The following is a 57,671-nucleotide window of genomic DNA, read 5'->3' as shown; positions in this document are numbered from 1 at the left end:
ATCCGAACGAAACCTCCGATGATCGCCGACGAGCTTCGCAGGCACGCTGACGTCTTCGTCGAGCTTGAGAGCCTTCGGGCATCGATCGAGCGCCCACCGCATCCGATTGCACCGGAGTGACGTAGCGGCCTCGTCCTAACCGAAACTATCGGAAGCGGAGTCCGGTCGAGCGCGTCCGTAGGTCGCCGAGTCGCGCAAGTTGAACGCCGACATCACCATCCCGAAATAGCGCAACGAGTGGGTGACACCGATGTTGAGGTCGATCGGCTGCTTCCTGTTGACCTTGGCGACAACAAGCGCCGCGATAGCTGAACCTTCGAAATTTACCTGCGTCGCCCCGCGAAGCAAGCGGGTCGAGCTTAGCGCCTCGGGCAAGGGCAATGAGGCCCAGTGGATCGATGACGACTTGGAGACGGTCCGACCGGCCGTCGTGATCGATGGGGAAACCTTCGCGGTCAGCTGGGGAATGTCGGTCGCTGACGGCAAGGCAGGACCGAAGCTCACGACCTATGTCTTTGCGGCGGCTCATCGGAGCGCTGCGTCGATCTTTGCGACCTGCGTGGATGAGTCCGCGGCCGAGATTTTCCGGTTCTTTTTCGCCAGCAAAGACGCTCTGCAAGCTAACGAGCCGACTGGACGCCCCCTCGCCCGACTCGAAGACCACCCCTTCGTTGCGACCTACCTGGCAACCTGCCGTGGGCTGTAGGGCCGACCAGCAAGAGCGGGTGCTGATTGTCCCGCCGTTAAGACAGACTTAACCGACCTCTTCTGTTCCGACCGCCGGTGTTGCTGACGGGCACCAAGGCAACACTCTAGAAACCTATCGTAAATCATTGGATTTTAATAGAAATGTAGATAGCTGCGCCTACCGATGCCGAGTTGCGCCGCGTCAGTTAGAGCAGCTGTGTGGCTGAAATGTCATATGTTACGGAACCATCCGCTGTTAGCCTTCTGCGGATTCTACGTAATATTTTTGTGAGTGGGGCTGGGAATAATGAGATCGGCATACACGGTCATCGCATGCCTATGCCTGGCGGCAACGCCAGCATGTGCCGAGGTTTTTTCCATTAACGACGCGTTGCGCCAGGCGATGCTGACCAATCCGGGCGTGGGCGAAGCGTCCGCAAACCGGCGCGCGACCGAAAGTGAGCTGAGACAGACCCAGAGCACGCTGCTGCCGCAGGTGCGCATCGACGCCAGCTACGGACCGGAAAAATTCGATCAACCGCCGGGCTTCATCTCCCCTAACATTCAGTCGGCACCGGTCGTGGGTGCAGGACCGTGGCGCGATGGCAGCCAGGAATCGGTGGTTGTGCGCCAGCTGCTCTGGGACGGCTTCTCGTCGATCTACGATGTCTGGCGCCAGACCGCGCGCGTGAATGCGGCGGCCTCCCGCGTCAAGGAACGGACCGAGCTGCTGGCCCTCGACGCCGCCGAAGGCTACATGGACGTCGTGCGCTACATCCGGCTGGTGAGCCTTGCGCAACAGAACGTCGCCAATCACGAGAAGATCTTCGCCAACGTGAACTCACGCTTCTCGGGCGGCCGCGCCGGCGAAGGCGATCTGGAGCAAGCGCGGGAGCGCGTCGAGAGCGCCCGCGCGGCACTCGCGGAATTCCAGCGCAGCCTCGATGACGCCAGGGCGAAGTATCGCAAGGTTGTCGGCCTTGAGCCGACCAATGTCCGCTTCCCCGCCCCGCTCAGCGGATTGCCGCACAGCCGCGACGAAGCGCTGGCAACCACGCTTCGGTTCAATTCGACGATCGCGGCGGCACAGTCCGATGCCGACGCCGCCAAGCACGCGTTCAAGGCAACCGACGGAACGTTCGGCCCGAAGTTCTATCTCGAGGGACGGGCAACCCACTACGACAACTCCTACCCCTACGTGGCGGCCACCGGAACGCCCGCCACTACCCATGAGGACTACAGCGGCAAGGTCGTGATGTCCTGGGACATCTTCCGCGGCGGCCAAGATGCCTGGAACAGATCGGAAAAGGCGGAGCGCTTTACCGAGGCCACCATGCGCCACGCGCGCTTGCAGCGCGACGCCTATGAGTCGATCGACAAGGCGTGGAATGCCCGTACGATTACGGCCACACGCATCGCGGCTCTGACGCGCCAGCTGGAAGCGGACAGGAAGACCATCGCGGCGTTCCAGAAGGAATACGAGCTCGGTCAGCGATCCCTGATCGACCTGCTCAACGCGCAGAACCAGTTCTTCAACGCGTCGGTCTCGCTCACCTCCGCCCGCAGCGTCGTCGTTTTCGCCGACTATCAGCTGCTGGCGGCGATGGGGACCCTGATCGAGTATCTGAAGGCGCCTCCGCCGGTCGACGCTGCGCCGACGGACATGCTCTCGATTGGCCTGCCCCGCTACTCGTTCCCCACCCTTCGCGTGAACCTGCCGCAAACCGGCTCTGAGCCGCTGCACGTCGGCGTTCCGGCTCCCACGGGCACCGTTCGCCCGGCCAAGGGTTACAAGGAAGGCTATGCGGCGGCACAGCCGAAGGATGTGGGCTTTGCTGACCGCTTCACCGGTGCGACGACCACCGCCTCGGTGCCCGGTTCCTCGGAATGGATGCAGCAGCAAAAGAGCGCTGCGGACGGCCCGAACGTCATTTACGCCGATCCGTCGGTCACGGCGAATGCCAGTTCTTATGCGTCGACCAAGCCGCACTGGCTGCTGTCGGCCTTCCCGAGCTCCGCTCAGTAGGAGCGGTCAGCCAAGGTCAGGACTTCCGGAAGGGCCCCTAACGGGGCCCTTTTCAGTTCCCGTATTAATACTTAAAGCAAGTTTCGCTGATTTCGTTCGCCATTTGTTGTAGTCTGCGCCAAATCTTCGAATGCGATTGCTGCATTTCCATTTTGGTTGTCGAGGTTTCAGTTGTTATTTCGAACTCCCAGCACGGCGGCTGACGCCGGCCGCCCTTCGGTGGATGATTCAACTTCAAAGCCTGCCGAGACGAGCCGGCCACGCGCACTGGGTGACGATCCCCTCACCGCGTCGCTGACCTATCTCGCCGCCCATCACGGTCGCGCGGTAAGCCGCGAGGCTCTCCTCGGCGGACTTCCGATCACGGACGGACGCCTGTCCGTTTCGCTCTACGACCGCGCGGCCAGACGTGCCAGTCTGGAGACCGAGGCCGTCCAGCGCGACATCCCGGACATTCCCCCGCTGGTCCTGCCGGCTGTCCTCATCATGAAGAACGGCTCCGCGCTCATCCTGCTCGGTGTGGACGCCGCGAACAAGACGATCAGGATCGTTGATCCGGCGACGCCGAACGCCCCGCGCGTCACCGAGATCGCCCCGATCGCCGACGACTATACCGGCTACGCGTTTCTGGTGAGAAGCGCTCCGCAGGCCGACGCACGTGCAGTCGCCGCAGGAGACATCCCCAAGAACCACTGGTTCTGGTCTGTGGTGAAAGCGCATTGGCGCAGCTACGGCCACATCGCGATCGCCGCCTTCCTGACCAACATCCTCGCGCTGGCGACGCCGCTGTTCACGATGAGCGTGTACGACCGCGTCATCCCCAACGGAGCGATCCCCTCCTTGATCGCCCTCTCGATCGGCATGGGGCTCGGCATCGCCTTCGACTTCATCTTCCGCATGGTCCGCAGCCGCATGATCGACGTGACCGGCAAGACCATCGACGTCGTGCTCGCCGCCAACATCTTCGAGCACGTGATGGCGGTGAAGATGGCGCAGCGGCCGACCTCCGTCGGCATCATCGCCAATCAGCTCCGGGACTTCGACTCGGTGCGCGAATTCTTCACGTCCGGCAGCGTGGTGTCCGCGACGGACCTGCTGTTTGCTATCCTGTTCGTCGGGGTGCTGTTCATCATCGCCGGACCGCTGGCCTGGATCCCGCTAATCATGCTCCCTCTCGTCATGCTGATCGGCTTCCTGCTGCAACGCCCGCTCGATCGCGCCATGAAGCGCCTGCAAGCCGAATCCGCCGCCCGGCACGGCGTGCTGGTCGAGTCGCTGTCCAGCCTGGAGACCGTCCGCGCGACCGGCGCCGAGGCCCGCATGCAGACCCTGTGGGAGCGTTCGGTCGCAGCGACCGCGCGATCGGGTGAGGACGTTCACTTCTGGTCGTCGATGTCGCTGACGAGCGCGAGCACGGCCCAGCAGATCACGAGCCTGCTGCTCGTCATCGTCGGCATTTTCCTGATCCTCGACGGCAAGCTGAGCGTCGGCGCGCTGGTCGCCGCCAACATGCTCGCCGGCCGCGTTCTGGCGCCGATCGCCGGGATCGCCTCGGTGATCACCAAGGGCACGCAGACGATGACGGCCCTCAAGGCGATCGACCGCATCATGTCGATCGAGCGGGAACGATCGCCGACCCGATCCTATGTCGCAAGGCGGATCGACGACGGCAAGGTCGCGTTCGAGAACGTCTCGTTCGCCTACCCCAACGCGCCGGGCAACGCGCTCGAAAAGGTCAGCTTCAAGATCGAGGGCGGAGAAAGGGTCGGCATCATCGGCCGGGTCGGATCGGGCAAGACCACGGTCGGCCGGCTGCTGCTCGGATTCTACGAGCCGAAGGAAGGCCGCATCATGGTCGATGGCGTGGACTCGCGCCAATACGATCCCTCGGACCTGCGCGCCGGCATCGGCTTTGCGATGCAGGATACCGACCTGTTCTTCGGCAAGCTGCGTGACAACATCGCCCTCGGCAAGCCAGAGGCGACCGACGAGGAAATCCTGCTCGCCGCGCGGCTTTCCGGCGTCGAGAGCTTCATCGCCGGCCACCCGATGGGCTATGACATGCCCATCTCGGAAGGCGGCCGCAGCCTGTCGGGCGGCCAGAAGCAGGCCATCGGGCTCGCGCGCGTCCTGATCCGCAAGCCTCGCGTGCTGTTTCTCGATGAGCCGACCGCGCACTTCGATATTCGGAGCGAGCAGGAATTCCTCGAGCGCCTCAGGGGGCTCCGCGACGAGCGCATGACCATCATCATTTCGACCCATCGTCTGTCATTGCTGAACATGGTCGATCGCCTGCTGCTGTTCGACAATGGCCGCCTGGTTGCCGACGGCCCGCGCGACAAGGTGCTCGCCCTGCTGCAGGGCAAGCCCGCGGCCACGCCTCCATCGCCCGAGAATACGATCCAGCCGAAATCTGCATAACGAGCGAATATTATGGCGTCTTCCGATTTTGCGTTTGCAAATGATATCCGGTCCGCGGCGTTGCTGCGCACGCCCCGCACCTCGCGCATGCTGCTGTGGACCTCCTGCGCGCTGCTCGCGACGTTTGTGGTCTGGGCGCATTTCGCCGTGCTCGATGAAGTCAAGCGCGGCAGCGGCCGCGTGGTGCCGTCGCGGCAGATGCAGGTCGTGCAATCGCTCGAAGGCGGCATCGTCGGCGACATCCTGGTCCGCGAAGGCGACATCGTTCAGCAGGGCCAGTCGCTGATGCGCATCGACGATACCAAATTCGCCTCCGAGTTCGGCGAGATCCGCGAGCGCCGCGCGGCGATGGCGGCGCGGGTCGCCCGCCTCGACGCCGAGGCACGGGGACGAAGCGAGATCACCTTTCCGGATGATCTCGACAAGATGGTTCCCGCTGCCGTTGCGACCGAGACCAGCGTGTTCAAGATGCGGGGCCAGAAGGTCGCGCAGGACATCGACGTGCTCAACCAGCAGGTCACTCGCCTCACCGGCTCCCTCAAGCTCCTGGAGCGCGAGCAGACTCTGACACGCAAGCTCTATGAGCAGAAGGTCGTCCCTGAGATCGAGATGCTGCGGCTCGACCGGCAGGCGACCGAGATGAAGGGCCAACTCGCCGAGGCGCAATCGAAGATCGCCAACATCACCACCTCGTTCCGCTCCCAGGCGGACGAGGATCTGGCTAAATCACGCGGCGACCTCGCCGTGCTCGACGAGAACATCAAGTCCGCCCAGGACCGGGTGCGCCGCACCGACCTGAAGGCGCCGGTCCATGGCATCGTCAACAAACTGAACGTCAGCACCATCGGCGCCGTCGTGGCGCCGGGCGCCAACCTCATGGATATCGTCCCCCTGGACGATACGCTGCTGGTGGAAGGCCGGATTCGTCCGCAGGACATCGCCTTCATCCGCCCCGACCAGGACGCGGTGGTGAAGATCAGCGCCTATGACTCCTCGGTCTACGGATCGCTTAAGGGCAAGGTCGAGCGCATCAGCGCCGACACCATCGTCGACGACAAGGCGGAAAGGACCGAACGCCAGGAGACCTTCTATCGGGTCATGGTGCGTACCGACAAGAACCATCTCGGCACCGAGCAGCATCCGCTGCCGATCATTCCGGGCATGGTGACAACGGTCGAGGTCTTGACCGGCGAGAAGTCCGTGCTGGACTACATCATCAAGCCCGCGCGCCTGCTGCGCGATGAGGCCCTGCGCGAGCGCTGATCGAGACCGCGGACCGCGTGGTTAACCGATCGTGACCTGCGGTCGTTCAATTTCGAACGAACCGGCAAACCCTGGATTGACCGCCTTTCCGACAATCCCCGGAGCCCGCCCCTCCACTTAACTCCGCTTAAGCGGCCAAGGCGCCAGTCTGCGTCCCGATAACAGCGGGGACGCAGATCGACGCACAGACGTTGACGGTCCCCGACATTGGGGACGTCATATGAAGTCGCTGAAGTTTGCTTCGTCGGCCGTCGTGGCCGTGGCGGCGTTTTCTATCAGTCTTTGCGCAGCGCCATCCGCGTTTGCCGCGGATGAACTCACTCTCGGCAACGCCGCAGCGAACCGCCCGCCCGCCACTTTCTTCACCATCACCGACGTCCTGGCCAAGCTCGACCGGCAGCGCGGCCGTGGTCCGAACGCCATTCGCACCGCCTCGCTCACGCCGCTGAATACCGCGACCGACGCATCGCCCGCGGCGAAGCCGCTCCCTCCGGTGGGCGCCGAGCCGTTCGGCCTGTTCACCTTCCGCGCGCCCGAAAACGGCCTGTGGCGCAAATGGCGCGGCCTCGAAGCCGATCTGGCCAAGGAGCAGACGATCCTCGCGCAATGCAGGGAGAATGCGGCCGGCTGCCCGCCCAATGCTGCGCAATTCCTCCGCCTGATCAACGCGGTCGAGTCCAAGTCCGGGCGCGACCGCCTGGACGAGGCCAACCGCGCCGTCAACCAGGCGATCCGCTATGTCAGCGACTTCGCCCAGCACGGCGAGGCCGACCGCTGGACCGCCCCGCTCGCCACCTTTGCGACCGGCAAGGGCGATTGCGAGGACTACGCGATCGCAAAATACATCGCGCTCAGCGAAGCCGGCTTTGCACGCGAGGAGCTGCGCCTGGTGCTGGGCCGCGATCGCGCCATCCGCCAGGACCACGCCGTGCTGGCGGCACGGCTGGATGGCCGCTGGCTGATCCTGGACAGCCGCCGCTCCGAGATGATCGACGACGGCGAGCTCGACAATTTCACGCCGATGTTTGCGATCAACGAGCGCGGCGTGCAGCTGTTTGCCGCTCCTTACGCCAAGCGCCTCCCGCTCGATGGCGAGATCGACGCGGCACCGGCGGCCGCCGATGCGGCGGACGCCGAATGGATCGGGATGGAGCCGCTTGAAGCAGCGAGCCCCCTCACCGGCTTCCTGCCCGCGCTGATGTGATTTGCGCGCGTCATCAATCAAGGGAAACTCCAAGAAAGATCCGCGGAGGGCTCTCCGCGGATCTTCGCTTGGCTGCGAGCCGGGCCTAGAAAATATGAATGTTCGCGGCCGCCGGCACGCCGGTGCTCAGATGGGCCAGATCCACCTTGTCGGACCCGGTGCCATTCGCCGAGTACCAGAGTTCGTGCGTGTTATTGTTGAAGAAGAACTTGTTCGTGCTTCCGCTTTCGTTCCAGGCGCTTGCGCTGTTTTCGGTACCGTTGGTGGCTGCCGATGACGTGAACTGAGCGGCCGTAACGGTGTTTGAAGCGCCGAGCGGAAGGTTCAGACCGGCCACGTCGAGAAGGAGCAAGTCACCGCTGTTGAAATCAGTGATGATATCGTGGCTGTAATTGAGGACAAATTTATCGTCCCCGCCATTGCCCGTGAGCGTAGCGCTGGTTTTTCCAGCGATAAGGACATCATTGCCGGCCGTGCCCATGAGAGTCGTGCTGCCATTGATGTCGATGTTGATCGTGCTGTGCGCCATGTCGCCGTCGCTATCAATCGTCGACACGTTGAAGCTCAGGTTCTCGGAGAGATTCGTGGTCGACTCGACTCCGACGCTGACCAGGTCGACCTTGCCGCTACCCGTCACGTCCGTGAACTGGACCGTGTAGAGCTGCAAGCCCGCCGGTGCCGCCGGCGTCGACCATTCGTGTGCAACCGAGGCATGCGTGGAAGGGTCGAAATCACCGGACACCGATACGATGGAGGCCGTGTTCACGCCGTCCCAATAGGAGACGACGTAATGGATGTCGTCGCCGCCCTTGTAGTTGGAGAACGTGTAGTTCGCGACAGATTCCGGTCCGGGCGGATGGAATGATGCATTGCCTTGCGGACTGGCGCTTGCGGTGTCCGTGAAATCGAACAGCAGCTTCTCGTTTACATTGAAGCCGTTGTTGCCGACGCCCCAACCAGGGGTAGAGCCGTTCACTTCACCTTGAGAACCGTCGGAGGCCGTGCCCGAAATGACTGCCAGTTGATGGGCGCCCGAAGCAAGAACGTACTCTGTGGAAGGTCCAGTGCCGAATGATGTTGCGCCGCCGACGTTCTCGACCGTCGTCGTGGTGAATGGCTGAAGCAATGTGAACAAGTATTGGTCGGTCGAGGGATCCAGGTTCAACGTGAATATATCATTCGCTGCCGACGGGGCCGCACCGATATAGGCCGTCAAGTTCAGTCCGAATGCGTCGATGGCGTAGTGCACGGCCTGGCCATCGAACATCAGGCCGGCCGGCGCTGTATTTCCGGCCAGGCTGAAGACATATTCGCCGAAACCATCGGCGCCCGAGTACACGGCTATGTTGCCAAGCACGGACAGGCCCCCCTGATCCGGCATGATGCCATGCTCGATCGTGCCGAATTGCGGCACGTCGTCGATCACCGTGACTGCGATCGATGACGCAGCCGATGCCGTCACCGTGTCGCCGTCGGTGTCGGTGGCCTGGATCACCGCGCCGAAGTTGATCGCCAGCGTGTTCTCCACTGCCGTTCCCGCCGGCGGCGGTGCGTGGTCGAGATGGGAGGCCAGCGTAAAGGTATAGGCGCCGGTGGTCTCGTTCAGCGTCAGCGTGAACACCGTGGTTGCGCCCGCCGTCGCCGTCAGCGTCTCGATACCGGACGCAACCGTCACCGTATAGGTCAGCGCCACGCCGCCCGACTTCAGGTCCTGCGCCGTCAGGCTCGAGATGTCCGCCGAGAACGAGTAATGCAGTGGTGCATCCGCGCCGGCAAGGAACAGCGCCGACACGTTGCCACTCGCCGTTGCCGGCGCAGCCGCCACCTCGCCCGGCGCCAGCGCGCCAGGCAGCGAGTCCTCATCCACCGTCCCGCTCAGCACCGTTGACGTCGCTACCGGCGCGTCGTTCTCGATCGTCACCGAGGCGCCATTGTCGATCACGACCTTGTCGCCGTCGGTGTCAGTCGCCGTGAACACGCTGTTCAGGTTCAGCGTCGTCGTGTTCGCATCGCCGGTGCCGTTGTCGACGTGGTTGACCAGCGTGAAGGTGAACGCGTCGTCCGAGGTCCCAAAGGTGCCGTCGCCGCCGGCGGTCTGCACCAGCTTGAACACCACCTGCCCGTTGTTCGGGCCACCGCTCACCACGCCGTCCATCTCGTGGGCGCCATTAGCCTTCCACACGATGTCGTACGCCGTGCCGCCGAACACCGCCGTCTGCGTCAGCCCGGTATTGGTGCCCGCGATCGTGCCGTTGAAGCCGATCACCACCGGCACATCCGCACCCGCGTTGACCAGGCCCTGGATTTGGGCACCGGTGAATGACGCCGTCGTCGTCAGCGGCGAGCCCGCATCCAGATTGCCGCCGGGCAGCATGTCTTCCGCAACCCCGACCGTCACGGTCGCCGCGTTCTGCGTCGGCGCGTCGTTCTGGATCGTCACCGAGGCGCCGTCGTCGATCACGACCTTGTCGCCGTCGGTGTCAGTCGCCGTGAACACGCTGTTCAGGTTCAGCGTCGTCGTGTTCGCATCGCCGGTGCCGTTGTCGACGTGGTTGACCAGCGTGAAAGTGAACGCGTCGTCTGAGGTCCCAAAGGTGCCGTCGCCGCCGGCGGTCTGCACCAGCTTGAACACCACCTGCCCGTTGTTCGGGCCACCGCTCACCACGCCGTCCATCTCGTGGGCGCCATTAGCCTTCCACACGATGTCGTACGCCGTGCCACCGAACACCGCCGTCTGCGTCAGACCGGTGTTGGTGCCCGCGATCGTGCCGTTGAAGCCGATCACCACCGGCGCGTCCGCACCAGCACTCACCAGGCCCTGGATCTGCGCCCCGGTGAACGACGCCGTCGTTGTCAGCGGCGAGCCGGCATCCAGATTGCCGCCGGGCAGCATGTCTTCCGCGACGGCAATCGTCACGGTCACCGCGTTCTGCTTCGGCGCGTCGTTCTGGATCGTCACCGAGGCGCCGTCGTCGATCACGACCTTGTCGCCGTCGGTATCGGTCGCCGTGAACACATTGTTCAGGTTCAGCGTCGTCGTGTTCGCATCGCCGGTGCCGTTGTCGACGTGGTTGACCAGCGTGAAAGTGAACGCGTCGTCTGAGGTCCCAAAGGTGCCGTCGCCGCCGGCGGTCTGCACCAGCTTGAACACCACCTGCCCGTTGTTCGGGCCACCGCTCACCACGCCGTCCATCTCGTGGGCGCCGTTGGCGGCCCACTTGATGTTGTACGCCGTGCCGCCAAACACCGCCGTCTGCGTCAGACCGGTGTTGGTGCCCGCGATCGCGCCGTTGAAGCCGATCACCACCGGCGCGTCCGCACCGGCACTCACCAGGCCCTGGATCTCCGCACCGGTGAACGACGCCGTCGTCGTCAGCGGCGAGCCGACATCCTGGTTGCCGCCGGGCAATGCGTCTTCCGCGACCGCAATCGTCACGCAGCAGCCGTTCTGGGTCGGCGCGTCATTCTGGATCGTCACCGAAGCGCCAGCATCGATCACGACCTTGTCGCCGTCGGTATCGGTCGCCGTGAACACACTGGCAAGACTGAGCGTTGCCGTCTTGGTCTCGCCGGTGCCGTTGTCGACGTGGTTGATCAGCGTGAAGGTGAAGGCGTCGTCCGAGGTCCCGAAGGTGCCGTCGCCGCCGGCGGTCTGCACCAGCTTGAACACCACCTGCCCGTTGTTCGGGCCACCGCTCACCACGCCGTCCATCTCGTGGACGCCATTAGCCTTCCACACGATGTCGTACGCCGTGCCACCGAACACCGCCGTCTGCGTCAGACCGGTGTTGGTGCCCGCGATCGCGCCGTTGAAGCCGATCACCACCGGCGCATCCGCACCCGCGTTGACCAGACCCTGGATCTGCGCCCCGGTGAACGACGCCGTCGTCGTCAGCGGCGAGCCCGCATCCAGATTGCCGCCGGGCAGCATGTCTTCCGCGACCGCCGCCGTCACCGTATTGGCGTTCTGCGTCGGCACGTCGTTCTGGATCGTCACCGCGATGTTGCCGCCGAGCGCGACCTGGTCGCCGTCGGTGTCGGTGGCGACGAAGACGTTCGCCAGGCTCAGGTCCTTGCTCGAGGTGTCGGAGCCGCCATTGTCGATGTGCTCCAGCAGCGTGAACGTGAAGGTGCCGTTGCCGTTGTCGGTCAGCGTGAACACCACGTCGCCGGCCTTCGGACCGCCCGCCACCACGCCCTCGAGATGCGTCGCGTCGATGTACTTCCAGTTGATCGCCTCGGCCACGCCGCCGAACTGCAGCGTCTGCGTCAGGCCCGTCGAGGTCCCGTCGATCGCCGCCGCGCTGTTGAACGCGAACACCAGCGTCGGCGAGTCGGCCCCGCCCAGCACCAGCGACTGCAGGTCCGCAACCGTGATCGTCGCCGTGGTCGGCGGCGCCGCCGGATTGTCGGTGGCGGAGTTGCCGTTCGCCAGGTGATCCTCGCCGACCACATAGTCGACCGGCTTGGCCGCGGGATTGTACAGCGGCACGTCGTTCTGGATCGTCACCGCGATGTTGCCGCCAAGCGCAACCTGGTCGCCGTCGGTGTCGGTGGCGACGAAGACGTTCGCCAGGCTCAGGTCCTTGCTCGAGGTGTCGGAGCCGCCATTGTCGATGTGCTCCAGCAGCGTGAACGTGAAGGTGCCGTTGCCGTTGTCGGTCAGCGTGAACACCACGTCGCCGGCCTTCGGACCGGCCGCCACCACGCCCTCGAGATGCGTCGCGTCGATATACTTCCAGTTGATCGCCTCGGCCACGCCGCCGAACTGCAGCGTCTGCGTCAGGCCCGTCGAGGTCCCGTCGATCGCCGCCGCGCTGTTGAACGCGAACACCAGCGTCGGCGAGTCGGCCCCGCCCAGCACCAGCGACTGCAGGTCCGCAACCGTGATCGTCGCCGTGGTCGGCGGCGCCGCCGGATTGTCGGTGGCGGAGTTGCCGTTCGCCAGGTGATCCTCGCCGACCACATAGTCGACCGGCTTGGCCGCGGGATTGTACAGCGGCACGTCGTTCTGGATCGTCACCGCGATGTTGCCGCCAAGCGCAACCTGGTCGCCGTCGGTGTCGGTGGCGACGAAGACGTTCGCCAGGCTCAGGTCCTTGCTCGAGGTGTCGGAGCCGCCATTGTCGATGTGCTCCAGCAGCGTGAACGTGAAGGTGCCGTTGCCGTTGTCGGTCAGCGTGAACACCACGTCGCCGGCCTTCGGACCGCCCGCCACCACGCCCTCGAGATGCGTCGCGTCGATGTACTTCCAGTTGATCGCCTCGGCCACGCCGCCGAACTGCAGCGTCTGCGTCAGGCCCGTCGAGGTCCCGTCGATCGCCGCCGCGCTGTTGAACGCGAACACCAGCGTCGGCGAGTCGGCCCCGCCCAGCACCAGCGACTGCAGGTCCGCAACCGTGATCGTCGCCGTGGTCGGCGGCGCCGCCGGATTGTCGGTGGCGGAGTTGCCGTTCGCCAGGTGATCCTCGCCGACCACATAGTCGACCGGCTTGGCCGCGGGATTGTACAGCGGCACGTCGTTCTGGATCGTCACCGCGGCGCCATTGTCGATCACAATGACGTCGCCGTCGGTATCGGTCGCCTTGAACACGTTGTTCAGGTTCAAGGTCGTGGTGTTGGTCTCGCCGGTGCCGTTGTCGACGTGCTCCAGCAGCGTGAAGGTGAACGTGTCGTCCGCTGTCCCGAAGGTGCCGTCACCACCGGCGCTCTGCACCAGCTTGAACACCAGCTGCCCGTTGTTCGGGCCGCCGCTCACCACGCCGTCCATCTCATGAGCGCCGTTGGCGGCCCACACGATGTTGTACGCCGTGCCACCGAACACCGCCGTCTGCGTCAGACCGGTATTGGTGCCTGCGATCGCGCCGTTGAATCCGATCAGCACCGGCGTATCCGCGCCCGCGCTTACCAGGCCCTGGATCTGCGCACCGGTGAACGACGCCTCCGTCGTCAGCGTCGAGCCCTTATCCGGGTTGCCGCCGGGCAGCGTGTCTTCCGCAACCGCAATCGCGACGGTCGCCGCGTTCTGGGTCGGCGCGTCGTTCTGGATCGTCACCGTCGCGCCATTGTCGATCACGACGCTATCGCCGTCCGCGTCCGTCGCCGTGAACACGTTGTTCAGGTTCAGCGTGGTCGTATTGGTTTCGCCGATGCCGTTGTCGACATGCTCCAGCAGCGTGAAGGCGAAGTCCCCGCCCGCCGTCTTGACCAGCGTGAACACCTTGTCGCCGTTGTTCGGACCGCCCGAGACGATGCCGTCGATCTCGGTGGCGCTGACATAGCTCCACACGATCTTGAACGCCGTGCCGCCGAACACCGCGGTCTGGGTCAGGCCGGTGTCGACGCCGTTGATCGCGGTGTTGAAGCTGATCGTAATCGGCGCATCCGCGCCGCTATTGACCAGGCTGGCAATGGTGGCCCCGCTAAACGTCGCCGTCGTTGTCAGCGGCGAGCCGGGATCCAGATTGCCGCCGGGCAGCGTGTCTTCCGCAACCGCAATCGCGGCCGTCGTCGCATTGTTGACCGGACCATCGTCGAGAATCGTCAGCTGCGAGCCGATGTCGACGCTCGCACTTGCCGTCTGGCCGATATTGTCCGTCACCGTCGCGGTCAGTGTGACCAGACCGAATGCCAGCGAAATCCCTTCATTGAAGTCGCCAGCTGTTCCCTCATGAACGGCACGCAGATCCGTCAGCGTCACATGGCCGGTGGCATCAACCGCGATCGTGAAGACAAGATCGCCGCCGATGGCGGTTCGCCCTTCCACGACACCGGCCGCATTGACCGTCAGCAGGACGTGCTGACCGGTCGCGGAATCGATCAGGCCGGAGTCCTCGTTCGGTGAAGCGATGGACAGCGCATAGGTCAGCGATTGCTGCCCGCCCGGCGCATTGATGTTGAACGTCACCTGAACGGTCGCGACCGTTGTCCCCGCAGGGCCCAGTCCCGAGCCGGCGACGCCAAGGTTGGTCGCAGCCGTCAGGAAGCTCTCGTCGACGATCAGCGACGGCACGAGGCCGCCGGAAATCGTGGGAGCGAGCGCGGTAGTTGTCTGCGGAAGATTGGTGCCGGTCGGCTGCGTGGTCGTGAAACCCGGCAGATCTTCCGGCGGCGCCAGTTGATTGGTGGGGACGGGATCCAGCGGATCAACCGCGAACGGGCTGAAGTACGCACCGCTCGCCTGCGCATTGCCGTTCGAATTGCCGCCATTGTCGGCCGCCGGCAACACGGAGCCATCCGTGCTGATCGGAAACAGACTTGCGAATTCCTGGACCGAGACGTCGCGGCCGGGCGCCATCTCGATCGTGATGTTGTTCTGCCCATCCGCGCGGGAGTCGAAGAACGGCTCAACCGTGACGGTCGACTGGTTGTCAAACAGAATAATCAGCTTTTCGCCGATATGAACCAGCGTAATCTTTTCGTTGGCGATCGACGAAAAGTCGACCTTGGCCTTCTGGTCGTATCCAAGATTGACGACGACGGCCTGATCGGTCAGCGGCTTGGTCAGTTTGTAGATTCGTACGGGAGCCGAATTGGTGGAATTGCTGACGCCGGTAGCCTGAGCCACCTGAAACGATCCTTGCATTATCAGCTCCGCAAAATGCGTTTAGAGGAAAAATTGTAGAAAAATTTAGTTTTAGGCTATTGTTAACCCTCCGCCTGGTCAAGAAATCTATTTGGTTAATCAATGCTTTCCCTGCGAGTGTGGTAAAGACCGAACAGGCCGGGGCTGCAAGAACAACGGCTTAGGCGGTTCGATCGGCCGAAGGGCAGTATTTGCCCGGGGCCTGTTCGTCCTGCCGGCGATTTCGGAGCGGTCGATGCGGGTGATTCTTCTTCGGGCGTGTGCCGCCGTCTTGATTTGGGACTCTTTCGGCGCGGTGGCCGCGCAAGCCCCTCAGCAGCCAGTCCCGCAGGAGACCACGATCGAGCGCCAGTTTCGGGCCCTGCCGAACCGGGACACCCAGATCGGCCTCTATCTCAATGTGCAGCCCGATTGCACGTCAGGGCCGCTGCCGACCATCCGGCTGGTCACGCCGCCGGCCGTCGGAAAGGTTGTGGTGAAATCGGCGAAGGCCAAGGCGACCAATTATAAGGCCTGCCTTGCGCTCGAGGTGCCCGCCTATGTCGCCTTCTACAAGGCGCCGCCGGAATTCCTCGGCGACGATGCCCTGACCATCGAGGTCAAGTACCAGGGCGGCCGCACCGAGATTCAGAAGATCACCGTCAAGGTGAGCGGGCCAGGCGGCCAGCAAAAGATCTGATCGCGCCGCGCACGGGCGAGATTGAACGGCCCTGCGACGAGGCGCACCGACATCCAAATCGCTATGGGATAAACATCGCCTTAGAGCGGCTCGCCTTTAGCCGACTCCAGCTCGCCATCGTGCGAGACCTCGCTCGGTGCGGCGGCCGGCCGGCTGAGCGCAGCCCGGTCCTCGTGGCAATCGCTGATTCGGCGGGCCACCACCCGGTCCATCCGCGGCGCCCGGCCGTGGACTTCGTTGACCTCGGTATAGGCCTCATCGCTCAGAACCGTAATGACGGTGCTGACCGGTCCCAGATAGTCGCACCGGTTGGAGAAGACGTATCTGTTGTTCACCTTCTCCGGCCTTGAAGAATGGCAATTTCCGATCGAAGGCGACGAGAAGGTTGCCTTCATCGCCTGGGTCGGGTCGACGCAGCGCGTCATCTCGCGCTCGAGCAGCTTTTGCCGACCGTTCGATGGCGACACGAGCTCCAGCGTCCGCACGAACCGCCACATCCCTTTCCGGAAGGTCGGCCCGCTGAAGCTTTCCTCGGCCGCCATGCTGGGCGAGGTAAGCAGGGACACGGCAAGCGCGGTCACAACGCCAAGCGCGCATGCGAAGACCTTCGACTGCCCGAAGCCCTCACGCGACATCATTTGTTGAATCCTTATCGGCTGCACGCTGCGCATTGCGAGACTTCACTTGAAACACGCCCAACCTCAATTCATTCCAGAACACTTCGCGTTAAGGTCGAGTAAATATTCGCCCTTTTGGTTGAGCTTCTCCGCGCCCAAATGCTCGCCCCTGCGCAAGGCAAGATCAAGGCCGACCGCGGAAAACCTGCTCCGGAGAAATACGGTCGAACCCAAGTCCGCTGCGCCGGGCCTGCGCGCCCGGGCCTCCGACGGACTGAACGGTCGGGCTGATCGCCGCCTAGTGCTGCAAACGCGCCGCTGCTGATTTGTCGGAGTTCGCGGTGCCGCCATCGTCGCAGTCGCCGATCCTCGTCGCGACGATCATATCGGATCTCGGATGCTCGCCCGTGCTGACCTCGTTCAACTCGGTGTAGGCCTCATCGCTGCGCACGCTAATGACGGTGCTGACCGTGCCCATGTAATCGCATCGGTGCCCGAAAGTGTATTGATTGCCGACCTTCTCAGGCTTGTCCGAGACGCAGCTTCCGACCGGTTCTGGCGAGAAGGTTGCCTTCATGGCGTGGGTTGGGTCGACACAGCGTGTCGTCTCCGCGTTGACCACGCGATACTTGAAGTTCTTGTTCGCGGACCTGGCGACATCGAGCGTACGCACAAAGCGCCACAAGCCCTTGCGAAAGCTCGGGCCGGAAAAGGTTTGATCGTCCTGACCGGGCCGGACCGCCGCGGCCCGGCCGTTCGCCGGTTGCGCAGACGGCTCTTGCGCTTGCGCCATCAGGGACGATGCGGAGACGATCATCAGGGTGAGTAGCGAACCCGCAATGGCACCACGGTAGTTCATTCCCACCCCCGATGCTGGCCCAAAACCTGTTCGCGATGCGATCCGGTCAGGCTCTGAAACTGTCCCAGAAACCACCCAAGTACCCGTCACCACTTGCAAGCCAATTGTGGCCAGTAAAGGCGCGTTGTCGCGGCCGGACAGCCTTCAGCTCAATTCCGTTCCACTGCAGCAAACTTGCAACACCCGGCGCTCCAACCCTGTGTCTGCCTCCGACGCAGGTTGTCCGTAGCGGGTGAAGATGTCGTGTTTTTGTAGCTCGTGATCTGTCGCCTTCGTTTTGGAGTTTTAGGCGCCCCCGGAAGGCGTGGACGGGTGCGCCGAGTTTGTCATGCCATGGATAGAGGGGTCTGGTCAGCCCTGCGGGTCGGTTTCTTTGTTCGATTTGAAGCCCGTTTCTCCGTCCCGACCCGCGCTTTCTCGACGGCGGCGCGCGCAGGAGCGGTCAAGGACGCGCGCTTGCGCGCCCGCCAGGGCTTGTCCTTGACGGCTCCGAGCACGCTGCCAGGCTGAGGCGCGTCGGGGCTGAGCTGCTGTCCGTCAGGCGCAAACCTTGCCAATCGATGCGGGCCAAAGAACACGCTGAGGGTGCCATCGGGATACTCATGCACTCGCACCAAGGCCCTGACGAAGTGAGGCCTGAGCCGGCTCTGCGGCAGCTGCAGCCGCCGACCGTTCCATGCAACGGTATTGTCGTTGGCGACGGTTCGCTCCTCGATCACGCACAGCGCCTCGCGCCAGGCCTCGTGGCGGTCGGCCACGAAGGCGGTGCCTTGCTGTTCGGCCTTGATCGCAAATGCGGCGTTGTGCTCGGCGATGTAATGCGCCTTCAACCACGCATTGGCGGCTTCGACCGTCCTGATCCCGGCGAGCCGCAGCTCCTTTGGCAGGCGGTCCTGCAGCGTACCAAACAGCCGCTCGGAGCGCCCGCGCGCCTGCGGCGAATAGGCCGCAATATGCTCGATCCCAAGATGCGATAAAGCCCGTCCCACCTGGGTTTGTTGCGTCTTCGAGACCTTCTCGCCAGCTTTTGGGGTAAGGAAATAATGGCTGCCGCGATCGGTGTAGAGCGCACAGAACAAGCCACGCTCGCCAATCACTTCGCGCAAGGCCTGGAACGTCGAGGTCGTGCCTTCTTCCTCGACCAGCAGCATCGAGTAGACCTCACTGGTCGCATCGTCCATCGTCACGATCAGGTCCATCGCCGGCAGATCCTCGATCCAGACGTGGCGCGACCCGTCCTGGTGCAACAGCATCCCCGGCAGCGGCCGGCGTGGGCGCTTCTTGCGGTGCGCCGAACGCTTCGGCGCCTTCCGTACCAGGCCCGCCGCCTGCAGGGCGAGCTTCGTCACCGTATAGCCCAGCATATAGTCATGCCGCTTTTGCAGCTGCTCGTGGAAGTGCTTCACCGTGAAGTCCGCGTACTTGTCCCGGAACAGTCCCAGCATCCGCTTCCAGTTCTTCCTCTGGAGCCCGCCGCGGCGATCGCCGTCCCATGCGTCGGTCGACCAGCCCCTCATCGCCCTCCGCCTCATAACGCTCCGCCCAGCGTTGGAAGGTCCGAACACTGATCCCGAGAACCTCCGCAGCAGCCTCCTGCGTCAGTTCCCTCGCCTCCGTCCGTTCCAGCAAATCTGAAAACCGCATCCGTCGTACACCCTCGTGAATGGATGCCGTGCCCATCGTGCCCCCCTCGTTCCGGGGCACCGAAAACACGACACTTCACGAGCTACAAACAGGCGACAGATCACGAGCTACTGACACTGCCTCCGACGCAGGTTTGACCTAGGAAGCTTTTTTTGCTCATTTAGCGTGAGATATTTTCCTCAATTACTTAGCGTATCGCTGGACGAGGGGGCACTGATGCGTATTCGGTTTCGCTACGTGGTCGCAGGCATTTTGGCTCTCGGTGCAACGCTGTCAGGCAATTCACGGCCGGCCGCGGCCGCGGATCTCGGCCTGGTCACGAAAGCACCGGTCGGCACCTGCTCCGAGATCGTCTTCACCTGCCAGAACGGCCACCAGTATCCGCTGTGCCCGCGCGCGGTGTCGGTCGAGGGCGAAGTGGTCACGGCCTCACTGCTCACCGGCCGCGGCGGCGTCCATGTACGGCACGTTCCGATGGGCGTGGGATATCGCTATGCCGGTCGCGGCATCTGGCTGGACGGCTTCCGGGAAAACGCGCTCCTCAACTTCGGCAAGCACCACCAGGTGGCCTGCACCATCGCGCACTGATCAGAGCGTTTTCGTCTAACGCTCACTCCGCGTCGTCCCCATTTTGGCGGACGCGGAGCAGGTCAGGCAGCAGGGCTGATGCTCAGCCCTTGGCGCGGAGCACGGCGCGCGACGACCGCGAGAACATGTAAGCTTTCGGATAGACGTAGACCGGGCAGTAATCCTGCCACTGATAGAGCTGCCAATTCCATTTCCAGCAGCCCGAGTCGATCTGAGGCTCCCGTATGTAGTCCAGCCGGTACGGCGGATCGCCAAACGGATAGTCGCCGCATCGCGCCGCGGTCGACGACAGAACGACGATTGAAGCGGCCGCGGCAATGATCACAGAAAATGACTTGCTCATAACGCCCTCGATCGAATGACGTGACGGCGCAAAGAGTGCCAAATCCACCGGGCCTTATCAAGGTGCCGGCCGCCACACCTCGACGCCAATCGACCGTTCTAGACCGCGCGATTCTGCGTCGGCGAGCGGCCGCCGCCATCGGCGACCAGCACCGCCCCGGTCACGAACGACGCCTCGCCGGAGGCCAGGAACAGGCAGCACGCGGCAATCTCGGCAGGCTCGGCCATCCGCCCCAAGGCGATCCGGCGTTCGACACTGCTGAACTCGACCTCCGGCGTGGTGCCATTCTGGTCCGCGAGCAATTGCATCTCATAGGCACTCATCGGCGTCCGCACCCAGCCGGGCGCGACGGCGTTGGCGCGGATGCCGTCGGCGCCATGCGCGTAGGCCAGCGACCGCGTATAGGCGACGACACCCGCCTTGCTCGCGGCGTAACTTGCACTATCCGGGCTCGCATTGAACGCGGCCACGGAGGCGACGTTGACGATCGCGCCGCCGCGCTGCCGGAGCAGCGGCAAGGATGCGCGACAGACCCGCATGGTCCCCGTGAGATTGACGTCGAGCGTCCTGGCCCAGACCTCGTCGGAGACGCTTGCGGGGTGATCCGGCACGATCAGCCCGGCGGCGTTGACGACGATGTCGAGCCACGCGCCGCAGGCGGTGACGGCCTTGGCGACGTCGTCCGGCCGGGTGACGTCGCCATGGACCGCCTGCCCTCCGCACTCGGCGGCCGCGGCCTGAAGCTCGACCTCACCAAGGCCGAACAGCACGACGCGCGCGCCGCTCAATGCCAGCAGCGCGGCGGTGGCCCGGCCGATCCCGGTGGCTGCGCCCGTCACCAGCGCCGTCTTTCCGTCCAGCCGCGGCATCAGAGCATGATCCGGAAAAGTGGAAACCGGTTTTCCGAAAAGATCATGCTCATATCTAGACTCCCCACTGCCGTTCGACGGCAAACCCGGTCTCCGGCAGCGTCGAGCCGCCGTCGACGACGATGGTCTGCCCGGTGACGTATCCGGCTTCGCTCGAGGCGAGATAGAGCATCGCGCAGGCGATGTCGTCGGCGCTCCCCATATGCCCCATCGGAATGAAGCGTTCGAGCTTCGCCTTGTTCTCCGGCGCGCTCATGGTGCCGCGGCCCGGCTTCTCGATGAAGCCGGCCTCGACGCCATTGACCGTGATGCCGTCGCGCGCCAGCTCGAACGCGGCGCCGCGGATGAACGCGTTGACGCCGGCTTTCGCCGCGGAGTAATGCGCGCCGCCGCCCATCGCGACGCGCGCGGAGACCGAGGATGTCACGAGGATGCGCCCGACGCCGATCGCGCGCATATGCGGAACGGCGGCCTGCGCAAGCCAGATGCTGGCGTTCAGGTTCAGCGCCAGCGTCTCGTCGAGCTTGGCTTCATCGAGTTCTTCCAGCGAGGCCCACGGACAACCGCCGGCATTGTGCACGACGATGTCGAGCCGTCCATGTTTGCCAGCGACACCGTCGACCATTGCACGCAAGCTGGCGCGATCGAGCCGGTCGAACGGGACGCAATGCGCCGTCCGTCCATCCGCCACCAGCTCGCGCGCCAGTGCCTCGGCCACATCAGGCGTCCGGTTGGCGATCACCACGGTCGCGCCGGCTTGCGCCAGCCGGGTCACGGTGGCCGCGCCGATCCCCCGTCCGCCCCCGGTGACGATGGCAACCCGACCGTCGAGATTGAACGGAAGCACCGCCATCAGATTGCTCCCGCTCCTCGCAGCAGATCGATGAAGCTCGCAAACGCCGCGGTGTGCCTGTCCACGTCCCGCGCCGATGTTGCCGGACACATCAAGAGCATAGTGTGGAACGGGGTCACCAGAATGCCCTCGTTCATGTAGAACGCATGCAGCAGGGTTTCGAGATCGGGTTGCCGGCCCGCGATGACGTCGGCGCCGCTGCGCGGCGGGTGCGGCATGAACATGATCTCGGCGCGCGCACCGATTTGCGTGACATGCCAGGGCAGACCGGCCGCCTCGATCAGCCGGCGCGCCTCCCGCGCGAGCCACGTCGCCGTTCCGATCATCCGCTCGTAATTTGCTGAGGTCAGCACCTTCTCCAGCACCGCGCGCATGGTCGCGACCGTCAGCGCGTTGCCGGCGAGCGTGCCGCCGAAGCCAAGATGCGCCGACTGCCGCTCGCGCGGGTTGACGTGGGGGACGAGTTTCCAGAGCCGCTCGGCGATTTCGTGGGCAAGGCCGAACACGCCGGCGGGAATGCCGCCCGCGATCGCCTTGCCGGCAACGAAGATATCGGGCTCGAGCCCATGGCTCCCGGTGTAGCCGCCCGGCCCGCAGGACAGCGTGTGGGTCTCGTCGATGATGAGCACGGTGCCGGCGCGGCGGGTCAGGTCGCGCAGCGCCCCGTGAAAACCAGGATCGACCGGGATCATGCCGAAATTCGTCATCAGCGGCTCGGCCAACACGCAGGCGACGTCGCCCTGCGCCAGCGCCGCCTCGAGTGCTGCGAGATCGTTGAACTCGACCACCCGGCTCACTGCGTCATGATCGATGCCGTTGGGATGGATCATGTTGCGCAGGCCGACCCGCCCGTCGCGGATCTCGACATGCGCCTCCTCGACGCCGCCATGGTAGCAGCCGGAGAACACCAGCACCTTGCGCCGGCCGGTGATCATGCGCGCGATCCGGATCGCGGCGCGGTTGGCGTCGGTCGCCGACGTCGTCAGGGTCCAGTATTTCGGACCGAAGCGGCGCGACAGCTCGGCGCCGACCCAGAGACTGTCCGCCGTCGGCAGCATCATGGTCGCGCCACGCTTGAGCTGCGCGAGTGCGGCCTCCGTCACCGCCTCGGGCGCGTGGCCGCACATGCCGCCGGTATCGCCGAGACAGAAATCGATATAGTCGCGGCCGTCGATGTCCCGGATATGTGCACCCTGCGCCTGCTCGACATAGACGGGAAAGCCGCCGGCCCAGCGCCGCATCCAGTGCGACGGGCCGCCGTAAAGATAGTGCTGCCTGCCTTGCTGCCAGGCCGCGGCCGAGCGCGGATGCAGCGCCCGGAATCGCTCCTGCTCGGCATCGAGCAATCGGTTGAGAACGCCGGTGCGTTCGGCGGCCAGAGATGTCATAGCGCGATCCAGGCGGTCTTGAGGTCGGTGTAGGCGTCGAGGGCGTGGAGCGACTTGTCGCGCCCGAAGCCGGATTGCTTGAAGCCGCCGAGCGGTACCGTGATGTCGGCGCCGCCATAGGCGTTGACGTGCACGACGCCGGCCCTGATGGCGCGCACCATGCGGTGCGCCGTTGACAGGGCGCCGGTCCACACCGCCGACGCCAATCCATAGGGCGTCGCATTGGCAAGCGCTGTGGCATCTTCCTCGCCATCGAACCGCGTGACCGACAGCACCGGGCCGAACACCTCCTCGCGCCAGACCTCCATCGACGGCGTCACCTCGGCGAGGATCGCGGGCGCCATGAAGTTGCCGCCGCTCTCGGCGCGGATCTGCTCGCCGCCGATCAGCCGCTTCGCGCCCTGCGCTTCTGCGCGGGCAACGGCGTCGAGATTCTTGCGCAGCTGCGCCTTGCTCGAAATGGCGCCGATATCAGAGGTCAATTCGAGGGGGTCGCCAACCCTGAGCTTGGCGGTAGCGTCGAGCAGCTCAGCCACGAAGCGATCATAGATCGATGACTGCACCAGCAGCCGCGAGCCGGCGACACAGACCTGGCCGGAGTTGCGGAAGATGCCGTTAGCCGAGACCTTGGCCGCGTGCCTGATGTCTGGCACATCGGCGAACACGATATTGGGCGACTTGCCGCCGAGCTCGAGGTGGACGCGCTTCAGGTTCGATCGCGCCGAGCATTCCAAGAGCCGCCGGCCAACCGCGCCTGAGCCGGTGAAGGCGAGCACGTCGACATCCATGTGCAGCGCGAGCGCCTCGCCGGCCGATGCGCCGCGGCCGGTGACGACATTGAGCACACCGTCCGGCAGGCCTGCTTCCGTCGCGAGTTCGGCAAGCCGCAACAGCGTCAGCGACGCCAGCTCCGGCGGCTTGACCACGACCGAATTGCCGGCGGCGAGCGCGGGACCGATCTTCCACGCGCCGATCATCAATGGGAAATTCCAGGGAACGATCACGCCGACGACGCCGAGCGGCTCGCGATGCACCAGCCCGAGCACGTCACCCGAGGTCGGCGCGATTTCGCCATACACCTTGTCGATCGCCTCGGCGTAGTACCTGACAGTACCGGCCGCCGACAGCGGTTCGGCCTTGTAGGCCATGCCGATCTCGGTGCCGTTGTCGCGCACACCGAGCACCGCGATCTCGAGCGCGTGCTGCTCAATGAGCTCGGCGAACCGCAGCAGCACCTTCTTGCGCTGCGCGGGCGCCGCACGCGACCAGCTGCCCTGCTCGAAGGCCTGTCGCGCGTGCCTCACCGCAAGGTCGACATCGGCCGCATCGCCGTCAGCAATGGTCGTCAGCAGCCGGCCGTCGATCGGCGACACGACATCGAGCCGCGCCTCGCTGACCGCCTGCACCGGCCGGCCGCCGATGAAGAGTTGCTGGGCCGGAATTGCGGCCGATCGGATTAGATCGATCTGGGCTTGCTGCATGCGAGATCATTGCGACGGTGACAATATGCGGCTCACGAGTAAGGACCGCTGGCATTGTGCAATCCTCGCCAAATCAAGGCCTTGGCAGCAATCAACCGATAGGTGGATGTCATCGCGGCCACTGCACTCATAGCGTGATCGCACGATGGCCGAACGCCTTGCACGCTCGGTGCACACCAGTCGCCCATCATTCACGCCTGCCGGCGAGCACTGACAAGGTCATGTCCGAGATTACGCAGCCCCGCATTCTCCTGATCGGAACGGGAGACACCAAGGCCGACGAACTGCTGTTCATGAGCGAGTGCATCGCTCGCGCCGGCGGTAGAACCATCATGATGGACATCAGCGTGCTCGGCGATCCGCCGTACCAGGTGGCGCATGACAAGCACGCGGTGGCCGGTGCCGCCAAGACCACGATCGAAGCCATCGCATCGAGTGGCGACGAGAACTCCGCGATGTCGCTGATGGCGGTCGGCGCCGCCAATCTGGCGCGCGAACTTGCGACGAGCGATGCCATCGACGGCGTGATCGCGATCGGCGGCACGATGGGAACCGACCTTGCGCTCGACGTCGCGCAGGCGCTGCCGCTCGGCCTGCCGAAAATGATCGTCTCGACTGTTGCGTTCTCGCATCTGATTCCGCCGGAGCGGGTCGCCGCCGATCTGATGATGATCCTGTGGGCCGGCGGCCTCTATGGCCTCAACGGCACCTGCACCGCCGTGCTGTCGCAAGCCTGCGGCGCGATCGTCGGCGCGGCGAGGAGCGCAATCAAGCCGCGCAAGGATCGGCCGGTTGTTGCGATCACCTCGCTCGGCAAGAGCTGCCTGCGCTACATGGTCGAGCTCAAGCCGCAGCTCGAACGGCGCGGCTATGAGGTGGTCGTCTTCCACACCACCGGCATGGGCGGCCGCGCGATGGAGTCGATCGCCGCCCAGGGCGGTTTCGCCGCGGTGCTCGACCTCAGCCTGCAGGAGGTCGCCAATCAGCTCACCGGCTCGGTGGTCAATTCCGGCGCCGACCGGCTGGAGAATGCGGGCCGAGCCGGCATTCCGCAGATCGTTGCCCCCGGGGCGATCGACATGGTGGATTTCCCTGCGTGGCTCGGGGTCCCGAGCGAGCTGTCGGATCGTCCGTTCCACGCGCACAACCGGCTGCTCGCGTCGGCCACTTCAGGGGCCGACGATCGCCGCAGGATCGCAGGCGCGATTGCCGAGAAACTGGGGCGCGCCAGCGCACCGGTGGCGTTGGTGCTGCCCGCCGGCGGCATCCAGCAATGGGACCGCGAAGGCGAAGCGTTACACGATCCCGACGCCCTCGCCGCCTTCGTCGATGCGATGCGATCGGCGGTCCAATCGCCGGTCGAGCTGCACGAGATCAAAGACCATATCAACAGCGCGGCGTTCAATGAAACGGTGCTCGGCATCTTCGACCGCTGGGTCGCGGCCGGCATTGTCCCGCCCGGCCGCACGACGGCGGCCGCGTGACAAGGCCGCTAGCCCAGGCGCTGGTGCTCGACTTCGGCGGTGTCATCTCGAAGACCCTGTTCGAGACCCATGACCTGACCGAGCGCGCGCTCGGGCTCGCACCGTGCACGCTGAAATGGCTCGGACCGTTCGCCCCGAACAGCGATCCCCTGTGGACGTCGATGCAGCGTGGCGAAATTTCGGAGCGCGACTACTGGCTGACCCGCAGCCGCGAGGTCGGGCGCATGGTCGGCGAAGACTGGACGGACATGGAAACCTTCGTGAAACGTGCGCGCGGTGCCGATCCCGAAACCGTGATCCGCCCCGAGGCGGCACGCGCGATCAACCTCGCCGCCGACGCCGGGTTCCGGCTCGCCATCCTCTCGAACGAGCTCGACCTGTTCTACGGCGCCGATTTCCGCAGCCGCCTGTCGATCCTGAAGCGCTTCGGCACTATTGTCGATGCGACCCATACCGGAATCCTGAAGCCCGACCCGCGCGCGTATCAAAGCGTGCTGGACGAACTGGCGCTGGAGGCAGACAATTGCGTCTTCGTCGACGACCAGCGTCGCAACGTCACCGGCGCCGCCGCGTGCAACATGCGCACCGTGCTGTTCGACGTGCGCAACCCGGCCGCGTCGTACAGCGAGGCGCTGCGGCATTTCGGGCTGCAATTCGAGTAAAGCGTTTTCGAGCGAAGTGGGTACGGACATGCGCGACAGAAACTTCCTGGTTGAGAACAACGCCAAGCCGATCTGGCACCCGATGGCCCATCCCGCCGAGATGCGGGCGCAGCCGCCGCGGATCGTGATGAAGGGTGAAGGCGTTGAAGTCACCGACATCGACGGCAAGACCGTGATCGATGCGGTCGGCGGGCTGTGGAACGTCAATCTCGGCTACAGCTGCGATCCGATCAAGCAGGCGATCGCGGACCAACTCAGCGCGCTGCCGTATTATTCGGGCTTCCGTGGCACCTCATCCGGCCCCTCGATCGAGCTCGCCTATGAGCTCACCGAATGGTTCAAGCCGGAAGGCATGGTGCGCGCCTTCTTCACGTCGGGTGGATCGGACTCGGTCGAGACCGCGCTGCGGCTCGCGCGGCAATACTGGAAGATCAAGGGCCAGGCCGACCGCACCAAATTCCTGGCGCTGAAGAAGGGCTATCACGGCACCCATTTCGGCGGCGCGTCGGTCAACGGCAACGCCAATTTCCGCCGCAACTACGAGCCGATGCTGCCGGGCGTATTCCACATCCCGGCGCCGTCGACCTATCGCAATCCCTTCAACGAGACCGACCCTGCCAAGCTCGCGCAGCTCTGCGCGGCGGCGATGGAAGAGGAGATCGCGTTCCAGGGCGCCGACACCATCGCGGCCTTCATCATGGAGCCTGTGCTGGGGGCCGGCGGCGTGATCGTTCCGCCGGACAGCTTCATGAAGCTCGCACGCGGAATCTGCGACCGTCACGGCATCCTGATGATTGCGGACGAGGTCGTCACCGGGTTCGGACGCACCGGCGCGTGGTCGGGCTCGCGACTGTGGGGCGTGAAGCCGGACATGATGACGATGGCCAAGGCGATCACCTCGGGCTATTTCCCGCTCGGCGCGACCTTGATCGGCGAGCAGGTCGCGGAGGCCTTCGAGGCCGACACCACGACGTTCGGCTCGATCGGCCATGGCTACACCTATTCGGGCCATCCGGTCGGCTGCGCCGCCGGTATTGCGGCACTCGCCGAGACCCGCCGCCTCAGGCTTGACGAGAACGCCGCTGCGCGCGGCAAGGACCTCGCCCAAGCGCTGGCCGCGCTGAAGGCGAAGCACGCACTGGTCGGCGACGTCAGGGGCAAGGGTCTGATGGCGGCGCTCGAGCTGGTCGCCGATCGCGACAGCAAGAAGCCCGCCGACAAGAACACGATGGCGAAGGTCGCGGACAGCGCCTACGAAGCCGGCGTGATGCTGCGCGTTTCCGGCAACAATCTGATCCTGTCGCCGCCCCTGGTCCTCACCGCGGCCGACGTGAAGCGGATCGCCGAGGGGATCGACGCCGGCCTCTCAGCGGCCGGCTGACAGCGCGCTCACGCAGGCCATGGCGCGCTCGAACAGCGCGCCATCGGCCGCGTCACGGTCGAGGCAGTCGGCCAGCGATGCCGCCGACATCCGCTGGTCGGTGCAGAAGATCCGCATGAAGTCGGCCGCGAGCGCAACCTTGCGCGGAGAAGACTGCCGCTCCCAGTCGCCGCTGCTCAGATAGAGCAAGGATGCAGCGTCGGCGCTGCCTTCGGGCGAAGCTGGCGCACTGCGTGCAGCCTGACCGATTGCCAACAACACCAGCAGCACACGGGTCGTTGTACCGATGCGATGCACGCGACCGCTCATTTGACGTCCTGGCATTCGCCATCGAGGTTGACAGCGCAGCGACGCTGAAGGTTGCGCGTAACCGTGTCAACCGGCGATCAAGCCTGACCTGGTATGGACGCCCAATTTTGTCCCACTTTGCGCAAGCCTTATCTTGGCGGCGGAGAAATCCAGCGAACGGCATGCAAGGCGCGTCAAGTTCCACTGATCCCGCTCCGGCGGCTGTCGCATGCCATGATCATTGGCAAAGGGAGTTCCACTCGAGCTGAGATGTATCGGTTGCATGATACTTGCACGCGAGAATCCGGATCCACGGAACACAACCTGACGTCGCAATGTCACGCCGAAGTCACGCCACACGCAGAACATCACGATTGCAACCTGCCGCCACATAAGCGCCCTCAGTTGCTCCTTGAATGGATGCGAACCACATGATTGAGGGGACCAAGGGATAGCGATGATGCCGATAGCCGTACACCGGTCGATACGCCTACTTATTGTGCTTGCGACGGCAGTCTCCTCGTTCCCTGTCACGGCTCAGGTGAGCAAAGGCAATTCTCCCACTGCGGCACCAGCGTCATCAAGCAAGGTCACGTTGGGTGCTATCAGGTGGGACAATTGGAGTCTCGACAGCCCCTATGGGCAGGTCCTGGCCGACCCCGGATTGCGGGAGCGCACTCCATACTACACAGAGCGCCTGGCGAATGGGCAATTGGGCTTTCCTGGAAACACCGAAAGAGCACTCAATGCGGACGTCCATTATGCGAAATCCGCAGGCCTGGATTACTTCATCTTCGGCTACTACCTGGAGAGTTCCGCCTGGGGACGCGATCCGAAGCGTTCCGTAGCGCTCAATCGCGCCATGGAGAATTTCGTTCGCCTTCCCAACAAGCTCGGCATCAAATACGCGTTGAATTTCAACCTGTCTTTTCCTTCGCGTGACGTGCCAATGGTCAGCGATGCGATCGCCAAGGCAGTGCGCGGGCCCGACTACATGCGCACAAACGACGGCTCGGCGCCGGTGTACTTCCTGGTGAATACCATGACTCCATGGCTGAAAGGCTTCGGGGGCGAGGAAAACGCAAAGGCAGCCCTCAAAGACATCAAGGATCGCGTCAAGGCCGCGACGGGCCAAAATCTCTATCTGGTCGCCTTGCTCTTCAACCTGCCAGAAACAGGGCCCGTCGCTCACAGGATCGGATTTGATGCGACCAGCACATATGCCACCGCCCTTGGGTCGAATGGAAAGTCCCTGCCATATGCAAGTTGCGCCGCCCTCGCGCAGAGCGCATGGCACGCGGAAACCAAGAATGGCGCGGGAGGCTTCCTGCCAACCGTTACGCTCGGGTGGGATTATCGTCCGGCCTTGCGCGATCCGCAGGAACAGAAAACGCGCAAGCCGAATCCTGATTGGTGCCAGCCCGCCACCGATGCGGAATGGACGCAGCAAATCCGCGGTGCGATCAGCGAGGCGGCTCGTAATCCGCGCAACGGTCGCTTCCAGAGCGTCGTGATTTATGCCTGGAACGAAAGTTCGGAAGGTGGCTGGATCCAGCCGACGTTGTCAGAAGGCGTACGCCGGCTCAAGGTGATAGCCAGTGCGACGGGTCGGCATCCGACAATTCCGCCCTTCAAGCTCGTGTGGCCGACCCGGATCGATCCGAAGGCCTGCGCCGTTGGTTCGTCATCCATATCAACTACAAAGGCAAGTGCCGGATGCAAATCGGCCGATGACTCGATGACGACTGCGTGGCCATGTCCGCCGGGCATGCAGGTTGCCAGCGAGGAATTGCGCGAAGGGCCTTCAGAGGAAGGCGAGAAAACACCGCTCATCTGGCGAGAGAGGCTCTGCTCATCGCAGGGCAAATGACAACGACGATCCTATAGCGACAGGGGGTTCCAATGGATGAAGTCTGGAGTGATGAGAACAACTTCGTGATCAACAACATGAAGTTCAATCTGATTCGGCAGAATTTCAACGACGCCAGGACGACGAAAGACACCGTAGCGATCATCAAGAACCGCGGGATGATCGATCGCTACAAGAGCCTCATTCGCGAGAACGGGGTAACCAATATCCTGGAGTTTGGTATCTTCGAAGGCGGCTCGGCTTTGCTGCTTGCTGCAATCGAGGAACGTATCAAGTTCGTCGGCATCGACATCAGACCTGCGAGCCCGGCGGTGCTTGGCCTGATACGGGACCATGGTCTGACGGATCGTGTAAAGCTTTACTACAATACATCACAGGGTGACCTCGCGCGTGTCCAGGACATCATCAGGAAGGAATTCCCTGGACAACGCATCGATATGATCATCGACGACGCCTCGCATCAATACGAGCTCTCCCGAGCAAGCTTTGAGGCATCGTTCCACTATCTCAAAAGTGAGGGCCTCTATCTGATCGAAGATTGGGCCTGGGCTCATTGGGAAGAGCCTTATCAGACGCAGCTATGGAGTGACATGCCGGCGCTCACCAACCTGATTTTCGAGCTCGTCATGCTCTGCGGGAGCAGGCCTGACATCATATCGGAAATGAGTGTTCAGAAGGCGATTGCGATTTTTCGCAAAGGCAGCAAGGAAGTCGGCAACTTCAGCCTGTCAAAGCTCTACCGTCATCGCAACAGATGGACCGCCGCACTGTAGAGATGGCGTCTCACGTCCATTTCGGGTGCATCCAATATTGGTGATCCTTCAGAAGGGATCACCAATGCCGGCAGCGTGCAGGCCCCTTCATTTCGCTTCCCTGACCGTGGCGACAGGCGGCACGTCGAGCGCCGGATTGCGATCGAAGAAATTGAAGGGACGCAGCCGGAAGCCGTGCCAAAGGCCCGGCATCACCGGCCAATCCTCGGCGCGCGGCACGTGGCGGAAGCCGACCGTATACCATAGCACGAGGTCACGATCCTCGATCGGCCGCTTCGCCGCGGTCCATTTCGGCAGGCCGTCGACCTCGGCATTTTCATTCGGATATTGGCCCGCGGCGTAGCGCTCGTCCTCGGCATAGGCCGAGGTCCACAGCGTGTAGGCGCTGAAGCCGGCGCGCAACTGGATCGGATCGTCCTTGGCGAGCAGCGAGACGTCGGAATGGCCGGGCATGACTTGATAGCTGGTGCGATAACCCAGCTTGTTGGTCTTGCCCGTGCTCTCGATCCGGAACTGCGCCGCGCTCAGCGGCGTCGTGACCGGGCCTTCGGTCGCGACCGGCCTGGTGTCGACCTGCCAGAGGCTCTTGCGCTGGCCCTCATCCAGTCGGCGGACCTTGAAGCGATCCTCGACCAGCCGGTTCGAGGTGCCGTCGACATCCATGTCGATGCGGAACGTCATGTAGTGATCGTGATTGACGGCCAGCAAGCGCTCGTCGACCAGCGTTCCGGTGGCCGTATCCTGCGCGGCGGTCGGGTCGCTCAGCGTCTTGCTCGCGACACCCTTGGTCGCGTCGATGCCGTAGGCGCCGAGCCGCACATCGATATTGCCGGCGCGGTCGAACACGTAATCGACCAGATAGTCGTAATTGCCGACCACCGGCGCCATCCGCACCACCAGCTCGTTGTTCGGACGCACCTCGGCGGTGTTGTTGAGCAACTCGCTGTGGCGCCAGATCGGATCGCCGGTCGGGCGCTCGAAGATGCAGACCGCGCCCTTGGAGACGACCGGATTGCCCTTAGTGTCCGAGATCGTCAGATCGAGAAAATGCGCGCCCTCGGGACAGTCGATGCCGCGCTGCAATTCGCTGGACAGCACGCCAAAACCATACTCGCCGATATCCATATAGGCGCGGAACGACCAGGTCGGCGCCGGATCCATATAGGGCACGAACATCTCGCTCGCCGAGATCTGGTAGGCGATGTCGCGGAACGTGCCGTGGTCGTCGTAGCGGATCAGCGACAGCACCGCGCCAACGCGCGGCTCGAGGCGGACATGGAACGACCAATTGTCCCAGCGGACCTGGCCGCCCTCCACCTTCACATTGCTGCCCTCCGGCGCGGTGATCTCGACCGGCTTCGGCGGCTTGCGATATTTTCCGGAGTCGGCATAGGCGTGCGACGGCGTCTGCGGCGGTGGCGGCACCACGCCGAGATCGGTCACCGACAGCACCGTTTTGCTCTTGAGATCGATCTGCGCGAACAAATTCTCGATCGGCTTGCCCCAGAGATTATTGGCGGCCCCCGTGGTGTCGACGCAGGGCACGTTGAGCAGGCGGCGGTCTTTCAGGGCCGGGTCGGTCACCGGCCCGACCGTCAGCGGCAGGCACAGCACATTCTTGAAATCGGTGATGCCGCGCTTGGCCATCGCCGCAATCCAGCGCGGGTCCTGCTTCGGCAGATCGCCGGCGGACATCAGTTCGTCGATGGTCAGCGCGGCCTCATGATCGCTGACCTCGTCCCAGCCGAGCAGGCTGCGCGCGGCGAGATCGATATGCGCTTCGTGGAGATGCCCGCCGCTCAGCAGCGTCGCGTGCGCCCGGCGCGCGAAGGGCTGGCCGGGCTTCCACGCCCGCACCTCGTCCTTGGGGTCCTGTTCGACCGTCATCGAAACCACCCGCGCCGCATCGTCGAGCTTGCCGGCACCGCGGAGGATTTCGGTGACCGAGCGGATCTCGTCTGTCGTGAGACCGTCCATTGGGTGCGTCGCGGCCGCCTGCGGCCACATCCTGCGCTCGGCCTGCGCGGCCGTCGGCTCCGCCAAGATCACCGCAACCAGGCCCACCAATGCCCATCCGCCATGCCGGGATATCAGAGCCATCACGCCCTCCACTCGAAGCCAGAACCGTCAGAATACAAGCAAAGGTGACGGCGTGAAGGCCCGTCTCACCCGGTAACCTGTTCCGACGGCGTCGGCAGGATCGCCGCCGCGGCCGGGCGCGGCGCGGCACGGTGGACATCAAGCAGCCGCACCCCGAGGCGATCGCGCAAGGCCGGCCAGATGCCGCGCGGCGCGACGATCATCACGACGACGGCGATGATGCCGAGCCCAACCAGATACCAGCCGCCCGACATGCCGAGCGGCCCGGTCATCAATTCGCGCAGGCCGAAGAAGATGATGACGCCGAGGATCGGGCCTTCCAGCGTGCCGATGCCGCCGATGATCACGATGAACATCATGTAGACGGACCAGTTGACGTCGAATGCCGCGAGCGGCGCGATGAAAAGATTGCCCATGAAGCTCAACGCACCAGCCAGCCCGCATCCGGCCGCCGACAGCACGAAGGCGACGAAGCGGTTGTGGCGGACGTCGACGCCGACGCTCATCGCGGCGAGATCATTGTCGCGCACGCTCATCAACCCGAGCCCGAAGCTCGAGGTCATCATCCTGTACAGCGCCGCGATGGTGACGAGCGTCAGGCCGCCGGCGAGCCAGAACATGGTCGGCTCGAACCAGTCGAAATCGATCAGCTTGCTGGTCGCGAGCGGCACGCCCGAGGTGCCGCCGACGGCCTGCGACTTCATCGTGAAGGCGCCGATGATCTCGGCGAACACCCACATCGCGATCGAGAAATAGGCGTCGCGCAGCCGGAACAGCGGAAAGGCGATGATCGCAGCGACCGCGCTGGCCACCAGCGGCGCGACCGGCAGCACCCAGATCGGCGTCACCTCGAGCCAGCCCGAGGTCAGGAACAGCGCATAGGCGCCGAAGGCGATGAAGACCTGGTGGCCGAGCGACACCAGCCCGGCATAGCCCGCCAGCAGGTTCCACATCTGCGCCATCGTCAGCAGCAACAGGCACTCGGTCGCGAGCCGCAGGAAACCTTCGTTCAGCGCGAAAGGCGCACCGGCGATCACAGCGACGAGCACGATGGCAGAGGCAGTGAGAATGGTCCGCGTCGGCATCGGCGTCACACCCTGCTCGACACGAGACCCGACGGCCGGATCAGCAGCATGACGAAGAACAGGAGATGCGCGTAGAGCAGCCCCGCATTCGGATCGACCTTCAGCCCGATCAGTTGCGCCATGCCGAGCGCGATGCCGCCGAGCAGCGCGCCCCAGAACGAGCCGAGCCCGCCGAGCACCACCACCTCGAAGGCGATCAGGAGCCGCTCGGCGCCGGAGAACGGTGTGAAGCTCGAACGGACCGCGAGCAGCACCCCGCCGATCGCGCCGAGCGCGAGCGACAGGCCCATCACATAGTTGTAGACGCGGTCCGGCTTGACCCCGGACAGCCGGACGATGTCGCGGCGGTCGGCGGTGGCGCGCACGATCCGGCCGAACTCAGTGTGGCGCAGCACGAGCTGCAGCGCCATGAACAGCAGTGCGGCGAGCACCAGCGTCAGCAGCGGCATGATGCCGATGTTGAGGCCGGCGATCTCGAGGCTGGCGCGCGAGAGCTCGCCGACCTGGAGGCTGCGCACGTCGGCGCCGAACACCTCGACCATGACGTTGCGCAGGATCACCGAGACGCCGAAGGTCAGCAGCAACGGCGACAGCGGATCGGGCGACGTCACGACGCGGTTGACGATGACGGCCTGGTACAGCCAGCCGACAGCAAAGGACAAAGCGATCACCGGGATCAGCATCAAGACCGGCGACACTTGCGGAAACAGGCTGGAGAGCAGTACAGCGCAGAACGCGCTCAGCACCATGAACTCGCCATGCGCGATGTTGACGATCCGCATCACGCCGAACACCAGTGCGAGCCCGATGCCGAGCAGGCCGTAGAGCCCGCCCAGCAGGGCCCCGTTGATCAATGTCTCAACCCAGATCATGTTCGTTGCCAATCCTGGCTAGTTACCGAAATAGGCGTGCGTCAGCTGCTCCGGCTGCAACCCTTGCGCCGGCCCGCTCAGCGACACCCGTCCCTTCAACAGGCAATAGATCCGCTCCGAGGTCGCGAGCGCCCGCTTGACGTCCTGCTCGACCAGCACGACGGCGGTGCCCTCGCGGCGAATGTCGGCAAAGGAGCGATAGATCTGCTCGACCACGACCGGCGCGAGCCCGAGCGAAATCTCGTCGCACAACAGCAGCCGCGGGTTCGACATCAGCGCGCGGCCGATCGCCGCCATCTGCTGCTGGCCGCCGGAGAGCTGGCCCGGAAACATCCGCCGCCGCTCTTCCAGGATCGGAAAAAGGTCGAACACCCGCCGCAGTGTCCAGCTGCCCTTGCGCCGGTTCACCGTGCCCATCAGCAGGTTCTCCTCGACGGTCAGCGAGTCGAACAGCAGGCGTCCCTCGGGCACCATGATGAGGCCGAGCCGCGACACCTGCTCGGCCGGCATCTGCGAGATGTCGATGCCGTCGAACTGCACCGCCCCTCGCCGCTCCTCGTTGAGCCCGACCAGCGCCTTCAGGAACGTCGACTTGCCGGCGCCGTTGGCGCCGACCAGCGCCACCGCCTCGCCGTCGGCAACAGTGAAGTTCATGTCGAACACGGCCTGGAGATCTCCGTAGAATATCTCAAGGCCGTTCACATCAAGCAACGCCATCGGCCTTCAATCCCATGTAGATCTCGCGCACCACCGCGCTGTCCATCACCTCGGCCGGCGGTCCTTCCAGCACCTTGCGGCCGAAATCGAGCACCAGGATGCGGTCCGATACCGCGCGCAGGGCGTGCGGAATATGCTCGATCCAGATCATCGCGTGATCGGCCTTCACACCCTTGATGATCGCGACCAGGCGCTCGACCTCGGGCTCGGTGAGCCCGGCGGCGATCTCGTCGAGCAGGATCAGCTTCGGTTTCGAGGCCAGCGCCTTGGCGAATTCCAGCCGCTTGCGGTCGATCAGCGGCAGGGCGCCCGCGAGCTTGTCCGCCTTGGTGTCAAGCCCGGTCCGCTGCAGCACCTCCATCGTCCAGTGCGAGGCCGCCTCGCCGTACAGGCCGGCACCATAGGATGCAGCGACCAGCGCGTTCTCATAGACCGACAGATGCGGGAACGGCTGCGGAATCTGGAACGCGCGCCCGAGCCCCATTCGCGCCCGGCGATGCGGCGGCAGTCCGGTGATCTCCTTGTCGTCGAGCATGATCGAGCCGCCGTCGGCCGTGAGCAGGCCGACGATCAGGTTCAAGAGCGAGCTCTTGCCGGCGCCGTTCGGGCCGATCACGCCGAGGCATTCGCCGCGCGCCAGCTCGAAGCTGACGGCATCGGCGACCACGATCTCGCCAAAGCGTTTCGACAGCCCGCTGACGCGCAGAAGCGGTGCCATCTCAGGCCAGCTTGGAGAGCAGCTGGAGATCGGCCTGCTTCGGGATGAACGGCGCGGTGCCGTTGTGCACGATCAGGAGCTCGTATTTCGACTTGCCGCCCTTGCTCTTGCGCCACTGCCCGCCCGACAGCGACGTCACCGCGACGTTCTTGATCGGGCTGTCCTTGAATTTGACCCGGCCGACCACGGTCTCCATGTCGAGGCCTGCGATCGCATCGCGCAGCGAGTTCTTGTCCTTGGGATCGCTGTTCTGCAGCGCCGCGAGTCCGACCTCCCACAGCGCGTGAGCATAGCCGATCGGCTGGGTCCATTGCTTGCCGGTGGTCTTCTCCCACTCCGCGGCGAGTTCGGCGGCGCTTTGCCCGGTCAACGACGACTTGAACGGATAGGCCGGCGTCCACCACACCTCGGTCGACATGCCGTCGCCGCGATCGCCGAGCGCGTTCACCGCGGCCGGGAACAGGAACGCCGCCGCCACCGTGCAGATCTGCGGCCGGAAGCCGGCCTGCGCCGCCTGGTTCCACAAGGTCACCCAGTGATTGCTGAAGGTGAAGCCGGAGACGATGTCGACGCCGTTGTTCTTGAACAGCGCGATCTGGTTGGTGAAGTCGTCTGTTGCGATCTGGAATTTGCCGGCCGAAAATTCCTGGTAGCCGGCGCCCGAGATGCCCGCCGGCAGGCCGAGCTTCGGATCGGAGAACGCCTGGCCAGGCGGATTGTCGATATAGAGCGTGCCGACCTTCTTGTTGGTCTCGACCGACTGCCACATGCCGAGGAAATTCCTGGCGACGTCATCGGCGCCCCAGAAGAAGTGATAGCTGTAGGGAAAGCCTTTGTCCGGCGTCGACTTGCGCGGGAACATCCAGCCCTGCCACGGCACCATGGTCGAGATCGTGGGAATACCGCGGGCGTCGGCGAGCTCCTGCACCGGAGGCTGGGCGTCGCCGTCCTCGATCAGGATCAGGTCGCATTTTTCACGGAGTACCAATTCGCTTGCGATCACCGACGAGCGGTTCGGGTCGGATTGATTGTCCTTGAACACCAGCTCGACCTGATAGGTCTTGCCGCCGATCTTCAAACCGTCCTTCAGCCGCGCCTTGATGCGCTCATGAATCCAGGGATCTGGCTCGGCGAACTGGGCGCGGACGCCGGACAGGCAGCCGACCCAGCCGATCTTGATGGTGTTGCCTGCGGCGCGTGCGACGTTGACCAGCGGCAGGTTCATCGCCGACGCGAGACCGGTGGCACCGGCTGCTTTGAGCAGCGTGCGCCGATTGAACGCGCCAACCGGCTTGTCGTTCTTTGTCTCAGTCATGTCCCTCTCCTCCATAACCAATGATGAAAATGTCCGGCTGCGGGCTTACGCCGCGGATTGCCGGATCGCCGCACGGCTCACCGCGGCAAATTTGCACAAGGTGTTCTCGATGATCTGGCGCGGGATGCCGCGCACGATGAAGACCAGCCGCGAGCGCCGGTCGGCCGACGGCCAACCCTGCAGCGTAATCGGCGGATGGAACACGTGCTGCACGCCATGCACCACCATCGGCGCCTCGGGCTGCTCGGCGACATGCACGATCGCCTTGAAGCGCAGCAGGTCCTCGCCTTTGAGCGCCGCGACGTAATCGAGCCAGCGCGCGAACGCGTCGCGCTGGATCGGCTCGTCGATGATCAGGCTGCAGGACGACACGCCGGTGTCGTGTGCATGATGGCTGTGGTGGCTGCACGCCTCGCCGGCGCAGTGATGATCCGTGTGGTCGTGCGGCGCATTCGCCGCTTGCGACGCCAGATCGAACCAGCGCACGACGTCCGCCGAGCGCGCCGACGGATCGAACATTCCGGCATCGAGGACCTTGGCCGGGTCAACGCTTCCATTGCGGACGCGGTGGCGAGCCGCGACCGGATTGATCGCCGCGAGCCGCGCGTCGAGCCGCGCCAGCGCATCATCGGCGGCCAGGTCGGTCTTGGTCACCAGCAGCCGGTCGGCGACCGCGACCTGCCGGACGGCTTCGCTGTGCGCCTCGAAGGTGCGTGCGCCGTTCGCCGCATCGACGGTTGCGACCACGCCGTCGATCCGGTAGCAGCCGACGATGTCGGGCGCCGTCATCAGCGTATGCAGCACCGGCACGGGATCGGCAAGCCCGGTGGTCTCGACCAGCACGCGGTGGAACGGCGGGATCCTGCCGGCAGCGCGGCGCGACGCGAGATCGGCCAGCGTTTCGATCAGATCCTCGCGCACCGAGCAGCAGATGCAGCCATTATCGAGCAGCGCGAGGCGGTCCTCGCTGCTCTCGACCAGCAGATGATCCAGCGCCACCTCGCCGAACTCGTTGATGATGGCGACGACGCCATCGAGCTCCGGCTGGCGCAGCAGATGGTTCAGCACCGTGGTCTTGCCGCTGCCGAGGAAGCCGGTCAGCACCGTGACCGGGATCTGGTCCGCTGATGCCATCACTTGCCTCGCTGGTAGACCTTGCGGCCCTCGAAGAAGGTCATCTCGACCCTTGTATCGGCCAGTTGATCCGGCGGGATGTCGAAGATCATCTGGTCGAGCACGATCAGGTCGGCCGACTTACCCACCTCGATCGAGCCGATCGACTGGCCGAGCCCGGCCGCCCGCGCTGCGTCGATGGTGTAGATGTCGATCACGGTCGCAAGATCGAGCGCCTGCTCGGCCCATAGCGACTTGCCGGGAAAATCCCCGGTGGGATTTTGCCTTGTCACCATGCCCTCGATGCCCTGCCAAGGATCGGGGATCGGGATCACCGGCCAGTCCGAGCCGCCCGCCATCAGTGCGCCGGCCTCCTTCAAATCCCGGTTCGGCCAAAAGCGCTGCGCACGCTCCTCGCCCATCGCGGCCTTGTGCGCCTCGAGGAAGACGGTCGGATACCAGATGATCGGTGACAGGTCGGCAGCAACGCCAAGCTCGGCAAAGCGCTTGATGTCGTCCGGCGCGATATAGCTCGCATGCGCGATCTGATGAATCAGATGGGTCGGGCCGTTGAAGCTGCGCACCACATCGATGGCGTCGAGCGCCTGCGTCACCGCGGCATCTCCAGCGCAATGGATCTTGGCGGCAAGGCCGAGCTTCTCGCAGCGGCCGAGCCAGCGGATCAGGTCCGGCACGGTCAGCATGGTCGCGCCGCGGAAGCAGCAGCCGCGCACCGGATCGGCGACATACGGCTCGTGGAAGGCCGCGGTCTTGGCGCCCGGCACGCCGTCGAGGAACACCTTCACATAATCGGGCTTCACATGGGCACCGCGGTAATCCTCGCGCAGCGCAAACAGCTCCTCGCCGGCCTTGCCGAACATGAAGCCGGGCTCGACCACCGGCATCGCGCAGACCGCCCAGGCGGTGAGCTCGCCGCGATCGTCGAGCCCCTTCAGCGCCGCCATGATCGGCTGCATGCTGGCGGCATCGATGAAAGCGGTGACGCCATAGGTGTTCAGCACCGAGATCGAGCGCGCCACCGCCGCGCGGTCCATCTCGGCGGTGTAGTGACCGGAGGCCGCGAGCGCGCGCTCGACCAGGCCGGAGGCCGCCTCGATCATGATCCCGGTCAATGTGCCGGTCTTGAGGTCGCGGCCGATCTCGCCGTCGGTCGGATCAGGCGCGTCGGCCTGCACGCCGGCAAGCCGCAGCGCCGCCGAGCTCGCCCAGCGATTGTGATAGGTGTCGTCGCGCAGCACGACGGGATGGCCAAGGCAGGCCGCATCCAGCAGCGCGCAGGATTCCACGGTGTTCATCTCGTTCAGGAGATTGTTGCCGAACTGCCCGCCGACGATCCAGGCGCCGGGCGCAGCTTCCGACGCTGCCTTGTGCAGCGTCTCGGCGATCCTTGGAATGCTGTCGGCGTTGGAGAAGCGCAGCTCGTAGAGATCGGCCTGCCCGCCCATCATGATGTGGTTGTGGATGTCGACGATCCCCGCCATCGCCATCCGGCCGCGGAGGTCGACGGTTGCCGTCCCCTCGTCGATCAGCGACGCCACGTCGCGCTCCTCGCCCACGGCGATGAACCGGCCAGCCTTGACCGCCGCGCATGTCGCCCAGGGCTGCCCGCGGTTCGACGTGTAGATCCGGCCGTTGCGGAAGACCGTGTCGGCGAATGTCCTGTTCATGCAGATCAACTTCTCGATTGGGAAAGCCTGGAGCGCTCAGCCGCTCGCCGTGCGGTGCACAGCGGCCGAACCACGCGCGACGCCAGCGTGACGCCAAACGTTCGGCATGTCGGCATTTGGAACAATCCACCATCCGGTGGATGCTCGGCGGCGGCTGCATTGCGGGCGGCCGGCCCCCCTGGGATGACGGATCTATGTTCGTCATTGCGAGCGAAGCGAAGCAATCCATCGCACAGCATGTGCGGATGCATGGATTGCTTCGTCGCTATCGCTCCTCGCAACGACGGGGTGAATTTTACGGACTCTCAAAACCCCAGCGCCAGCCCGTCCTTGCGGTGATCGGAGGCCCAGCAGAACGCCGCGCGCATGGTCGATGCGGATCGCCTGGCAGCCGCCGATCGGCTCCTCCGAAAACCGGGCGTCGTGGCCGCGGGCGCGTAAATCGTCGCGGATATCGGAAGAGATCGCCGTCTCCAGCGACAGCAGACCGTCGAAGGCAAAGGAACGCGGCGCCTCGGCCGCCGTCTGGATGTCCATCTTCATGTCAAAAATGTTCGACAGCAGATTGGCATGGCCGGCAGCCTGGTAATGCCCGCCCATCACGCCGAACGACATCACGGTCTTGCCGTCCTTGCGGACGAGGCCTGGGATGATGGTGTGCATCGGGCGCTTGCGCGGCCCGAGCGAGTTCGGATGCCCGGGCCTGGCACGAAAGCTCCAGCCGCGGTTGTGCAGCAGGACACCTGACCTGGGCGCATAGATGCCGCTGCCGAACGGATAGAACAGCGAGTTGATCAGCGAGACCGCATTGAGGTCGCGATCGACCACCGTGACATAGACGGTGTCGCGGTGCTCGATATCGTCCCAGGTCGCAGGCGTCGAAGCGCGGCCCATGTCGATTTTGCTGCGGATCGCCCCGATATAGTCGTCGGCAAGGAAGGCGGCCGGATCGACCCTGCCGGTGGCGGGATCGCAGAAGAAGGCGTCGCGCGCACGGTAGGCAGCCTTGGTGGCTTCGGCGAGCAGATGGATCCGATCGGCCTGCGCCAGCGCGCCGACGTCGAAGCCCGCGAGCGTCCGCAGGATCATCAGCGCCGCCAAGCCCTGCCCGTTCGGCGGACATTCGACCACGTCATGGTCGCGGTAGCGCGCCGAGATCGGCCGCACATAGTCCGACGTCTGCGCGGCGAAATCGCCGCCCAATCCGCGCAAGATGCCCGTCATCTCCTCGGCGGCCTCGCCGGCGTAGAACGCGCAGCGCCCGTGCTGCGCGATCCGGCGCAGGGTGCGGCCGAGCGCAGGTTGCGTGCGGACATCGCCGACCTCAGGCGCCTTGCCGCCGGGAAGGAACTGCGCGGCCGCGTTGGGGTCGATCTCGATCCGGGCCCGGAAGCGGCGCCAGTCCTCGGCGACGCGCGGCGTCACGCAAAAGCCCTGCTCGGCGGCCGAGATCGCCGGCCGGAAGATCTCCTCCAGCGACTTGCTGCCGTGATCGGCGACCAGCCTGCACCAGGCATCGATCGCGCCGGGCACGGTCACCGCCTCTGGCGCGGTCGGCGGAATGTCGCGCGCGTCGCTTGCGGCAAATTTATCGACATCGGTCGCGGCCGGCGTGCGGCCCGAGCCATTCAGCGCGATCGGTTCGCCGGCCTTGGGCGAAACCAGCGCAAAACAGTCGCCGCCGATCCCGGTCATCTGCGGTTCGACCACGCCCTGCACCGCGCCGCCGCCACCGCGGCATCGACGGCATTGCCACCGGCCTTCAGCATCTCGACCGCGGCGAGCGTCGCCTGCGGGTGCGAGGTTGCGGTCATCCCCCGCTCCGCAACCGCCACCGAGCGGCCGATGGCCATGAAATCACGCATGTCGCTTCCTCTGATGTTGCGAGCTGCAGCCGCTCGCCAACATTGTCGAATACGACACCGGTCCTTCGGGGAATTTTCGGTTGGTGGCGCGGTAAGCGGCAATCCACCGTAAGGTGGATCGTTTGGACGCGGACGAGGCTTGTCCTGCGACAAGGACGAGCGGGCAAACGAAACCAAGATATTATGGAAGGAGATCGACGAACGAGAAGCAGTTCGGAGTTGGCCGACCATATTTGAATGGAGACCGCGCATCTCAGGCCGGTCAATGGTCAGGAATACACATTGCATCGTGCGGCATCCCGGCATGCCAAGCTGATCGGCGAGCGACGACACGCGCAAGGTCGAAGGCAGCGACGAAGGCTGCGGCAACGAGGATCGGCTCGCGCCTTTGATTGACACATCCTTGCTGCGCTTCGAACGTGCACGCCCAGGCTATTGCTGCGCCGCGCTACTACTTTTGCGCTGCTCTGCTGGCCGCCAGATCAGTCAGATAGGGCTAGTTCAGAATGGCAATTGCCGCGCGCTCTTGTCGATCTACGATACCCCTACTCGTGCGGATTGGTCGAGGTCAACTCAACACTCCGTCCATGCATATCGCGCGACCAGGGATCGTCGCTTCTGCCCACGGAGCGACGGTCCCGCCCAACGGAGGTGCTATAGACAAGCTTAAGACCGAAAGTTGGCTAGCCTCGCCTGCCCGCTTCTGGTTCGATGTCACAAGCGAGTTGGCCGGCACGCTTTGAGTAAGTCTGAGAACGAGAAAAAGCTGGTCGCGCGATCCTCCGTTCAGAGATGACAGTGGCTTTGGCGCCGCCGTTGCCGTCTACCGGCAAGCTGCTGTCGAGCGCTACGGGAAGTTGGCGAGCGAACAAGGCAATATAGAAAGCCCCGGCGCCTGGTTCAGGCAGAACCGTTCCGCCATGGAAGCGAATCCTTGCCTCAATGCCTTTGCGCAAGCAGCGTCCCTCTTCATTCTCGACGAATACGAGCGCGACCCGGCCGGCATTGAGGCGCTTGGCGCGCTGAACCTATGGGATGGCCTTAGCGCGATCCCACTCGAGCAATATCTAGAGGCTTGGACAGATAGCTGCAAAAGCCTGCAGGCTTCGCCCGCTTTGCCCTTTGCGTTTGGAACAAGTGGTCCGATATTGCGGCATCTGAACAACGTCTCAGCGTTGTTGCCTGATGCGAAGTAGCCATACCGGCGAGCATGCGCCTGCGCGCTCAGGCCGAGAAAGTCCTAGACGCGGCAGCCTCCAATTGCGAGTATCAAACCTTCTTTTGAGGTGTTAAAAATGGAACCCGTTACATATCGCGGACTGCAAAACGCCGCAGATCAGAACACGCCGCATCTTGGCGGAAGCATCAAGGCTGGCGATCCCTTCACCTACTGTCCTTCGGTATGGGACTACGTCATTTCCAGATTTTGTATTCAATCGGTATTGGACCTTGGCAGTGGATGCGGAAACTCTGCTCACTACTTTCACAAAGCCGGTCTCATGGTGTTGGCGACCGATGGATTTCCCGAAAGCGTGGAAAAATCGACTTATCCGGCGTTTCAGCACGATATTACCCAAGCCCCGATCGTCACTCGAACAGACTTGGTTCATTGCCAAGAGGTCGTCGAGCACATTGACGAACAATACCTGGAGAACGTTCTTCTCAGTCTCACATGTGGCAAATACATCCTGATGACCCATGCCGTTCCCGGGCAAATCGGATACCACCACGTCAACTTGCAGACATCGGAATACTGGATCGACCATCTGCATCGAAAAGGGTGCGAGTATCTTGAAGCTGACACACGTCGCGTCAGGACTCTCGCTGAGCGGGACGGTGCTGTTTACATGCGGCAGAGCGGGTTGATGTTCGTCAATTCGGGCCGGCTCTGATAAAATCACGTCGCTGGCCCCGAATGCGGAACTTCACGGAAGCACTAAAGCGGCGAGAGATTCATTGGAGTGCGCGGTGCTCGCTTCAAGCCCTGATATCTCCGCTATTTGCGGTGCCGACCGTCTCCCGCTTCATCGTCGGTATTGCTCGAAAGCTCGGAGGAGCGTGTCGGCACGACGCTCCATCATCGCGCAGAACGGAGCAGAGGGCTGACGGGGCGCGTCAGGACGACCTGCCCGTTCGTGAGATTATCCGGACGCTGTTCTTGTCAGAGCGGCCAGCTCTGCGTCTGCATCGGCAATGCCTTGGGCGGCCGCCATTTCTAACCAGTGGCTCGCCTGCTTGAGGTCGCTGTGGCCGGCCGCACCGCTTCGCAGATAGCGCCCAAGCATGAGTTGAGCCTGTCCATGGCCGCGTTCTGCGGCCGCGCGAAACCAATGCTCGGCTTTGCCCCGGTCAACGGGAATGGCATGACCGCCGCTATACATCGCACCTAGCGCAAACATCGCCCCGGCGTGCCCCTTCGCCGCAGCCTGCTCGCACAACCTGAGCGCCTCTGACGCATCCTGGGGGCCCCCGCGGCCGTTCACGAGCATCTCGGCCAGAGCCACCTGCGCATCGGTGATTCCTCCATGTGCCGCCCTTGCGAACCAGCCACGTGCTGCTTTCGGATCGGCCGGTAGGCCGCGTCCATCAGCAACAAGTCGACCAATCATGAACTGCGCCTCTGGAACTCCTTCGGCCGCACGCCGTAGCCAAACTGCCGCCTGCTGCTCGTTCCGCTCAACGCCTATGCCCTGCAGAAGGCAAACGCCGAGGTTGAACGCCGCAACGAGGTTACCGTCTTTCGCCGTCTGCATGAACCAGTCCGCAACCGGAGGGCATTCTTCTCCTCTGGCCGCTCGCTCAAGCAAATCATTTCCGACGTCGACCTGCGCATCCAAATCCCCCGCTTCGGCAGCGACGCGCAGCCAACGCGCTGCTTCGTGATTATCCTGGGGTACACCGGCCCCTGTCATATAGAACGAGCTCAACGACCGGGCTGCCGCTGCATTGCCCGCCTCGGCAGCCCGACGATACCAGCTCGCAGCTTCCACATAATTCGGCGGCAACGCCCCGCCTTTGGCGTAGAGGTTGCCGACCAATTCCGCAGCACGAGCGTCGCCAGCGAGGGCGGCGCGGCGAAGCCAAGTTTCTCCCAATACGGGATCCTTGGCCACAACAGTTCCTTCAATCAGCGCAGTACCCCATTTTATCTGCGCACCGCGGTGTCCCAATTCGGCAGCCTTGCGGTATAGCTCGGCAGCGGCAATTGGATCTTTGGTGCCGCTTATTCCTCCTTCCGTCAGGACCGCCAGCATGAATACGGCCGTGGGAATTTCAGCGGCCGCCGCCGCTTGCATGTTCTTGACGACCTCGTCCTTGTAAGCGGCCCGATCCGGATCCCCTGCGAGCGAGAGCGCATATCCCAATTGTCCTTGGGCACAGCCTGCGGCGGCGGAACGGCGATACCATTCTCTCGCCTGGGTTAGATCTCTGAGCGGCGACGCACCGTAGGTTAGAATGTACGCCAGAAGCGCTTGCGCCTCAGGAGACCCTGCATCAGCCGCCACGCGAGCCCATTTTAACGCGGCATCGAAATCCGGCTTTGCCCTGCCTTCGTGCGAAAACAATCGCGCGGCAGCATCGCCGCCTTCACGTGCATGCGAGCCGAGCCCCTGGAGCAAGAGCGCCGCCAGCAGGGACTGCGCCTCGACGTACCCATCTAACGCCGCGCGCTCAAGCCAGCGCGCGCTCTCCGTACGACTGAACGGTACGCCGCTTCCCTGAAGGTAGAGCCTTCCGATATGATACGCTGCTTCAGCGCTGCCAGCCTCGGCCATTCGAGCCAATTGTGGCAACGCTTCGGCGAATCGCTCTCTCTCTATGAGAGCGATCGCTCGGCGCAGCTCCTTTTCAGGTGACGCCTTTCCGATCAAGCGATCAAAGAGCATTTCTAGAAGGCTCCATCCATCAGCGCTGCAGAGCCATATCGTTCAGGGCTCGCGCATCGCCTCCTGCGTCACCGGAAGCACAAGGCCGAGCAAGTACTTCAGCACGGTCCGCTGACCGACTTTGATGTCGGCGGTTACGGGCATTCCCGGCGTGATCTGGAAGCCCGCCGGAACATCGTGCAGGGCCACGCGATCGATGCTTATCCGGCTGCGGTAAAATGGCTCCAGATTGGTAGTCGGAATCGCACTGGTGGGGTTGCGGGCCTCGACCTGAGCATTGAAGCTATCCGGACTCACGATGCGAACGACGCCTTCGGCCATCCCGTATTGAGAGAACGGAAACGTGTCGAACTTGACAGACACGGGATCCTTGACATGCACGAAGCCGTTATCTTTGCCCGCAATGTTGACCTCGACCTCGAGCGGGGCGTCTGCCGGCACAAGAGTAATGAATTGTTGCCCCGACTGCATGACTGAACCCACCGAGACCTTTGCAACCGATTGCACGATCGCATCAAGCCCGGCACGCAATTCGACCAGTTTGCGTCGCAGGTTTGCCTTGGTCAGCAGCTCGCGTGTATCGGCCGCCTTGACGGTGATCTCCTGCAACTTTTGCGATGCTTCGGCCTTCCAGCCGCGGACGTAAGCGTCGCGGTCGGAAGCAAGTGCCGATTGATCGCGTTTTGCCCCCTCCCCTGTCGCAATCGCGTTGGAAAGCGACCGCTGCATTTCAACGCGTGTATCCTTGGCGATCAGCGAATTCAGCCGACTTCCGGTCTGGGTCGCTTCCAGCTGCCGACGCATATCCTCGATGCTTTGAGCCACACCGAGGCGATCACGATAGCCTACTGCATCAGAGTCCGCCCTCGCTATAACCGCATTCAATTCCTGCAGCCGATGCTCGTAGTTTTCGATCTTGGCATCAAACTGCGCCTTTCGATGACTGAAAATCGAGGCCTGCAACGTCCAGTTTGGATCATTGCCGGAGTACGTGAACGGCTGGCCGTCGGCTTCCGCGCGCAGGCGAGCAAGCTCGGGCTCGAGGCTGTTCAGCTGCCCCTCCAAGGCCACTCGGTCCGCTTCGGCAAAGGTCGGATCGAGACGCGCCAGCACGTCACCCGCACGCACGCGTTGGCCTTCGCTTACGTCGATAGAGCGGACGATGGCGGTCTCCAGCGGCTGTACAAGGATGGTGGAGGATTGCGAGACCACCAGGCCGCGCGCCGTGACGACCTGATCGACGGGCAATACACCCGCGACAAGGACCAAGGCAGCAACCATACTGGAGACGATCCAAATTGTGCCACGAGCCATGCGCGGCACAGGTGCATTGATGATCGCCGTTGACGGTTGCTGGAACTCAAGGATCACCGGCAACGTCGGATCGATCTTTTTGGATCTGAACGGAAGCGGCAGCAAATTGGCCTGGACTTCGCTCATGGTTCGTTCGCTCCGCCCGAGATCAGCTTCGGAGATACCGAGGGTCGTGTCGTTTCGCTATGCCGATTCTGCTGATTCCAGAGTTGTCGATAGATCGCGCAACGCTCGACCAACGCATTGTGTGCGCCGCAATCGACGATCGTTCCTTGATCAAGAACGAGAATTTGATCGCAGCCGACCAGCGAGGACAGCCGGTGCGAAACGATGATCATCGTCCGCCCGCTCGCGATTCGCTCGAGGTTTGCCGTCACGACAGCTTCGCTTTCCGGGTCGAGCGCGCTGGTCGCTTCGTCCAGTATCAGAATGCGCGGGTCCGTGATGAGCGCTCGTGCAATCGCCAGTCGCTGCCTTTGGCCGCCCGAAAGGTTGGGAGATCCCTCTTCGATGTAGGTTTCAAAGCCATTGGGCATCCGTTCGATGAACTCCTCCGCGCCTGCAAGCCTTGCTGCATAGACGGCATCAGACAACGTCAGGCCCGGTCGACCGGCGATGATGTTATCTCTGATGGAGCCGCGAAACAGGAAGTTCTCCTGCAAGACAACGCCGAGGCTCTGTCGAAGGTGACGCAGATCGACATCGCGCAAGTCGGCGCCATCGATCTTCACAAATCCCTTATAATCACGGTTGATTCCCTGCAGCAGGCGCGTGACCGTAGATTTGCCTGATCCGCTGCGACCGACGATTCCCAACGTCGATCCGGCCGGCACTGAAAAGCTGATCCTGTCGAGCGCCGGGACAGTCGTGTTGAGGTAAGTGAAGCTGACATCCTGGAAGGCGATTGCGCCCTCAAACTTCGGTCTCAAGCCCGCCGCTCGCGCGCTGCTCTCGGTAGGCCGATTGAGGACGGAGCTCGCCTCTCCGATCGCTGCCCCAACCTCCTCATAGTCCTCGATCAACCGGGCTAATCCAACCAGCGGTTGGGCGGCCCGCGCGCTCAGCATCAGGAATGCGAACAATCCACCCACCATGTAGCCTGACGGGTCGTTAATCGCGAGATAGGCACCAAGCATGGTGGTGCCGAGCACCATCAGCCGCTCAATCGGTGTAACCAGCGTCTGCGGCCAGTTTGACAGACGACCAAACTCCAGCCGCCATTTTCCCGCCTCGGCGATGCGTTCGTCCCAAAGAGCGCGGCGCTGCGGCTCCAGGGCCAACGCCTTGACCGTCTTGATGCCCACGATTGTCTCGCCAAGCGTTGCCGATTTCCACGTCTCAGCCGTGGTGACCCGTCCGTACATCTCTCGCATCGGTTTCAGGAACGCGATGATGATCAGCAGGATCGCGCCGGCGCAGCCGAGCACAATACTGGCCAGGATCGGGCTGAGATAGAACAGAAACGGGAGCAGTACGCAAAGCGTCATCAGGTCGAGAAACGTCGTCAGAAGGCGACCCGTCAGGAATTCGCGAACGCGATAGACCTGCGCGATACGATACATCGTTTCGCCCGCCGGATGACGTTCGAAATAATCGAGCGGCAGACGAAGCAGGCGGTTGAAAACGTGCAGATTGAGTTTCGCGTCGAGCCTGGCGCCAACAACCGCAATGATATGACGTCGCGCATGCCCCAGGAGGGATTCGTAGAGGACTACGACCGCCATGACAGCCGCAAGCATCAACAACGTAGACGTACTGTGGAATTGCAGGACCTTGTTCACCATCGTCATCACCAGGAGTGGTGGGAAGATGGTGAGGAAGCTGATGGTGAGCGAGGCAATCCCGATGTCGCGCAACAGGCGCCTTTCGTGCAGGACGAGATCGAAAAGCCAGCGCAGATCAAACGGCGCGTCGGCTGCGACGCGACTTCGGCTCGCGCGCAGCAGGATGGCCTCACCGTTCCACACCTGGGAAAGACGCAACTCGTCAACGGGTACGGCTCCGTCTGCAGAGGCACCTGGATCCCTGAGCATGACGATATTCTGATCGGCGTTCGCATTGACCATAACCGCGGCGCCGCCATCGGCAAGCAGCAGGACGACCGGATCGGCCTCGCCCATCCCAAGCAGGTGGCGCCAGGTGGTTCGTACGGCACGCGACCACAGGCCCGCATTCTGCGCCCAGGTCGAGAGCGCTGCGGCCGATGGATAGATGTCGGATTCGTCGGTCTTCAACTCCCCCACATCAAGCTCGACGCCATGATGACGCGCGACTTGGATAATGGCTTGCAATCGCGCCTGATATTGCGGACTACGTTGCGCTTCCAAGCGATTGACAGAATGCCCCTGCGGCGGACCAAGATCGGTTGACTTCGTTCTGGATGAGACGACCAGCGGTTCTGATCGCACCTTTGCTTTGCCCTTTGCAGCGAATTCGGCGCAGATCCGTTTCACGAAGAGGCGCACGCGGATACCGAGCTCAATCAATAGTTCACGACCGCCACGGACGATGTCCTTGGGCGCACGCAGCAGAACGGACCATCGCGCAGCGAATTGCGCTTTCGCTGCCAGCCAGGAGCCAGGTCGCGATGCACCAGGCTTTCGGGCGGCGCGCGGACGCCCGCTCGGAGATTCGGTGCGAATATCTGGTGACACCAGGCGCTGGGACGTATCGCCGTCGTGCGCGGGAATAATGTGCAGATCGCCGGGCACAGACTCTATTCGGACCGGCGCCGTTGCGCTGAGGCGGACCTGCCCTTCGACGCGCCACACCGCTTCGTCGAAATCACATTTCTCAGTGTCGATTTGGGCCTGGGACAAATTCTTTCTGGCGGCGAGCCGGCTCTCCAAAAGGGCACGTGCCCGGCTGTAAAGTGCATTACGCGACGCTTCATCGTCCGCACGAAGATCGTCAATTGCGTTCTGCAGCAAGCGGACGTACTTGCCAGGCCCTGGCTCCCCAAAGGAGCCGCTATGCGGGTCCACGGTCACCCTCCAAAATCGACAACAGAATAAAAATCGTCACTATATAGCGGCAATGTAGACGAATTCGACCGGCCGCAACACCGAAATTCCCGCAGTTGGTTGACGCGATTGGACCCCTGCTCCCACCGACATCTCACGCGATCGCGAACAATTGCCGTAGCCGGGACGGCAATTCGCCGGTGGAACCAATTGCAACACAGCTTTCGGTCCACAAATCGAGATAGCGTTCGATCGGAACGGATGTCCGCTCCGGCCAGCGGTTCAAGGCTCCCAGATCATCGAGACAGGTTTGTTTCCCAATTTTGACGTCCTCGTAGATCTGGAGGACGCCGACCACCGCGGGTCCCCACGGAACCTCCTTGCCGGATCTGACTTCCAGCTTCGCGCGATTCTCGCGGAACCACTCGAGCGGCGAAAGATCGTCCGCTTTGAACTTGTCCAGCAGCGCGGAGCCATATTGGCGAACAGCACGCGCAAAACCTGAGTCCCCCGCAAACGGTGGCGATCTCTCCCAGCTATCAGCGAGCAGCCTCAGACCGCGAACCGAAAATGTCTCCACGAGCACCTCCTCGAGCCATTGTGTCGGAGGTTGCGGCTTTGCGGAAAATTGCCAGCTGTTGCTCAGGACATGCCCAAGCTCGTGACCGAATTGATAGGCCAGCCTGCACCAGTCGGCATAGCCGATGTTCACGACGATCGATGCCATGTCGGGCTGATCGCTGTGCAGCCAGATCGCAGGCGCAACTTCGCCGTGATTTTCGATACGAAGCTTCTTGGGTTGCCGATCCGACAGCAATCGCATTCCCGACAGATCGACCTCCCGGATCCGCGTGAGTACACGCATCACGGCGTCGGTCGGTGCCGCATGCCAATCGCCCGATAATTCGATCGGAGCGCTCCGAAGGTTTTCTGTCGACGCGATCTCGCGCCCGAAACCCCTTCTGCTTCCCTTAACGGTAAGAACCGCCGCACTGCTCGAGAGAACGAGGAAGCGTCGGCGGTTGATCTTCGTCGTGCCAACCATCGGCTATTCTCGGCCTGATCGGTGAGAAAGCCAGGGATGCGCGATCCCTGGCTTCCTCGTCCGTTACTTCTTCAGCCGCCGACCTTAAGAGTCGTGTTTCGGCAGGTTGAGGTTGGGCCTGTTCGATTGATCGAATTGACCAATCGTTCCGGCACCACCCGGACGGGCTTGATCGAAAGCCGAACCGCCATCGGTGTTGCCCATGCGGGACAACAGCATCTGCGCCAAGCTCTTGATCGTCGTGAGATCGGCCTGCAACTGCTGGCCATTCATCGACCCTCCCGCCATGGCAAGCGCCAGGTCCGCGACTGCAGCCTCCAATCTTAGCAGCACCGGACTCAACGATCCAACGGTCGTATCGGGACTGATCGTGGTGGTCAGCGACGACTGATCGTCTTGCTGACCAGCCATCCCTGTTGCACCCGCCGGGCCTGTCGAGCCCGTCGCACCAGCACCTGTCGCCCCGGTGGCTCCGGTCGAACCAGCTGCGCCAGTCGCCCCGGTTGCTCCCGTCGCTCCGGCCGCGCCCGTCGGACCTGTCGGGCCGGTGTGACCGTGGCGGCCTGTCGGGCCGGTCGGCCCTCTCGGACCACGTGGACCTGTCGAGCCGGTCGCTCCAGTCGTACCCGCCGGACCGGTTGCACCCGTTGCACCGGCTGAGCCCGTCGGACCCGTCGGGCCGGTGTGACCGTGGCGGCCTGTCGGGCCGGTCGGCCCTCTCGGACCACGCGGACCAGTCGAGCCGGTCGCTCCAGTCGAACCCGCCGGACCGGTTGCACCCGTTGCACCGGCTGAGCCCGTCGGACCCGTCGGGCCGGTGTGACCGTTGCGGCCTGTCGGGCCGGTCGGCCCTCTCGGACCGCGCGGACCAGTCGAGCCGGTCGCCCCGGTCGACCCCCTCGGGCCGGTAGCTCCCGTTGCGCCCGTGGCTCCAGTCGCACCAGGATCGCCCGTTGCTCCAGTCGCACCCGTCGAGCCGGTTGCTCCAGTCGAGCCGGTTGCACCGGTTGCGCCGGTCGAGCCCGTTGCACCGGTCGAGCCGGTAGCTCCCGTTGCACCAGGATCACCTGTTGCTCCAGTCGCACCCGTCGAGCCCGTTGCACCGGTCGCACCCGTCGAGCCGGTGGCACCAGTGGCTCCCGTCGAGCCGGTGGCTCCGGTCGCACCCGTTGCGCCGGTGGCTCCAGTCGCACCCGTTGCGCCGGTGGCACCAGTTGCTCCCGTCGAGCCCGTTGCACCGGTCGCACCCGTCGCGCCGGTGGCACCAGTGGCTCCGGTCGCGCCCGTGGCTCCAGTCGCACCCGTCGCGCCGGTGGCTCCCGTTGCTCCCGTCGAGCCCGTTGCTCCAGTCGCACCCGTTGCGCCGGTGGCTCCCGTTGCTCCCGTCGAGCCGGTGGCTCCGGTCGCACCCGTCGCGCCGGTGGCACCAGTGGCTCCGGTCGCGCCCGTGGCTCCAGTCGCACCCGTCGCGCCGGTGGCTCCCGTTGCTCCCGTCGAGCCCGTTGCTCCAGTCGCACCCGTTGCGCCGGTGGCTCCCGTTGCTCCGGTCGCGCCCGTGGCTCCAGTCGCACCCGTCGCGCCGGTGGCACCAGTGGCTCCCGTCGAGCCGGTGGCTCCGGTCGCACCCGTTGCGCCAGTGGCTCCCGTTGCTCCCGTTGCGCCGGTGGCACCCGTTGCTCCGGTCGCGCCGGTGGCACCAGTCGCTCCCGTCGAGCCGGTGGCTCCGGTCGCACCCGTTGCGCCGGTGGCACCAGTTGCTCCCGTCGAGCCGGTGGCTCCGGTCGCACCCGTTGCGCCGGTGGCTCCCGTTGCTCCGGTCGCGCCCGTGGCTCCAGTCGCACCCGTCGCGCCGGTGGCTCCCGTCGAGCCGGTGGCTCCGGTCGCACCCGTTGCGCCGGTGGCTCCCGTTGCTCCGGTCGCGCCGGTGGCACCAGTTGCTCCTGTCGCGCCGGTTGCTCCGGTCGCGCCCGTTCGTCCCGTTGCTCCAGTCGCCCCCGTTGCTCCGGTAGCACCGGTCGAGCCGGTGGCCCCCGTTGCGCCGGTACGTCCCGTTGCACCCGTCGCGCCGGTGGCACCGGTTGAGCCGGTGGCTCCAGTTGCACCTGTCGCGCCGGTTGCTCCAGTCAAGCCAGTGGCACCTGTGGCTCCTGTTGCACCAGTCGAACCTGTTGCACCCGTCGAGCCCGTTGCTCCGGTCGCGCCGGTGGCTCCCGTTCGTCCCGTTGCCCCAGTCGCACCCGTGGCTCCGGTAGCACCAGTTGAACCGGTCGAGCCGGTGGCCCCCGTTGCGCCGGTACGCCCCGTTGCTCCAGTCGCGCCGGTAGCTCCAGTTGCACCTGTCGCGCCGGTTGCTCCAGTCAAGCCGGTGGCACCGGTGGCTCCTGTTGCACCTGTCGAACCTGTTGCACCCGTCGAGCCCGTTGCTCCGGTCGCACCAGTCGAACCAGTGGCTCCGGTCGAGCCGGTAGCTCCGGTCGAGCCGGTGGCTCCCGTCAAGCCGGTGGCGCCGGTCGCACCTGTGCCGCCAGTCGCGCCGGTGGCTCCGGTCGCACCCGTGGCACCAGTCGCACCCGTGGCTCCGGTCGCGCCGGTGTCGCCGGTCGCACCCGTGGCGCCAGTCGAACCCGTGGCTCCGGTCGCACCTGTGGCGCCAGTCGCGCCGGTGTCTCCGGTCGCACCTGTGGCGCCGGTCGCACCCGTGGCTCCGGTCGCGCCGGTGTCACCGGTCGCACCCGTGGCGCCAGTCGAACCTGTGGCTCCGGTCGCGCCGGTGTCACCGGTCGCACCCGTGGCGCCAGTCGAACCCGTGGTTCCGGTCGCGCCGGTGGCGCCAGTCGCGCCGGTGTCTCCGGTCGCACCTGTGGCGCCGGTCGCGCCGGTGTCACCCGTGGCGCCAGTCGAACCCGTGGCTCCGGTCGCACCTGTGGCGCCAGTCGCGCCGGTGTCTCCGGTCGCACCTGTGGCGCCGGTCGAACCTGTGGCTCCGGTCGCGCCGGTGTCTCCGGTCGCACCCGTGGCGCCAGTCGAACCTGTGGCTCCGGTCGCGCCGGTGTCTCCGGTCGCCCCCGTGGCGCCGGTCGAACCTGTGGCTCCGGTCGCGCCGGTGTCTCCGGTCGCCCCCGTGGCGCCGGTCGAACCTGTGGCTCCGGTCGCGCCGGTGTCTCCGGTCGCACCTGTGGCGCCGGTCGAACCTGTGGCTCCGGTCGCGCCGGTGTCACCGGTCGCACCCGTGGCGCCAGTCGCGCCGGTGTCTCCGGTCGCACCTGTGGCGCCGGTCGAACCTGTGGCTCCGGTCGCGCCAGTGTCACCGGTCGCACCCGTGGCGCCGGTCGAACCTGTGGCTCCGGTCGCGCCAGTGTCACCGGTCGCACCCGTGGCGCCGGTCGCGCCGGGATCGCCGGTCGCACCTGTTGCGCCAGTCGAACCTGCGGCTCCGGTCGCGCCGGTGGCCCCAGACGCACCTGTCGCACCTGTGCCTCCGGTCGAGCCTGTTGCTCCGGTCGTACCCGTCGGGCCGGTCGCGCCCGTGGCCCCGGTCGAACCTGTGGCTCCGGACGCGCCTGTCGCGCCTGTTGCTCCGGACGCACCTGTTGCTCCGGTCGCACCCGTCGCTCCCGTTGCACCGGTCGCACCCGTCGCTCCCGTTGCACCGGTCGGACCAGTCGCGCCCGTAGCTCCGGTTGAGGCGGAAACGCTTCCAGACGAGAATGTATCGCCGTTCGCCGTACCGCCGCCCGAGAACACCCCGTTCGTGATCGTTGCGACCGAGACGTAGTTATCCCCGTTTGAGTTGTAGTAGACTCCGTAAGTCCCGGTCGCGCTTGGAAGCAGGGTCTCAACGCTGAAGCCTGAGACGTTACCCGTGCCAGCGCCGAACCCCTTCGACGGCAGTTGGAATGAGGAAACAATCGTGAAGTTGCTGAGGTCAACCACGTAGAATGTGTTGATTTGGGGCTGACCTGAGTTTCCGATCGTGCCATTGAGCGTCAAGACCGCAGCGAGCAAGCCTTGATAACTTTGCGCGCCAATCGCGGTCATCGGGGCTTCCGCGTGACGATCGCTGCTGCTGGAGTCGAGCGTCCAACCGCCACCCAGCGTCTCTGCACCGATGAAGCTGCTGGCGCCATGAACGACAGCGCCGGTCGCATCCTCGAGTGCTTCCAGAAAATGGCAGCCTTCGTCAGCGAGCGCGGTACGACAGCTCCACAGGCGCAAGTCACCGCCCTCTTTGAGCGCGCGACCAATCGTTGCGAGCTCACTCCCATCGCCTGGCAGCGTCGCCGACGACCATTCACCTGAGCTGAAGACCACTCGGCCCGGTGCGCCATGCGCGACTACATGGATCGCGTCCCAGCGCTCAGCGCCACTCAATGCTTCCGCCATCTGCTTTGCAGCTGGCCTTGCACCGTCTAGCACAATAGCCCGAACCTCGGGCCGGAGATGCTCCAGCAGCGTGTTCAGATCGGGAACGAACGGATCGACGAACAGAAGCTCTGATTTGTGGGCCATGAAATTGGTCCTGTTTTTGACTTACAACAATTCACGTCAGGCCGAGCGCGGGTTGCCGCCTCAGCCCAAATCAATGTGCAGACGCTCTGTAGTGCGTTCAGACTATTCGCTGCTTGGTCCGTTTGGTGGTGAGAGACTCAGGGAGCTTCGGACGGACAGAAACGGACAGACCGTAAACTCTCCGTTCGCATCAAAAGTGCCGATGTCGTAAGCACTCGCGTAGCGCCCGACCTTGATCCGCATCTCGACCGCGTTGAAGCGATCGGACGCGTCCGGCAAAATGACTTGGGAAACGATCGTCTTGGTCGCTCGATCGACGACGAAGTAGGTCACGTTCTGGGTGGTCGCGCCACGCGGCAACGATCCGGTCACTGTGATCTCGTTTGAGATGCCCGCGGAGAGAAGCCCCGCATACTGGGCAACGCCTTTGCCCGTTATGGGAGGTGTCACGGGAACAGAGCTGCCGGAAGAAGCCGATTTGTCGGCCGGACCTGACTTAACCATGCGACGCCACCCCAACGCATTCAACGAGATCGAATCCCGGAAAACGCTCGTCCGGAGACCGACGCTCGAACCGACCACAATTTCGCGGCTCAACCTTGGGTGGTGCTCGCTATGCTCACTTCAGTCGTCAGCGACGGGCTGACGACCACATTCCAAGATTGAAACGTCATTCCAAAAGTTCCCGCCTGAAGCGCAGACGGACCGCAAAAATTAATTATCCCTTAATCATAGGGGGCCGAGAAAACGAGCGCAAGAAAATTCAAAATCGAAATCAAGATAAGTCAAATTATTTCCCTGTCGGGTTCCATTAACCTTCAAGCTGACGCTACAGGGCGCACAACTCACTGAATTTGCTGCCCGAACAATTTCAGCTAAGTTGTTTCGCAACGTCCGATGGAACCAAGGGGTCACCGACATAGGGCGTCGAGCACTTCAATATTTGCTGGTTTGAACTTTTCATAATTGGTTGCGTCAACCGAAAAAGTTTGGCGGTGGTGGAAAACAAGCGCCTTTGCCTCAACATGATCGTCAAGAACGAGGTGGCAAATCTCGAGCGCTGCCTGGCGGCGGTCGCTGACCACATCGCTTGCTGGGTCATCTGCGATACCGGCTCGTCTGACGGCACGCAGGACTTCATCAAGACGTTCTTTGCCCGGCGCAATCTACCGGGAGAACTCCATACGATTCCATTCGACAATTTCGGGCAAGCTCGGAACGACGCGCTCGATCGTGCCTGCGCCTCACCGCTTGATTTCGATTATATCCTGTTCAACGACGCCGATATGGAGCTCGTTGTCGACGACGCCGAATTTCGCAAATCCCTTACCGGTCCTGGCTACCGTCTCTTGCAACGGGCGTCGGGCGGGTTGAGCTACTGGAACACCCGACTGGTCCGGCGTGACAGCGGTTCGAAGTATTGTGGCGTGACACATGAATATATCGACGTCCCGGGAGACGTCATGGAATTGCAGGGCGCCTGGTACATCGATCACGCCAGCGGATCCAATCGTG

General features: G+C 64.0%; 42 protein-coding genes and 2 pseudogenes (2 of these 44 running past the window's edge). 17 read left to right on the top strand and 27 right to left on the bottom strand.

The features are described 5' to 3' along the window. The 6 genes from ACVILL_RS28335 to ACVILL_RS28310 all read left to right on the top strand — a co-directional run. Positions 1–120: the 3' end of a LabA-like NYN domain-containing protein gene (locus ACVILL_RS28335; RefSeq protein ID WP_456732064.1), read on the top strand. The gene continues 417 nt to the left of window position 1, outside the view; the window shows 120 of its 537 coding nt (coding positions 418–537); the start codon falls outside the window, past its left edge; its stop codon occupies positions 118–120. 130 nt (positions 121–250) lie between these two features. After that, positions 251–706, top strand: coding sequence for a hypothetical protein (locus ACVILL_RS28330; RefSeq protein WP_456732063.1), 456 nt, complete (start codon positions 251–253; stop codon positions 704–706). 288 nt (positions 707–994) lie between these two features. Continuing rightward, the gene (locus ACVILL_RS28325) at positions 995–2,713 is read left to right on the top strand and encodes a TolC family outer membrane protein (RefSeq protein ID WP_456734382.1); all 1,719 of its coding nucleotides are present in this window, start codon (positions 995–997) and stop codon (positions 2,711–2,713) included. A 219-nt stretch (positions 2,714–2,932) separates the two neighbouring features. Next, positions 2,933–5,134 carry a type I secretion system permease/ATPase gene (locus ACVILL_RS28320; protein WP_456732062.1) on the top strand — a complete coding sequence of 734 codons (2,202 nt, stop codon included), beginning with the start codon at positions 2,933–2,935 and terminating at the stop codon, positions 5,132–5,134. A gap of 12 nt (positions 5,135–5,146) precedes the next feature. Further along, positions 5,147–6,397: an HlyD family type I secretion periplasmic adaptor subunit gene (locus ACVILL_RS28315; RefSeq protein WP_456732061.1), complete on the top strand. Its 1,251-nt coding sequence runs from the start codon at positions 5,147–5,149 to the stop codon at positions 6,395–6,397. A gap of 220 nt (positions 6,398–6,617) precedes the next feature. Beyond that, complete coding sequence (locus ACVILL_RS28310; RefSeq protein ID WP_456732060.1) at positions 6,618–7,601, top strand: transglutaminase-like cysteine peptidase; 984 nt, start codon at positions 6,618–6,620, stop codon at positions 7,599–7,601. Positions 7,602–7,686: 85 nt separating this feature from the next. Here ACVILL_RS28310 and ACVILL_RS28305 read toward each other — a convergent pair whose 3' ends face one another. Continuing rightward, positions 7,687–15,168 carry a T1SS-143 repeat domain-containing protein gene (locus ACVILL_RS28305; protein ID WP_456732059.1) on the bottom strand — a complete coding sequence of 2,494 codons (7,482 nt, stop codon included), beginning with the start codon at positions 15,166–15,168 and terminating at the stop codon, positions 7,687–7,689. 253 nt (positions 15,169–15,421) lie between these two features. Here ACVILL_RS28305 and ACVILL_RS28300 point away from each other — a divergent pair, with 253 nt between their 5' ends. Beyond that, positions 15,422–15,865, top strand: coding sequence for a hypothetical protein (locus ACVILL_RS28300; RefSeq protein ID WP_456732058.1), 444 nt, complete (start codon positions 15,422–15,424; stop codon positions 15,863–15,865). Between the two features lie 80 nt (positions 15,866–15,945). Here the strand turns inward: ACVILL_RS28300 and ACVILL_RS28295 are convergent, their stop codons facing one another. The 4 genes from ACVILL_RS28295 to ACVILL_RS28280 form a co-directional block, all read right to left on the bottom strand. Continuing rightward, complete coding sequence (locus tag ACVILL_RS28295) at positions 15,946–16,536, bottom strand: DUF3617 domain-containing protein (RefSeq protein ID WP_456732057.1); 591 nt, start codon at positions 16,534–16,536, stop codon at positions 15,946–15,948. Positions 16,537–16,780: 244 nt separating this feature from the next. Continuing rightward, positions 16,781–17,341, bottom strand: a complete 561-nt coding sequence (locus ACVILL_RS28290) for a DUF3617 domain-containing protein (RefSeq protein WP_456732056.1) — start codon at positions 17,339–17,341, stop codon at positions 16,781–16,783. A gap of 326 nt (positions 17,342–17,667) precedes the next feature. After that, a complete protein-coding gene (locus tag ACVILL_RS28285; RefSeq protein ID WP_456732055.1) occupies positions 17,668–18,786 on the bottom strand; it encodes an ISNCY family transposase in 1,119 nt (372 codons plus the stop codon). Next, complete coding sequence (locus ACVILL_RS28280; RefSeq protein ID WP_456734381.1) at positions 18,710–18,985, bottom strand: helix-turn-helix domain-containing protein; 276 nt, start codon at positions 18,983–18,985, stop codon at positions 18,710–18,712. The genes ACVILL_RS28285 and ACVILL_RS28280 overlap by 77 nt, the downstream gene beginning before the upstream one ends. A gap of 216 nt (positions 18,986–19,201) precedes the next feature. Between ACVILL_RS28280 and ACVILL_RS28275 the strand changes: the two genes are divergently transcribed. Further along, positions 19,202–19,573 carry a hypothetical protein gene (locus tag ACVILL_RS28275; RefSeq protein WP_456732054.1) on the top strand — a complete coding sequence of 124 codons (372 nt, stop codon included), beginning with the start codon at positions 19,202–19,204 and terminating at the stop codon, positions 19,571–19,573. A gap of 82 nt (positions 19,574–19,655) precedes the next feature. On the opposite strand, the gene ACVILL_RS28270 is transcribed toward ACVILL_RS28275, so the two are convergent. The 5 genes from ACVILL_RS28270 to ACVILL_RS28250 form a co-directional block, all read right to left on the bottom strand. Further along, complete coding sequence (locus ACVILL_RS28270; protein WP_456732053.1) at positions 19,656–19,916, bottom strand: hypothetical protein; 261 nt, start codon at positions 19,914–19,916, stop codon at positions 19,656–19,658. 98 nt (positions 19,917–20,014) lie between these two features. Then, positions 20,015–20,785: an SDR family NAD(P)-dependent oxidoreductase gene (locus ACVILL_RS28265; protein WP_456732052.1), complete on the bottom strand. Its 771-nt coding sequence runs from the start codon at positions 20,783–20,785 to the stop codon at positions 20,015–20,017. A gap of 55 nt (positions 20,786–20,840) precedes the next feature. Further along, positions 20,841–21,638, bottom strand: a complete 798-nt coding sequence (locus tag ACVILL_RS28260) for an SDR family NAD(P)-dependent oxidoreductase (RefSeq protein ID WP_456732051.1) — start codon at positions 21,636–21,638, stop codon at positions 20,841–20,843. Further along, positions 21,638–23,026 (bottom strand): transaminase, encoded by a 1,389-nt coding sequence (locus tag ACVILL_RS28255; protein WP_456732050.1) that lies wholly within the window; start codon positions 23,024–23,026, stop codon positions 21,638–21,640. Before ACVILL_RS28255 ends, ACVILL_RS28260 begins: the two co-directional genes overlap by 1 nt. Further along, complete coding sequence (locus tag ACVILL_RS28250; RefSeq protein WP_456732049.1) at positions 23,023–24,507, bottom strand: aldehyde dehydrogenase; 1,485 nt, start codon at positions 24,505–24,507, stop codon at positions 23,023–23,025. Before ACVILL_RS28250 ends, ACVILL_RS28255 begins: the two co-directional genes overlap by 4 nt. A 221-nt stretch (positions 24,508–24,728) precedes the next feature. Between ACVILL_RS28250 and ACVILL_RS28245 the strand changes: the two genes are divergently transcribed. Genes ACVILL_RS28245 through ACVILL_RS28235 form a run of 3 tightly spaced genes read left to right on the top strand, consistent with a single transcriptional unit; the run spans position 24,729 to position 28,034 of the window. Next, positions 24,729–25,991, top strand: coding sequence for a Tm-1-like ATP-binding domain-containing protein (locus ACVILL_RS28245; RefSeq protein WP_456732048.1), 1,263 nt, complete (start codon positions 24,729–24,731; stop codon positions 25,989–25,991). Beyond that, positions 25,988–26,653 (top strand): HAD family hydrolase, encoded by a 666-nt coding sequence (locus ACVILL_RS28240; protein WP_456732047.1) that lies wholly within the window; start codon positions 25,988–25,990, stop codon positions 26,651–26,653. The genes ACVILL_RS28245 and ACVILL_RS28240 overlap by 4 nt, the downstream gene beginning before the upstream one ends. Positions 26,654–26,681: 28 nt before the next feature. Beyond that, the gene (locus ACVILL_RS28235; RefSeq protein ID WP_456732046.1) at positions 26,682–28,034 is read left to right on the top strand and encodes an aminotransferase class III-fold pyridoxal phosphate-dependent enzyme; all 1,353 of its coding nucleotides are present in this window, start codon (positions 26,682–26,684) and stop codon (positions 28,032–28,034) included. Here the strand turns inward: ACVILL_RS28235 and ACVILL_RS28230 are convergent. After that, the gene (locus tag ACVILL_RS28230; RefSeq protein ID WP_456732045.1) at positions 28,020–28,343 is read right to left on the bottom strand and encodes a hypothetical protein; all 324 of its coding nucleotides are present in this window, start codon (positions 28,341–28,343) and stop codon (positions 28,020–28,022) included. The two genes, ACVILL_RS28235 and ACVILL_RS28230, sit on opposite strands and share 15 nt — an antisense overlap. Before the next feature lie 439 nt (positions 28,344–28,782). Between ACVILL_RS28230 and ACVILL_RS28225 the strand changes: the two genes are divergently transcribed. Further along, positions 28,783–30,192 carry a hypothetical protein gene (locus ACVILL_RS28225; RefSeq protein WP_456732044.1) on the top strand — a complete coding sequence of 470 codons (1,410 nt, stop codon included), beginning with the start codon at positions 28,783–28,785 and terminating at the stop codon, positions 30,190–30,192. Positions 30,193–30,224: 32 nt separating this feature from the next. Next, the gene (locus ACVILL_RS28220; RefSeq protein ID WP_456732043.1) at positions 30,225–30,965 is read left to right on the top strand and encodes a class I SAM-dependent methyltransferase; all 741 of its coding nucleotides are present in this window, start codon (positions 30,225–30,227) and stop codon (positions 30,963–30,965) included. Positions 30,966–31,052: 87 nt separating this feature from the next. Here the strand turns inward: ACVILL_RS28220 and ACVILL_RS28215 are convergent, their stop codons facing one another. From ACVILL_RS28215 to ACVILL_RS28175, 9 genes and pseudogenes are all read right to left on the bottom strand, one after another. After that, the gene (locus tag ACVILL_RS28215) at positions 31,053–33,065 is read right to left on the bottom strand and encodes a copper amine oxidase (RefSeq protein ID WP_456732042.1); all 2,013 of its coding nucleotides are present in this window, start codon (positions 33,063–33,065) and stop codon (positions 31,053–31,055) included. 65 nt (positions 33,066–33,130) lie between these two features. Next, positions 33,131–34,150: a branched-chain amino acid ABC transporter permease gene (locus tag ACVILL_RS28210; protein ID WP_456732041.1), complete on the bottom strand. Its 1,020-nt coding sequence runs from the start codon at positions 34,148–34,150 to the stop codon at positions 33,131–33,133. A gap of 5 nt (positions 34,151–34,155) precedes the next feature. Continuing rightward, on the bottom strand, positions 34,156–35,022 hold the full coding sequence (locus ACVILL_RS28205) for a branched-chain amino acid ABC transporter permease (protein WP_456732040.1): 867 nt from the start codon (positions 35,020–35,022) through the stop codon (positions 34,156–34,158). A gap of 18 nt (positions 35,023–35,040) precedes the next feature. Continuing rightward, positions 35,041–35,739 (bottom strand): ABC transporter ATP-binding protein, encoded by a 699-nt coding sequence (locus ACVILL_RS28200; RefSeq protein WP_456732039.1) that lies wholly within the window; start codon positions 35,737–35,739, stop codon positions 35,041–35,043. Then, positions 35,726–36,457: an ABC transporter ATP-binding protein gene (locus ACVILL_RS28195; protein ID WP_456732038.1), complete on the bottom strand. Its 732-nt coding sequence runs from the start codon at positions 36,455–36,457 to the stop codon at positions 35,726–35,728. The genes ACVILL_RS28200 and ACVILL_RS28195 overlap by 14 nt, the downstream gene beginning before the upstream one ends. Before the next feature lies 1 nt (position 36,458). Next, complete coding sequence (locus ACVILL_RS28190; protein WP_456732037.1) at positions 36,459–37,772, bottom strand: ABC transporter substrate-binding protein; 1,314 nt, start codon at positions 37,770–37,772, stop codon at positions 36,459–36,461. A gap of 45 nt (positions 37,773–37,817) precedes the next feature. Next, entirely contained in the window at positions 37,818–38,906 is a 1,089-nt protein-coding gene (locus tag ACVILL_RS28185; RefSeq protein ID WP_456732036.1) for a CobW family GTP-binding protein, read from the bottom strand. Further along, positions 38,906–40,573, bottom strand: a complete 1,668-nt coding sequence (locus ACVILL_RS28180) for an amidohydrolase (RefSeq protein ID WP_456732035.1) — start codon at positions 40,571–40,573, stop codon at positions 38,906–38,908. Before ACVILL_RS28180 ends, ACVILL_RS28185 begins: the two co-directional genes overlap by 1 nt. A gap of 305 nt (positions 40,574–40,878) precedes the next feature. Next, a pseudogene (locus ACVILL_RS28175) lies at positions 40,879–42,438 on the bottom strand (gamma-glutamyltransferase family protein). A gap of 857 nt (positions 42,439–43,295) precedes the next feature. On the opposite strand from ACVILL_RS28175, the gene ACVILL_RS28170 reads away from it, so the two are divergent. Both ACVILL_RS28170 and ACVILL_RS28165 read left to right on the top strand, forming a co-directional pair. Beyond that, entirely contained in the window at positions 43,296–43,634 is a 339-nt protein-coding gene (locus ACVILL_RS28170) for a hypothetical protein (protein WP_456732034.1), read from the top strand. Positions 43,635–43,733: 99 nt separating this feature from the next. Further along, positions 43,734–44,330 carry a class I SAM-dependent methyltransferase gene (locus ACVILL_RS28165; protein WP_456732033.1) on the top strand — a complete coding sequence of 199 codons (597 nt, stop codon included), beginning with the start codon at positions 43,734–43,736 and terminating at the stop codon, positions 44,328–44,330. Between the two features lie 249 nt (positions 44,331–44,579). On the opposite strand, the gene ACVILL_RS28160 is transcribed toward ACVILL_RS28165, so the two are convergent. The 5 genes from ACVILL_RS28160 to ACVILL_RS28140 all read right to left on the bottom strand — a co-directional run bounded on the left by ACVILL_RS28160 (position 44,580) and on the right by ACVILL_RS28140 (position 52,058). After that, entirely contained in the window at positions 44,580–46,325 is a 1,746-nt protein-coding gene (locus ACVILL_RS28160; protein ID WP_456732032.1) for a tetratricopeptide repeat protein, read from the bottom strand. A 42-nt stretch (positions 46,326–46,367) separates the two neighbouring features. Next, positions 46,368–47,765: an HlyD family type I secretion periplasmic adaptor subunit gene (locus ACVILL_RS28155; RefSeq protein ID WP_456732031.1), complete on the bottom strand. Its 1,398-nt coding sequence runs from the start codon at positions 47,763–47,765 to the stop codon at positions 46,368–46,370. Further along, positions 47,762–50,623, bottom strand: coding sequence for a peptidase domain-containing ABC transporter (locus ACVILL_RS28150; protein WP_456732030.1), 2,862 nt, complete (start codon positions 50,621–50,623; stop codon positions 47,762–47,764). The genes ACVILL_RS28155 and ACVILL_RS28150 overlap by 4 nt, the downstream gene beginning before the upstream one ends. Before the next feature lie 133 nt (positions 50,624–50,756). Further along, the gene (locus ACVILL_RS28145) at positions 50,757–51,647 is read right to left on the bottom strand and encodes a hypothetical protein (protein WP_456732029.1); all 891 of its coding nucleotides are present in this window, start codon (positions 51,645–51,647) and stop codon (positions 50,757–50,759) included. Between the two features lie 84 nt (positions 51,648–51,731). Beyond that, entirely contained in the window at positions 51,732–52,058 is a 327-nt protein-coding gene (locus tag ACVILL_RS28140) for a hypothetical protein (RefSeq protein ID WP_456734479.1), read from the bottom strand. 2,035 nt (positions 52,059–54,093) lie between these two features. On the opposite strand from ACVILL_RS28140, the gene ACVILL_RS28135 reads away from it, so the two are divergent. Then, positions 54,094–55,422 carry a hypothetical protein gene (locus ACVILL_RS28135; protein ID WP_456732028.1) on the top strand — a complete coding sequence of 443 codons (1,329 nt, stop codon included), beginning with the start codon at positions 54,094–54,096 and terminating at the stop codon, positions 55,420–55,422. 284 nt (positions 55,423–55,706) lie between these two features. Here the strand turns inward: ACVILL_RS28135 and ACVILL_RS28130 are convergent. After that, positions 55,707–56,156, bottom strand: a pseudogene (locus tag ACVILL_RS28130) (DUF4347 domain-containing protein); the annotation flags it as partial. A gap of 102 nt (positions 56,157–56,258) precedes the next feature. After that, the gene (locus ACVILL_RS28125; protein WP_456732027.1) at positions 56,259–56,660 is read right to left on the bottom strand and encodes a hypothetical protein; all 402 of its coding nucleotides are present in this window, start codon (positions 56,658–56,660) and stop codon (positions 56,259–56,261) included. Between the two features lie 491 nt (positions 56,661–57,151). Here ACVILL_RS28125 and ACVILL_RS28120 point away from each other — a divergent pair, with 491 nt between their 5' ends. Further along, positions 57,152–57,671: the 5' end (the start) of a glycosyltransferase gene (locus ACVILL_RS28120; RefSeq protein WP_456734380.1), read on the top strand. 5,195 nt of this gene lie beyond the right edge of the window; only the first 520 of its 5,715 coding nucleotides appear in the window; it begins with the start codon at positions 57,152–57,154; the stop codon falls past the right edge of the window.

The organism is Bradyrhizobium sp. USDA 3364 (genome assembly GCF_054056355.1).
Note: the sequence above shows the minus strand (reverse complement) of the source record. Positions and strands in the feature narration are given on the sequence as shown.

Bases quoted from the DNA above. Each gene is read 5' to 3' on its own strand.
- ACVILL_RS28330 (WP_456732063.1), top strand. From the start codon at position 251: ATGTTGAGGTCGATCGGCTGCTTCCTGTTGACCTTGGCGACAACAAGC.
- ACVILL_RS28325 (WP_456734382.1), top strand. From the start codon at position 995: ATGAGATCGGCATACACGGTCATCGCATGCCTATGCCTGGCGGCAACG.
- ACVILL_RS28315 (WP_456732061.1), top strand. From the start codon at position 5,147: ATGGCGTCTTCCGATTTTGCGTTTGCAAATGATATCCGGTCCGCGGCG.
- ACVILL_RS28310 (WP_456732060.1), top strand. From the start codon at position 6,618: ATGAAGTCGCTGAAGTTTGCTTCGTCGGCCGTCGTGGCCGTGGCGGCG.
- ACVILL_RS28300 (WP_456732058.1), top strand. From the start codon at position 15,422: ATGCGGGTGATTCTTCTTCGGGCGTGTGCCGCCGTCTTGATTTGGGAC.
- ACVILL_RS28295 (WP_456732057.1), bottom strand. From the start codon at position 16,536: ATGCGCAGCGTGCAGCCGATAAGGATTCAACAAATGATGTCGCGTGAG.
- ACVILL_RS28290 (WP_456732056.1), bottom strand. From the start codon at position 17,341: ATGAACTACCGTGGTGCCATTGCGGGTTCGCTACTCACCCTGATGATC.
- ACVILL_RS28285 (WP_456732055.1), bottom strand. From the start codon at position 18,786: ATGCTGGGACTGTTCCGGGACAAGTACGCGGACTTCACGGTGAAGCAC.
- ACVILL_RS28280 (WP_456734381.1), bottom strand. From the start codon at position 18,985: ATGCGGTTTTCAGATTTGCTGGAACGGACGGAGGCGAGGGAACTGACG.
- ACVILL_RS28275 (WP_456732054.1), top strand. From the start codon at position 19,202: ATGCGTATTCGGTTTCGCTACGTGGTCGCAGGCATTTTGGCTCTCGGT.
- ACVILL_RS28270 (WP_456732053.1), bottom strand. From the start codon at position 19,916: ATGAGCAAGTCATTTTCTGTGATCATTGCCGCGGCCGCTTCAATCGTC.
- ACVILL_RS28265 (WP_456732052.1), bottom strand. From the start codon at position 20,785: ATGCCGCGGCTGGACGGAAAGACGGCGCTGGTGACGGGCGCAGCCACC.
- ACVILL_RS28260 (WP_456732051.1), bottom strand. From the start codon at position 21,638: ATGGCGGTGCTTCCGTTCAATCTCGACGGTCGGGTTGCCATCGTCACC.
- ACVILL_RS28255 (WP_456732050.1), bottom strand. From the start codon at position 23,026: ATGACATCTCTGGCCGCCGAACGCACCGGCGTTCTCAACCGATTGCTC.
- ACVILL_RS28250 (WP_456732049.1), bottom strand. From the start codon at position 24,507: ATGCAGCAAGCCCAGATCGATCTAATCCGATCGGCCGCAATTCCGGCC.
- ACVILL_RS28245 (WP_456732048.1), top strand. From the start codon at position 24,729: ATGTCCGAGATTACGCAGCCCCGCATTCTCCTGATCGGAACGGGAGAC.
- ACVILL_RS28235 (WP_456732046.1), top strand. From the start codon at position 26,682: ATGCGCGACAGAAACTTCCTGGTTGAGAACAACGCCAAGCCGATCTGG.
- ACVILL_RS28230 (WP_456732045.1), bottom strand. From the start codon at position 28,343: ATGAGCGGTCGCGTGCATCGCATCGGTACAACGACCCGTGTGCTGCTG.
- ACVILL_RS28225 (WP_456732044.1), top strand. From the start codon at position 28,783: ATGCCGATAGCCGTACACCGGTCGATACGCCTACTTATTGTGCTTGCG.
- ACVILL_RS28220 (WP_456732043.1), top strand. From the start codon at position 30,225: ATGGATGAAGTCTGGAGTGATGAGAACAACTTCGTGATCAACAACATG.
- ACVILL_RS28215 (WP_456732042.1), bottom strand. From the start codon at position 33,065: ATGGCTCTGATATCCCGGCATGGCGGATGGGCATTGGTGGGCCTGGTT.
- ACVILL_RS28210 (WP_456732041.1), bottom strand. From the start codon at position 34,150: ATGCCGACGCGGACCATTCTCACTGCCTCTGCCATCGTGCTCGTCGCT.
- ACVILL_RS28205 (WP_456732040.1), bottom strand. From the start codon at position 35,022: ATGATCTGGGTTGAGACATTGATCAACGGGGCCCTGCTGGGCGGGCTC.
- ACVILL_RS28200 (WP_456732039.1), bottom strand. From the start codon at position 35,739: ATGGCGTTGCTTGATGTGAACGGCCTTGAGATATTCTACGGAGATCTC.
- ACVILL_RS28195 (WP_456732038.1), bottom strand. From the start codon at position 36,457: ATGGCACCGCTTCTGCGCGTCAGCGGGCTGTCGAAACGCTTTGGCGAG.
- ACVILL_RS28190 (WP_456732037.1), bottom strand. From the start codon at position 37,772: ATGACTGAGACAAAGAACGACAAGCCGGTTGGCGCGTTCAATCGGCGC.
- ACVILL_RS28185 (WP_456732036.1), bottom strand. From the start codon at position 38,906: ATGGCATCAGCGGACCAGATCCCGGTCACGGTGCTGACCGGCTTCCTC.
- ACVILL_RS28180 (WP_456732035.1), bottom strand. From the start codon at position 40,573: ATGAACAGGACATTCGCCGACACGGTCTTCCGCAACGGCCGGATCTAC.
- ACVILL_RS28165 (WP_456732033.1), top strand. From the start codon at position 43,734: ATGGAACCCGTTACATATCGCGGACTGCAAAACGCCGCAGATCAGAAC.
- ACVILL_RS28160 (WP_456732032.1), bottom strand. From the start codon at position 46,325: ATGCTCTTTGATCGCTTGATCGGAAAGGCGTCACCTGAAAAGGAGCTG.
- ACVILL_RS28155 (WP_456732031.1), bottom strand. From the start codon at position 47,765: ATGAGCGAAGTCCAGGCCAATTTGCTGCCGCTTCCGTTCAGATCCAAA.
- ACVILL_RS28145 (WP_456732029.1), bottom strand. From the start codon at position 51,647: ATGGTTGGCACGACGAAGATCAACCGCCGACGCTTCCTCGTTCTCTCG.
- ACVILL_RS28140 (WP_456734479.1), bottom strand. From the start codon at position 52,058: ATGGCTGGTCAGCAAGACGATCAGTCGTCGCTGACCACCACGATCAGT.
- ACVILL_RS28125 (WP_456732027.1), bottom strand. From the start codon at position 56,660: ATGGTTAAGTCAGGTCCGGCCGACAAATCGGCTTCTTCCGGCAGCTCT.